50 protein-coding genes (1 of these 50 only partly in view) are annotated in these 55,360 nt (G+C 68.8%); 34 read left to right on the top strand and 16 right to left on the bottom strand.

What is annotated here, in order from left to right; all coding sequences use genetic code 11:
- Positions 1 to 1,467 carry the 5' portion of a single-stranded-DNA-specific exonuclease RecJ gene (recJ, locus tag GXN78_RS07255; RefSeq protein WP_106557914.1) on the bottom strand. Its footprint begins 336 nt before the window's first position, so only the first 1,467 of its 1,803 coding nucleotides appear in the window; it begins with the start codon at positions 1,465 to 1,467; its stop codon lies off the left edge, out of view.
- Entirely contained in the window at positions 1,467 to 2,435 is a 969-nt protein-coding gene (locus tag GXN78_RS07250) for a hypothetical protein (protein ID WP_106557913.1), read from the bottom strand. Before GXN78_RS07250 ends, recJ begins: the two co-directional genes overlap by 1 nt.
- 64 nt (positions 2,436 to 2,499) lie before the next feature.
- On the opposite strand from GXN78_RS07250, the gene GXN78_RS07245 reads away from it, so the two are divergent.
- From GXN78_RS07245 to GXN78_RS07200, 10 genes are all read left to right on the top strand, one after another.
- The gene (locus tag GXN78_RS07245; protein WP_275407562.1) at positions 2,500 to 3,015 is read left to right on the top strand and encodes a type IV pilin protein; all 516 of its coding nucleotides are present in this window, start codon (positions 2,500 to 2,502) and stop codon (positions 3,013 to 3,015) included.
- Complete coding sequence (locus GXN78_RS07240; protein WP_106557911.1) at positions 3,009 to 3,614, top strand: GspH/FimT family pseudopilin; 606 nt, start codon at positions 3,009 to 3,011, stop codon at positions 3,612 to 3,614. Before GXN78_RS07245 ends, GXN78_RS07240 begins: the two co-directional genes overlap by 7 nt.
- The gene (locus tag GXN78_RS07235) at positions 3,611 to 4,027 is read left to right on the top strand and encodes a fimbrial assembly protein (protein ID WP_106557910.1); all 417 of its coding nucleotides are present in this window, start codon (positions 3,611 to 3,613) and stop codon (positions 4,025 to 4,027) included. The genes GXN78_RS07240 and GXN78_RS07235 overlap by 4 nt, the downstream gene beginning before the upstream one ends.
- Entirely contained in the window at positions 4,024 to 5,175 is a 1,152-nt protein-coding gene (locus GXN78_RS07230) for a PilW family protein (RefSeq protein ID WP_106557909.1), read from the top strand. The genes GXN78_RS07235 and GXN78_RS07230 overlap by 4 nt, the downstream gene beginning before the upstream one ends.
- Positions 5,172 to 5,768, top strand: coding sequence for a hypothetical protein (locus GXN78_RS07225; protein WP_146163081.1), 597 nt, complete (start codon positions 5,172 to 5,174; stop codon positions 5,766 to 5,768). The genes GXN78_RS07230 and GXN78_RS07225 overlap by 4 nt, the downstream gene beginning before the upstream one ends.
- A gap of 5 nt (positions 5,769 to 5,773) precedes the next feature.
- Positions 5,774 to 9,511: a PilC/PilY family type IV pilus protein gene (locus GXN78_RS07220; RefSeq protein ID WP_106557907.1), complete on the top strand. Its 3,738-nt coding sequence runs from the start codon at positions 5,774 to 5,776 to the stop codon at positions 9,509 to 9,511.
- Positions 9,512 to 9,585: 74 nt separating this feature from the next.
- Positions 9,586 to 10,842 carry a lipoprotein-releasing ABC transporter permease subunit gene (locus tag GXN78_RS07215; RefSeq protein ID WP_106557906.1) on the top strand — a complete coding sequence of 419 codons (1,257 nt, stop codon included), beginning with the start codon at positions 9,586 to 9,588 and terminating at the stop codon, positions 10,840 to 10,842.
- Positions 10,835 to 11,596, top strand: coding sequence for a lipoprotein-releasing ABC transporter ATP-binding protein LolD (lolD, locus tag GXN78_RS07210; RefSeq protein ID WP_106557905.1), 762 nt, complete (start codon positions 10,835 to 10,837; stop codon positions 11,594 to 11,596). The genes GXN78_RS07215 and lolD overlap by 8 nt, the downstream gene beginning before the upstream one ends.
- 211 nt (positions 11,597 to 11,807) lie before the next feature.
- Complete coding sequence (locus GXN78_RS07205; protein ID WP_106557904.1) at positions 11,808 to 12,050, top strand: helix-turn-helix domain-containing protein; 243 nt, start codon at positions 11,808 to 11,810, stop codon at positions 12,048 to 12,050.
- A 3-nt stretch (positions 12,051 to 12,053) separates the two neighbouring features.
- Entirely contained in the window at positions 12,054 to 13,391 is a 1,338-nt protein-coding gene (locus GXN78_RS07200) for a type II toxin-antitoxin system HipA family toxin (protein WP_106557903.1), read from the top strand.
- Positions 13,392 to 13,402: 11 nt separating this feature from the next.
- On the opposite strand, the gene GXN78_RS07195 is transcribed toward GXN78_RS07200, so the two are convergent.
- Both GXN78_RS07195 and GXN78_RS07190 read right to left on the bottom strand, forming a co-directional pair.
- Positions 13,403 to 14,248, bottom strand: a complete 846-nt coding sequence (locus GXN78_RS07195) for a peptidoglycan DD-metalloendopeptidase family protein (protein WP_106557902.1) — start codon at positions 14,246 to 14,248, stop codon at positions 13,403 to 13,405.
- A gap of 5 nt (positions 14,249 to 14,253) precedes the next feature.
- Positions 14,254 to 14,643, bottom strand: a complete 390-nt coding sequence (locus tag GXN78_RS07190; protein WP_106557901.1) for a RidA family protein — start codon at positions 14,641 to 14,643, stop codon at positions 14,254 to 14,256.
- A gap of 182 nt (positions 14,644 to 14,825) precedes the next feature.
- Between GXN78_RS07190 and GXN78_RS07185 the strand changes: the two genes are divergently transcribed.
- The 10 genes from GXN78_RS07185 to GXN78_RS07140 all read left to right on the top strand — a co-directional run bounded on the left by GXN78_RS07185 (position 14,826) and on the right by GXN78_RS07140 (position 26,363).
- Positions 14,826 to 16,394, top strand: coding sequence for an ABC transporter substrate-binding protein (locus GXN78_RS07185; RefSeq protein WP_106557900.1), 1,569 nt, complete (start codon positions 14,826 to 14,828; stop codon positions 16,392 to 16,394).
- 21 nt (positions 16,395 to 16,415) lie between these two features.
- Entirely contained in the window at positions 16,416 to 17,357 is a 942-nt protein-coding gene (locus GXN78_RS07180; RefSeq protein ID WP_106557899.1) for an ABC transporter permease, read from the top strand.
- Between the two features lie 5 nt (positions 17,358 to 17,362).
- Positions 17,363 to 18,202 carry an ABC transporter permease gene (locus GXN78_RS07175; protein WP_106557898.1) on the top strand — a complete coding sequence of 280 codons (840 nt, stop codon included), beginning with the start codon at positions 17,363 to 17,365 and terminating at the stop codon, positions 18,200 to 18,202.
- A 230-nt stretch (positions 18,203 to 18,432) separates the two neighbouring features.
- The gene (locus GXN78_RS07170) at positions 18,433 to 19,464 is read left to right on the top strand and encodes an ABC transporter ATP-binding protein (protein WP_106557897.1); all 1,032 of its coding nucleotides are present in this window, start codon (positions 18,433 to 18,435) and stop codon (positions 19,462 to 19,464) included.
- Complete coding sequence (locus GXN78_RS07165; protein WP_275407561.1) at positions 19,461 to 20,501, top strand: ABC transporter ATP-binding protein; 1,041 nt, start codon at positions 19,461 to 19,463, stop codon at positions 20,499 to 20,501. Before GXN78_RS07170 ends, GXN78_RS07165 begins: the two co-directional genes overlap by 4 nt.
- On the top strand, positions 20,502 to 21,797 hold the full coding sequence (locus GXN78_RS07160) for an amino acid deaminase (RefSeq protein WP_106557896.1): 1,296 nt from the start codon (positions 20,502 to 20,504) through the stop codon (positions 21,795 to 21,797).
- Between the two features lie 8 nt (positions 21,798 to 21,805).
- Positions 21,806 to 22,705, top strand: a complete 900-nt coding sequence (locus tag GXN78_RS07155) for a MurR/RpiR family transcriptional regulator (protein ID WP_106557895.1) — start codon at positions 21,806 to 21,808, stop codon at positions 22,703 to 22,705.
- Positions 22,698 to 24,176, top strand: a complete 1,479-nt coding sequence (locus tag GXN78_RS07150; RefSeq protein WP_106557894.1) for a D-aminoacylase — start codon at positions 22,698 to 22,700, stop codon at positions 24,174 to 24,176. Before GXN78_RS07155 ends, GXN78_RS07150 begins: the two co-directional genes overlap by 8 nt.
- A gap of 47 nt (positions 24,177 to 24,223) precedes the next feature.
- The gene (locus tag GXN78_RS07145; protein ID WP_106557893.1) at positions 24,224 to 25,252 is read left to right on the top strand and encodes a DUF2272 domain-containing protein; all 1,029 of its coding nucleotides are present in this window, start codon (positions 24,224 to 24,226) and stop codon (positions 25,250 to 25,252) included.
- Positions 25,253 to 25,400: 148 nt separating this feature from the next.
- The gene (locus tag GXN78_RS07140; RefSeq protein ID WP_106557892.1) at positions 25,401 to 26,363 is read left to right on the top strand and encodes a LysR family transcriptional regulator; all 963 of its coding nucleotides are present in this window, start codon (positions 25,401 to 25,403) and stop codon (positions 26,361 to 26,363) included.
- Between the two features lie 6 nt (positions 26,364 to 26,369).
- On the opposite strand, the gene GXN78_RS07135 is transcribed toward GXN78_RS07140, so the two are convergent.
- Genes GXN78_RS07135 through GXN78_RS07120 form a run of 4 tightly spaced genes read right to left on the bottom strand, consistent with a single transcriptional unit; the run spans position 26,370 to position 30,464 of the window.
- Positions 26,370 to 27,422 (bottom strand): VWA domain-containing protein, encoded by a 1,053-nt coding sequence (locus tag GXN78_RS07135; RefSeq protein ID WP_106557891.1) that lies wholly within the window; start codon positions 27,420 to 27,422, stop codon positions 26,370 to 26,372.
- Complete coding sequence (locus tag GXN78_RS07130; RefSeq protein WP_106557890.1) at positions 27,419 to 28,411, bottom strand: DUF58 domain-containing protein; 993 nt, start codon at positions 28,409 to 28,411, stop codon at positions 27,419 to 27,421. The genes GXN78_RS07135 and GXN78_RS07130 overlap by 4 nt, the downstream gene beginning before the upstream one ends.
- The gene (locus tag GXN78_RS07125) at positions 28,392 to 29,411 is read right to left on the bottom strand and encodes a MoxR family ATPase (RefSeq protein ID WP_106557889.1); all 1,020 of its coding nucleotides are present in this window, start codon (positions 29,409 to 29,411) and stop codon (positions 28,392 to 28,394) included. Before GXN78_RS07125 ends, GXN78_RS07130 begins: the two co-directional genes overlap by 20 nt.
- A gap of 51 nt (positions 29,412 to 29,462) precedes the next feature.
- Positions 29,463 to 30,464: a trypsin-like peptidase domain-containing protein gene (locus GXN78_RS07120; protein WP_106557888.1), complete on the bottom strand. Its 1,002-nt coding sequence runs from the start codon at positions 30,462 to 30,464 to the stop codon at positions 29,463 to 29,465.
- Positions 30,465 to 30,554: 90 nt separating this feature from the next.
- On the opposite strand from GXN78_RS07120, the gene GXN78_RS07115 reads away from it, so the two are divergent.
- Both GXN78_RS07115 and GXN78_RS07110 read left to right on the top strand, forming a co-directional pair.
- Positions 30,555 to 31,415, top strand: coding sequence for a TatD family hydrolase (locus GXN78_RS07115; RefSeq protein WP_106557923.1), 861 nt, complete (start codon positions 30,555 to 30,557; stop codon positions 31,413 to 31,415).
- A 124-nt stretch (positions 31,416 to 31,539) separates the two neighbouring features.
- Positions 31,540 to 31,965 (top strand): hypothetical protein, encoded by a 426-nt coding sequence (locus GXN78_RS07110; RefSeq protein WP_106557887.1) that lies wholly within the window; start codon positions 31,540 to 31,542, stop codon positions 31,963 to 31,965.
- A 71-nt stretch (positions 31,966 to 32,036) separates the two neighbouring features.
- Here the strand turns inward: GXN78_RS07110 and GXN78_RS07105 are convergent, their stop codons facing one another.
- Positions 32,037 to 32,873 (bottom strand): mechanosensitive ion channel family protein, encoded by an 837-nt coding sequence (locus GXN78_RS07105; RefSeq protein WP_106557886.1) that lies wholly within the window; start codon positions 32,871 to 32,873, stop codon positions 32,037 to 32,039.
- A gap of 47 nt (positions 32,874 to 32,920) precedes the next feature.
- On the opposite strand from GXN78_RS07105, the gene GXN78_RS07100 reads away from it, so the two are divergent.
- The 10 genes from GXN78_RS07100 (at position 32,921) to GXN78_RS07055 (ending at position 43,682) form a co-directional block, all read left to right on the top strand.
- A complete protein-coding gene (locus tag GXN78_RS07100) occupies positions 32,921 to 33,454 on the top strand; it encodes a DNA-deoxyinosine glycosylase (RefSeq protein ID WP_106557885.1) in 534 nt (177 codons plus the stop codon).
- Positions 33,451 to 34,200 (top strand): spermidine synthase, encoded by a 750-nt coding sequence (locus GXN78_RS07095; RefSeq protein ID WP_106557884.1) that lies wholly within the window; start codon positions 33,451 to 33,453, stop codon positions 34,198 to 34,200. Before GXN78_RS07100 ends, GXN78_RS07095 begins: the two co-directional genes overlap by 4 nt.
- Entirely contained in the window at positions 34,197 to 35,996 is a 1,800-nt protein-coding gene (locus GXN78_RS07090; RefSeq protein WP_106557883.1) for a GspE/PulE family protein, read from the top strand. The genes GXN78_RS07095 and GXN78_RS07090 overlap by 4 nt, the downstream gene beginning before the upstream one ends.
- Positions 35,997 to 36,119: 123 nt before the next feature.
- Positions 36,120 to 36,608 (top strand): tripartite tricarboxylate transporter TctB family protein, encoded by a 489-nt coding sequence (locus tag GXN78_RS07085; protein ID WP_106557882.1) that lies wholly within the window; start codon positions 36,120 to 36,122, stop codon positions 36,606 to 36,608.
- Positions 36,609 to 36,621: 13 nt separating this feature from the next.
- The gene (locus GXN78_RS07080) at positions 36,622 to 38,139 is read left to right on the top strand and encodes a tripartite tricarboxylate transporter permease (RefSeq protein ID WP_106557881.1); all 1,518 of its coding nucleotides are present in this window, start codon (positions 36,622 to 36,624) and stop codon (positions 38,137 to 38,139) included.
- Positions 38,140 to 38,232: 93 nt separating this feature from the next.
- Positions 38,233 to 39,207 (top strand): tripartite tricarboxylate transporter substrate binding protein, encoded by a 975-nt coding sequence (locus GXN78_RS07075; protein ID WP_106557880.1) that lies wholly within the window; start codon positions 38,233 to 38,235, stop codon positions 39,205 to 39,207.
- A 4-nt stretch (positions 39,208 to 39,211) separates the two neighbouring features.
- A complete protein-coding gene (locus GXN78_RS07070; protein ID WP_106557879.1) occupies positions 39,212 to 40,825 on the top strand; it encodes a gamma-glutamyltransferase family protein in 1,614 nt (537 codons plus the stop codon).
- 6 nt (positions 40,826 to 40,831) lie between these two features.
- Positions 40,832 to 41,761, top strand: a complete 930-nt coding sequence (locus GXN78_RS07065) for a DMT family transporter (RefSeq protein WP_106557878.1) — start codon at positions 40,832 to 40,834, stop codon at positions 41,759 to 41,761.
- Positions 41,762 to 41,781: 20 nt separating this feature from the next.
- Complete coding sequence (locus tag GXN78_RS07060; RefSeq protein ID WP_106557877.1) at positions 41,782 to 42,585, top strand: SDR family oxidoreductase; 804 nt, start codon at positions 41,782 to 41,784, stop codon at positions 42,583 to 42,585.
- A 110-nt stretch (positions 42,586 to 42,695) separates the two neighbouring features.
- Complete coding sequence (locus GXN78_RS07055) at positions 42,696 to 43,682, top strand: quinone oxidoreductase (protein ID WP_106557876.1); 987 nt, start codon at positions 42,696 to 42,698, stop codon at positions 43,680 to 43,682.
- 19 nt (positions 43,683 to 43,701) lie between these two features.
- Here GXN78_RS07055 and GXN78_RS07050 read toward each other — a convergent pair whose 3' ends face one another.
- The 4 genes from GXN78_RS07050 to GXN78_RS07035 all read right to left on the bottom strand — a co-directional run bounded on the left by GXN78_RS07050 (position 43,702) and on the right by GXN78_RS07035 (position 50,002).
- Complete coding sequence (locus GXN78_RS07050) at positions 43,702 to 45,360, bottom strand: Na/Pi cotransporter family protein (RefSeq protein WP_106557875.1); 1,659 nt, start codon at positions 45,358 to 45,360, stop codon at positions 43,702 to 43,704.
- Positions 45,361 to 45,413: 53 nt separating this feature from the next.
- A complete protein-coding gene (gene lspA, locus GXN78_RS07045) occupies positions 45,414 to 45,917 on the bottom strand; it encodes a signal peptidase II (RefSeq protein WP_106557874.1) in 504 nt (167 codons plus the stop codon).
- Positions 45,917 to 48,841 carry an isoleucine--tRNA ligase gene (gene ileS, locus GXN78_RS07040; RefSeq protein ID WP_106557873.1) on the bottom strand — a complete coding sequence of 975 codons (2,925 nt, stop codon included), beginning with the start codon at positions 48,839 to 48,841 and terminating at the stop codon, positions 45,917 to 45,919. Before ileS ends, lspA begins: the two co-directional genes overlap by 1 nt.
- A 123-nt stretch (positions 48,842 to 48,964) precedes the next feature.
- On the bottom strand, positions 48,965 to 50,002 hold the full coding sequence (locus tag GXN78_RS07035; protein ID WP_106557872.1) for a bifunctional riboflavin kinase/FAD synthetase: 1,038 nt from the start codon (positions 50,000 to 50,002) through the stop codon (positions 48,965 to 48,967).
- 164 nt (positions 50,003 to 50,166) lie between these two features.
- Between GXN78_RS07035 and GXN78_RS07030 the strand changes: the two genes are divergently transcribed.
- Positions 50,167 to 50,724: an HNH endonuclease gene (locus tag GXN78_RS07030; RefSeq protein ID WP_106557871.1), complete on the top strand. Its 558-nt coding sequence runs from the start codon at positions 50,167 to 50,169 to the stop codon at positions 50,722 to 50,724.
- Between the two features lie 12 nt (positions 50,725 to 50,736).
- Here the strand turns inward: GXN78_RS07030 and GXN78_RS07025 are convergent, their stop codons facing one another.
- From GXN78_RS07025 to GXN78_RS07015, 3 genes are all read right to left on the bottom strand, one after another.
- The gene (locus GXN78_RS07025; RefSeq protein ID WP_106557870.1) at positions 50,737 to 52,116 is read right to left on the bottom strand and encodes an alpha/beta fold hydrolase; all 1,380 of its coding nucleotides are present in this window, start codon (positions 52,114 to 52,116) and stop codon (positions 50,737 to 50,739) included.
- Positions 52,117 to 52,204: 88 nt separating this feature from the next.
- Positions 52,205 to 53,320: an acyl-CoA dehydrogenase family protein gene (locus GXN78_RS07020; RefSeq protein ID WP_106557869.1), complete on the bottom strand. Its 1,116-nt coding sequence runs from the start codon at positions 53,318 to 53,320 to the stop codon at positions 52,205 to 52,207.
- Positions 53,321 to 53,348: 28 nt separating this feature from the next.
- Complete coding sequence (locus GXN78_RS07015) at positions 53,349 to 54,551, bottom strand: acyl-CoA dehydrogenase family protein (protein ID WP_106557868.1); 1,203 nt, start codon at positions 54,549 to 54,551, stop codon at positions 53,349 to 53,351.
- A gap of 148 nt (positions 54,552 to 54,699) precedes the next feature.
- Here GXN78_RS07015 and purN point away from each other — a divergent pair, with 148 nt between their 5' ends.
- On the top strand, positions 54,700 to 55,284 hold the full coding sequence (gene purN / locus GXN78_RS07010) for a phosphoribosylglycinamide formyltransferase (RefSeq protein WP_106557867.1): 585 nt from the start codon (positions 54,700 to 54,702) through the stop codon (positions 55,282 to 55,284).
- Positions 55,285 to 55,360 lie beyond the last annotated feature (76 nt).

Here is a 55,360-nt window from a genome sequence, read left to right as displayed (position 1 = left end):
CAGCCACTCGGCCGCGACCTGCGCGAGTGCGCGCTCGAAGGTCTCGAAGTGTTCCTCGGCCACCGTGCAGCCGGCCGCCATCGCATGGCCGCCGAAGCGCAGCAGCACGCCGGGATGGCGCTTGGCCACCAGGTCCAGCGCGTCGCGCAGGTGGAAGCCGGGGATCGAGCGGCCCGAGCCCTTGAGTTCGTGTTCCTTGCCCGGCGCGCCGCTGGCGGCGAAGACGAAGGTGGGCCGGTGGTAGCGGTCCTTGATGCGCGAGGCCACGATGCCGACCACGCCTTCGTGGAAGTCGGCATCGAAGACGCTGATCGCGGCCCGCGGCGTCTCGCTGCCGTCCTCGTCGAACAGCGACTCGGCCAGGAGCAGCGCCTGGTCGCGCATGCCGCCCTCGATGTCGCGCCGTTCGCGGTTGATGCCGTCGAGCATCCGCGCCAGCTCCTCGGCGCGCGCGCTGTCGTCGGTCGTCAGGCATTCGATGCCCAGCGTCATGTCGGCCAGGCGCCCCGCGGCGTTGATGCGCGGCCCCAGCGCGAAGCCGAAGTCGAAGGTGGTGGCCGCTGCCGCGTTGCGGCCCGCGGCCTTGAAGAGGGCGGCCACGCCGGCCGGCATGACGCCGGCGCGGATGCGGCGCAGGCCCTGCGCGACCAGGCGGCGGTTGTTGGCGTCGAGCTTCACCACGTCGGCCACGGTGCCGAGGGCGACCAGGGGCAGCAACACATCGAGCTTGGGCTGCGGTCTGCCGACCCCCCGGCTTGCCACTTCGTGTGCTTCGCCACCCCCCGAGGGGGAGGCTCGGCCGCCTTGGGGCGGCCCGGCGGCGGCCGGTAGATCGAACACGCCGCGCGCCCGCAACTCCGAGCGCAGCGCCAGCAGCACATAGAACATCACGCCGACGCCGGCGATGCTCTTGCTGTCGAAGCCGCAATCGGGCTGGTTGGGATTCACCAGCACGTCGGCCGCGGGCAGCGCCGGGCCGGGCAGGTGGTGGTCGGTCACCAGCACCGCGAGGCCGCGCGCCTTGGCGGCGGCCACGCCCTCGACGCTGGCGATGCCGTTGTCCACGGTGATCAGCACGTCGGCGCCGGTGGCGGCCACGCGCTCGGCGATGGGCGGCGTGAGGCCATAGCCGTCGACCACGCGGTCGGGCACCAGGTAGCTCACATGCTTCGCGCCCAGCAGGCGCAGGCCGCGCAGGGCCACGGCGCAGGCGGTGGCGCCGTCGCAGTCGTAGTCGGCGACGATGCACAGGCGCTTGTCGTCGCGGATCGCATCGGCCAGCAGCAGCGCGGCCTCATGTGCGCCGCGCAGGCCGTCGGGCGCGAGCAGGCGGGCCAGGCCGTCGTCCAGCTCTTCCCGGGTCTGCACGCCGCGTGCGGCATAGAGGCGGGCCAGCAGGGGATGCACCCCGGCCTGCTCGAGCATCCAGGCGCTGCGCGGGGGAATGGTGCGGGCGACGATCTTCATCACAGTGCCTCCAGCACGGCCGGGGCGCTCGCGCGCTGGAACAGGGAGCGGGCCCAGCCCGCGAGGCCGCGCTGCTGCACGCCGAATCGCCGCGCTGCCCGGTCGCCGCACAGCGTGAGGCTCACCTCGGCGCCGGCGTTGTACGCGGCCAGCAGTTCTGCGACCCCCCCCTCGTCGAGCGCGGTCCAGGCCTGCGCCCAGGCCGCGCCGTCGTCGCGCATGGCGGCTTCGCGCAGGCTGTCGGCCACCCGCGGGCCTGCGTCCGTGGGCACCGCATCGGAGGGCAACTGCCCCGTGCCGCTGAGCCAGAAGGAGTTGATGGGCGGCACGCCGCGCGCGATGCGCTCGTCGTTGACGCGTTCGGTGTAAAGCAGCATCTGCATCTCGTTCTGCAGCCGGCGCAAGGGGCGGGCTCCCTCGGTCAGCGGAGACCATTGGGAGATGGGATGGCCGATCGCGCGGTCGATCGAGGCGGTGGCCAGTCCGTCGAACATGCGCCCCCGTGCCAGCCAGCGGCCCGGCGTGGACGAGGCGTGCAGCGCGATGCCGTCCTCCTCGAAATAAGGCCTGGCGATGGCCAGCAGGGCCTCGGACTCGGCTGCGTCGATGCGGATCGCGCCTGGGTCGCCCAGCACCACGTCGTCGATGCCCACCTGCCAGTGGCACAGGGTGGCGATGCCCCAGCTGCCTTCCTCGGCGGCGCCGTCGAGGCCGGCCCGTCGTGCTTCCAACGCGGCCCAGGGAATCTGCCCGTCGGGCGCCGCGATGCCGAGCGCCTCGGCCAGGGCGCGCTCGTGCGGCGGGGAGAAGGTGCTGTCGTCCTGCAGGTCTTCATGCATGAGCGACAGGCGGGAGAGCAGTGCTTCGAGCTTCGGCAGACGCAATTCGTGCAGCGCCTTGCGGCATTCCGGCGTGCCGCGGCCGGCAAAGGGGATCAGGAGATGGGGGGACTCGGGGGCGGCAGGCATGGCGCGTATTGTCCGCGCGCCCCGGGCTACGAGACTTCTCCCAGATGTTTCATCAAGATACCAATTGTCCGATCCGAGCAACGTTCCAGCCGGGACTTCCAACGTGAACCTGTCGATCCCCTCACGACTCGCCGCACCCCGCCGGCGCCAACGCGGCTTCACGCTCATCGAAGTCATGATCACCGTGGCCATCGTGGCCATCCTCGCCGCCGTGGCCTTGCCCTCCTACCGCGACTACGTGCTGCGCGGCCAGCTGGTCGACGCGACCCACGCGCTGTCCGCCATGCGCGCGAACATGGAGCGCTTCTACCTCGACAACCGGACCTACAACACCACCGGCAGCTTCACCTCCCCTTGCCTGGTCGACGCGGACAAGCGCGTGGCCGGCACCTTCCAGCTGTCGTGCGTGACGACGCCCACCGCGACCGCTTTCACGCTGCAAGCCGTCGGCAGCGGCGCCACCAGCGGCTTCACCTTCACCATCGACCAGCAGAACAACCGCGCGACCACCGTGAGCGGCGTGTCGGGCTGGAACAGCTGCGCCAACGACTGGATCGCCAAGCGGGGCCAGACATGCTGACGCGCCCGGCGCGGCCTGCCGCGGGCTTCACCCTGATCGAGCTGATGGTGACCATCGTCCTGCTGGGCGTCCTCATGGCGCTGGCCTTCCCCTCGATGAGCGTCTGGATCCGCAATGCCAGGGTGCGCACCGTCAGCGACGCCCTGCAGAACGGACTGCGCCTCGCGCAGTCCGAGGCGATGCGGCGCAGCCGGCAAACGGTGTTCTCGCTCACCAACAGCAGCGCGCCGCAGACCAGCCTCACGGCCGTGCTCAACGGCAGCAACTGGGCGATCCACGCCGTGCCGCTGCTGGCGGGCGAGACGGCGGTCTTCGTCGAGGCCGGCGTGCTCAGCAGCGCGGGCACCGACGTGCAGATCAGCGGCCCGGCGGCCCTGTGCTTCAACTCGGTCGGCCGGCTGACGGCCAACACCGGCACCGGCGTGACCGGCGCCAACTGCAGCCTGCCGAGCGGAACGCCGGCGGTGCAGACCTACTACGTCTCGCTGAGCGGCGCCGACCGGCCCCTGCGCGTGGTGGTGGCGCTGGGCGGCCAGGTGCGCATGTGCGACCCGGCCAAGACCCTGTCGAGTACCAACCCCGACGGGTGCCCGTCATGACCCCCGTTGCAAGGCCCGGCGCCGGCCGGCGCGAAGCGGGCATCGCGCTGCTCGAGGTGCTGATTGCCATCCTCGTGTTCTCCTTCGGCGTGCTCGGGATGATCGGGCTGCAGGCGCGCGCGATCGGCATCTCCGTCGACGCGGCGGACCGCAACCGCGCCGCGCTGCTCGCCAACGAGATCGCCAGCACGATGTGGCTGGGCAACACGGTCAGCGTGGCGTCGGGCACGCTCACGGCGTGGAAGGCCCGCGTGGCCGATCCCGCGAGCGGTGGCCTGCCCAGCGGCGTCGGCACGGTCACGGCCGTCTCGGGCACGACCAACAGCGCCGACATCAAGATCACCTGGCGCGCGCCCACGCGCGCCAGCGCCGAGGGCGACAGCCAGCTCAGCACGCGGGTGACGCTGCCATGACGCCGGCGCCGGACGCTTCTTGCGCGCGGCAGCACGGGCTGTCGCTGATCGAGCTGCTGGTGGCGATGGTGATCGCGCTCGTCGTCACGCTCGCGGTCACGAGCATGGTGATCGTCGGCGACACGCACCGGCGAAGCACCGCTTCATTCAACGACATGGAGCAGACCGGCGCCTACGCCGCCTCGATGCTCGACCGGGCGCTGCGCAGCGCGGGCGCCGGCTTCACGCAGTCCTGGGACAAGGGGGTGTTCGGCTGCAGGCTCAATGCCGCCGCCATGCTTCCGCGTGGCAGCGCGTTCCCGGCCCCCTTCAAGAACAGCTTCCTCGCCGGCGCCACTGCCACCCTGCGCATGGCGCCGCTGCTCATCGCCAAGAACCAGTCCGACGCCGGCTCGGACGTGCTGGTCGTGATGGGCGCCAACGGCATGGCCGGCGGCGTTCCGCGTGCCGTCACCGACGCCGGCAGCGCCACCGCGCTGGCGCTGGACAACACCGTCGGCTTTGCCGCGGGCGACCTGCTGCTGGTTAGCCAGAGCGGCACGACCGATTGCCTGGTCGAGCAGGTCGCGAGCACCACCGCCAAGATCCTGACTCTGGGCGGCACCTACTACACCGCCTCGGGCACCGACACCTCCCTGGCCACGTTGGCGGCCAGCACCTCGACCTACGTCACGCCGCTGGGCCATGTCGACAACAGCAACGTGCGCCTGCAGCTGCTGGGCGTCGGGGACAACCGCACGCTCTACGGCTACGACCTGCTCCAGGACAGTTCGGCCGTGTCGCAGGCCCTGGCGGACGGCGTGGTCGCGCTCCATGCGCTCTACGGCCTGGACACCAACATGGACGGCATCGCAGATGCCTGGGCCGACCCGGGCGCGACCGGCTACGACATCGCGACCCTGATGACCACGCCGGCCACGCTGCGCCAGGTGGTGGCCGTTCGCGTGGCCCTGGTGCTGCGCGATCCCACCTACGAGAAGGCGCAGGTCACGGCGGCCACGCTGACCCTCTTCGCCGACCTCAGCAATGCCGCGGGCACCACGCTCGCGCAGACGGTCACGCTCGGCGAGGAGGACCGCCACCATCGCTATCGGACGGTGGAAAGCACCATCCCGCTGCGCAACACCCTGCTGCTGCCCGCCTCATGAACTCCTCCCTGCGAAGACGGGCCGTGCGCGAGCGCGGCATCGTGCTGTTCTTCTGCCTGATCGTGCTTGTGATCCTGATGATCGGCAGCGTGGCCGTGATCCGCTCGATGAATGCCTCGCAGTTCGCCGCCGGCAACCTGGCCTTCAGGCGCGACCTGGTGAACCAGGGCGAACAGGCCATCGACACGGTGCTGGCCAAGTTCAGGACCGGCGGCGCCCTCGCCAGCGCCACCACGGCCGACCTGCCCGCCGCCAACTACAAGGCGAGCACGCTCGCCACCAATGCCCAGGGGGTGCCGACGGCGCTGCTCGACGACGACGCCTTCGCCGCGGTCGCCCAGAGCGCCAACGACCTGAGCGGCGCCACCTCGGACGTGAAGATCCGCTACCTCATCGATCGCCTGTGCACCTCGAGCGGCACCGCCGTCAGCAGCGGCTGTGTCCAGTCGACCTCGGCGCCGACCGGCGGCACGGCCGGCGCCACCGCGCCCCTCAAGGCACCCACCGCCACGGTCTACCGGCTGAGCATCCGCGTCAGCGGGCCGCGCGACACGCAGGTGTTCCTGCAGACCTCCTTCACCAAGCAGGACTGACCGGCATGACGACACGCTTCCTCCAGGCTTTCCAGAACGCGTGCCGGCTGCCGGCCGCGTGCTGCCTCGCAGGGCTGCTTGCCTTGTGGTCCCCGGCCGCGCTCGCCGTCTCGCTGGCGGACCAGCCGGTGTTCGCCACCGCCGATGTGCCGGGCAACCTAGCCCTGGCCCTGTCCGTGGAATACCCGACCGCCATCAGCGTCGCCAACCTGAACGATTACGCGGACGCCTCGACCTATCTCGGCTACTTCGATCCGTTGAAGTGCTACACCTACTCGTACAACGCGACCACGCCGGCCAGCAGCTACTTCCAGCCCGCCGGCCTCGCGACCGGCACCAGCCTGCACCGGTGTTCCGGCAAGTGGAGCGGCAACTTCATGAACTGGGCGGCGATGCAGACCATCGACCCCTTCCGGTGGGCGCTCAGCGGCGGCTACCGCAGCGTCGACACCATCACCGAGACCATCCTCGAGAAGGCCTGGGCCTCGAGCCAGGGGAGCATCTCGAACTTTCCCCTGCGGGGCACGGCGCAGGCCACGGGGCACAAGCTGCCCGCGTCGCTGGTGCCGTACGTCACGCCCTTCAGCAGCTGGAGCACCTTCAACTCCAGCGTCTGGTCGCGCGGCAACACGATGGTGTTCTCCTGCACCGGCACCGCCTACAGCAACACCTCCGGCACGCCGAGCGACCTGACGTCGGTCTCTTCCGTCTCGGCCAGCACCGCTTATCGCGTCTACATCCGCGTCAAGGTCTGCGATGCGTCGAGCGCGGCCGGCGGCGTCGAATCGAACTGCGTGCTCTACGGAAGCAACTACAAGCCCGAAGGCCTGCTGCAGCAGTACGCCAACAAGATCCGCTACAGCACCTTCTCCTACCTCAATGCGCTGGGCACCACCCAGCAGGGCGGGGTGATGCGCGCGCCCATGGGCTTCATCGGGCCGACCTATCCGACGCCGCTGTCCAGCACGGTCGTCACCAACACGCGCGCCGAGTGGGACTCCAGCACCGGCATCATGAAGAGCAACCCCGACAGCACCTCCGCCACCGCCAGCGGCGTGAGCAACAGCGGGGTGATGAACTACCTCAACCAGTTCGGGCAGACCGCCAAGACCTACATGACGTACGACAACGTCAGCGAGCTCTACTACGCGGTCGTGCGCTACTTCGAGAACCTGGGCAACGTGGCCGAGTGGACCAACGCCGTCGCGAGCGGCGTCTCGGACCGCGCCACCAAGCTCGACGGCTTCCCCGCCCTGACCAGCTGGACCGACCCGATCACCTATTCCTGCCAGAAGAACTTCGTGCTGGGCATCGGCGACAACCACACGCACTACGACTACAACGTGGGTGGCGCAACAGCCACCGGCGGGCGAGCCAAGCCCTCGGCGGTTTCCTCCGATGCGCTGAACCAGGCCGAGACCTGGACCAGGAACCTGCAGGCGCTCGAAGGCCTGACGCAGACGCCGTGGTGGGGCGTCGGCGGCACGAGCTCGACCTACTACATCGCGGGCCTGGCCTACGGCACGCACGTCAACGACATCCGCTCCGACCTCACCGGCACCCAGACCCTCTCCACCTACTGGATGGACGTCATGGAGTACCAGCGGGCCGAGGACCGCAACCCCTACTGGCTGGCCGCCAAGTACGGCGGCTTCAGCGTGCCCTCGAGCTACGACCCGAGCAACACCACGACCGCGCTGACCGACAGCTGGTGGAACGCCTCGGGCGAGACCATCAGCATGAACGGCACCACCCGACAGCGGCCGGACAACTACTTCCTGGCCGGCAACGCATCGACGATAGTGAGCGGCCTGAAGACGGCGTTCACCAGCATCGCGAATGCCATCAAGGCCTTCACCACCTCCTTCTCGCTGTCGAGCGCCGAGGTGTCGGCCTCCGGCAGCGGCTCGTATGCCTCGCAGTACGACTCCAGCGGCTGGACCGGGCTGATCACTGCGAGCACGCTCAGCTTCGCCTCCGACGGCACGCCGAGCGCGACGACCGCCTGGGTGAGCAGCAGCACGCTCGAGACCCAGCTGGCCGGAACGGGCTGGAACACAGCGCGCCGCATCGCGACGTGGAACGGCAGCACCGGCGTCGCCTTCCGCGCAGGCAGCATCGGAACGACGCAGCTCGCGGCGCTCACACCTTCCTACGCCAGCAGCAACACCAGCACCGACTACCTCAACTACCTGCGCGGCGATCGCACCCACGAATCGACCTCGACCACCAGCGGCAGCACCAAGGCGCTGCGCAGCCGCACGCTGCTCCTGGGCGACATCGTCGATGCGAAGCTCACGCCCGTGGCGGTGCCGGCGATGAGTTATTCGGACACCAACAACCCGGGTTACGCCGCCTTCAAGACCACCTGGGCTTCCCGCCCCACCATGGTCTACGCAGGCGCCAACGACGGCATGCTCCACGCCTTCAACGGCGCGCTCACCGGCACCACGGCCGGCACCGAGCAGTTCGCCTACGTGCCCAGCGCCTTGTTCCAGGGGCCCAACGGCACGCCCCAGGTCGACGGGCTGGCCCAGCTCGGCAACCCGAGCTACGCGCACCGCTACTACGTGGACGCGACGCCGCTGGCCTTCGACCTCGACTTCAACAACGCGGGCGGGTCCTTCGCCACGACCAGCAGCAGCACCTCGGACTGGCACACCCTGCTGGTCGGCGGACTCGGCAAGGGCGGCAAGAGCTTCTACGCCATCGACGTCACCGACCCGGCCGGGATGAGCAGCGAGGCAATCGTGGCCGGCAAGGTGATGTGGGAGTTCAGCGACAGCACCATGGGCTATGGCTACGGTGCACCGATCGTGGTCAAGACCCGCAAGTACGGCTGGGTGGTCGTCTTGAGCTCGGGCTACAACAACAGCGACGGCTACGGCTACCTGTACTTCGTGCATCCGAAGACCGGCGCGCTGCTCGAGAAGGTGCGCACCGGCAGCGCCTCCAGCGGCCTCGCGCAGGCCTCCGCCTATGTGCAGGACTTCACCGACAACACCGCCGATGCGATCTACGTCGCCGACCTGAACGGCCAGCTCTGGCGCTTCGACGTGACGGCGACCAAGGGCAGCACCGCCGCCTACCCGGCGCCCACGCTGCTCGCGACGCTGACCGATGCCTCCGGCAACGCGCAGCCCGTCACCACCGCGCCGCTGGTCGAGATCCACCCGACCACACGCAAGCGCTTCGTGATGTTCGGCACCGGCAAGCTGCTGGATTCGACCGACGTCAGCTCCTCGGCGCTGCAGTCCTTCTACGCCATCCTCGACGGCACCGCGAGCGCCTTCGGTTCCAGCGCCGGCATCACGCGCGCGGATCTCCTCGGCGTGAGCGACGTGACGGCGGGCATCAGCCTGACCAGCAGCGCCAAGGGCTGGTACATCGACCTGGGCACAAGCTCCGGCGTGGGCTGGCGGGTGGTGGCCAGCCCGGTCGCCTACAACGGCGTGGTGGCCTTCACCAGCCTGCTGACCACGGGCGACGCCTGCAGCCCTTCGGGCCAGAGCCGGATCTATGCGTTGAACTACGCGACCGGCAAGTCGGTGCTGACCGACAACACCACCGGCTACGTCAGCTCCTCGAGCGCCATCACCGATCTGCGCTTCGTCAGCGTGGACGGCACGGTGCGGCTGGTGGCGGGCAACACGGGGGGTGAGATCAAGAAGATCGATGCCGACCTGACGAGCAGCATCTCGCTGCGGCTGCTGCATTGGCGGGAGGTGCCGACGGTCGATTGAAGCGCGGATGGCAACCCCTGGAAAAGGTGGCCATTCCCGAGGGTGTTGCTGTGCGGATGCCACAATCCTCCCCTATGCGACTCCCCTACGAACTGCAGCTCGGCTGGCGCTACACCCGCGCCGGACGGGCGACGCGGCGCAACGGCTTCATCTCCTTCATCTCCGGGGTCTCCATGTTCGGCATCGCGCTGGGCGTGGCGGCGCTGATCATCGTGCTTTCGGTGATGAACGGCTTCCAGAAAGAGGTGACCGACCGCATGCTCGGCGTGATCTCGCACATCGAGATCTTCTCGCGCGACGGCCAGGCGCTGGCCGACATCGACGCCATTGCCGCGGCGGCGCGCAAGAACCCCAACGTGGTCGGCGTGGCGCCCTTCATCGCCGCGCAGGCGCTGATCGCGCGCGGCGAGGACATGAAGGGCGCGCTGGTGCGCGGCATCGAGCCCTCGCTGGAGCCGCAGGTGACCGACATTTCCACCACCGCGCAGAAGGGCGCGCTGGCGAAGCTGGTGCCGGGCGAGTTCGGCATCGTGCTGGGCGTCGAGCTGGCGCGCTCGCTCTTCGTGCAGGTGGGCGACCAGGTCACGCTGATCGCGCCGGGCGGGCAGGTCACGCCGGCCGGCGTGGTGCCGCGGCTGAAGCAGTTCACGGTGGTCGGCACCTTCGACTCCGGCCACTACGAGTACGACTCGGCGCTGGCGATGATCCACGAGCAGGACGCGGCGCGCGTGTTCCGGCTCGAAGGGCCCAGCGGCCTGCGCCTGAAGCTCAAGGACCTGCATCGGGCGCGCGAGGTGGCCGAGGAACTGGCCGTCACGCTGCCAGGAGAGTTCCTGATCCGCGACTGGACGCGCCAGAACAAGACCTGGTTCGCGGCCGTGCAGGTCGAGAAACGCATGATGTTCATCATCCTCACGCTGATCGTCGCGGTCGCGGCCTTCAACCTGGTCTCGACGCTGGTGATGACGGTGACCGACAAGCGCGCCGACATCGCGATCCTGCGCACCCTGGGCTCGAGCCCCAAGAGCATCATGAGCATCTTCGTGGTGCAGGGCGCGATGGTGGGCGTGATCGGCACGCTGGCCGGGCTGCTGCTGGGCCTGGGCATCGCCTACAACATCGACGTGATCGTGCCGGCGCTGGAGCGGCTGTTCAACGCGCGCTTCCTGCCGCAGGACATCTACCTGATCAGCAGGATGCCCAGCGATCCGCAGCAAGGCGACATCCTGCCGATCGCGCTGATTTCGCTGGCGCTGTCCTTCGTGGCCACGCTGTACCCGAGTTGGCGCGCGAGCCGCGTGAACCCGGCGGAGGCGCTGCGCTATGAATAAGGCCCCCACGCTCGGCACTGGCGTGTCCTCGCTGCCCTCCGAGGGGGCGGCCATCGGCTTGGGGCAGCCTGGCGATCGCGCTGTCTTGCAGGTGAGAGGCCTGACCAAGCGCTTCCACGAGGGTCGTATCGACCTCACGGTGCTGCACGGCGTCGACCTCGACGTGCGCGCCGGCGAGACGCTGGCCATCGTCGGCGCCTCGGGCTCGGGCAAGAGCACGCTGCTGCACCTGATGGGCGGGCTCGATGCGCCCACCGCCGGCAGCGTGGAGCTGCACGGCAAGAACATCGCGCATGTCGATGCGGCCGAGCAGGGCCGGCTGCGCAACGCGCACCTGGGCTTTGTCTACCAGTTCCACCATCTGCTGCCCGAGTTCAGCGCCCTCGACAACGTGGCGATGCCGCTGAAGATCCGCCGCACGCCGCCGCAGCAGGCCGCCGAGGCCGCCGCCGCGATGCTGGCCGCCGTGGGGCTGGCCGAGCGGGTGCATCACCGCCCGGCCGAGCTGTCCGGCGGCGAGCGCCAGCGCGTGGCGATCGCGCGCGCGCTGGTGACGCAGCCCGACTGCGTGCTGGCCGACGAGCCCACCGGCAACCTCGACCGCAACACCGCCGACGGCGTGTTCGCGCTGATGCTGAAGCTGGCGCACGAGCGCCGCACCGCCTTCGTGGTGGTCACGCACGATGAAGGGCTGGCCAAGCGCTGCGACCGCGTGCTGCGGCTGGCGGCAGGGCGGCTGGACAACGGGCACTGAGGCGTGCACAAGCCGGGGCTTCGGAGGCCCGGTGCCCTCAGTCCCGCCCTCTCCCAGAGGGAGAGGGAGTCAGGAGTCATGCCGGTCAGCGATTCAGCGCGTTTGGCATTACCCATACGGCAGGTAAATCACATTTACCAATTAAACCGGTATTTCTCAATTACCCGTCCTATGAGTAAGATGCGAGTTATCCGTCCCATAGGCAAAAGCCATGCGCCAGGTCCTCTCCACACCCTCCCAGCTCGGCCCGCTCCTCAAATCCGGTCGCCGGGCCGCAGGCTTGTCGCAAACCGAGTTGGCCAGGCGCATGGGCATCAGCCAAAGCCGCATCTCGCACATGGAGCTCCATCCGGAATCGGTGAGCCTCGACCAGTTGCTCACGCTCTTCGGCCTGCTCGGCATCGAGCTCATGGTCCAGTCGAAGTCGGGCGCGCCTCCAGTGCAGGAATGGTGAGGCATGGGCCGTAGATCCCATTCGCAGGCCCTGTCCATCTGGGCCAACGGCGAGCGTGTCGGGGCCTGGCGGATCCCCGCGCGCGGCGAGCCCGAGCTCGTCTACGACCCCGCATGGATGGCTTCGCCGGCCGGGCGCCCGCTGTCCTTGTCGCTTCCGCTGGCGTCGGGCGGGCTCAAGGGCGCCGTCGTCAACAGCTATTTCGACAACCTGCTGCCTGACAGCCGCGCCATCCGCGAGCGGCTCGCCACGCGTTTCGGGACGGCCTCCACGGACGCGTTCGAACTGCTGCGGGCCGTGGGACGCGATTGCATCGGCGCCATCCAGCTGCTCGCCGACGACGAGGCGCCCGCGGACCTCGGGCAGATCTCCGGCACGCCGATGTCGGTCGACGACGTCGAGGCCCTGCTCCTCCAGACCGTGACCCCGGGCCGCCTCGGCGGCTTGCTCGAGGAGGCGGACGCGTTGCGCATCTCGCTGGCCGGCGCGCAGGAAAAGACCGCGCTCCTGTGGCACGACCAGCAGTGGATGCGGCCGCACGGCGCGACGCCGACGACGCATATCCTGAAGCTGCCGCTGGGGCTCGTGGGGCATCGGCAGGCGGACTTCAGCACCTCGGTGGAGAACGAATGGCTCTGCCTGAACATCCTCCAGGCCTACGGCCTCGCGGTGCCCCGCTGCGCCATCCTCAGCTTCGGCACGCAGAAGGTGCTGGCCGTCGAGCGCTTCGACCGGCAGCTCCATTCGTCGGGACGGTGGCTGATGCGCTTGCCGCAGGAAGACTTCTGCCAGGCGCTGGGCGTGCCTTCGCACCTGAAGTACGAGGCGGACGGCGGCCCGGGCGTGCTGGACCTGGCCAGGATCCTGCGGCAGTCGGTCAACGCGCGCGAAGACCTGCGGACCCTGCTCGCCTCGCAGCTGATCTTCTGGATGCTCGCCGCACCGGATGGCCACGCCAAGAACTTCAGCATCCATCTGCTGCCGGAGGGGCGCTTCAGGCTCGCGCCGCTCTATGACGTCATGTCCATCTGGCCGGTGGAGGGCGCCGGCCCCAACCAGTTCTCGCGACATGACGCCAAGCTGGCGATGGCTGTGATGGGGAAGAACAGGCACTACCGGCGATCGACCATCCAGCGGCGCCACTTCAATGCCACGGCGCGCCTGTGCGGCTATGGGCCTGATGCGGAGGACATCGTGGCCTCCGTGCTCGGGCGCACGCCCGGGGTCATTGCGCGCATGGAGGCGCAGTTGCCTGCCGGCTTCCCGCCGAAGGTGGCGCAGCCCATCCTGCGCGGGCTGGCCGCGTCCGCGCAGGCACTGGAGGCCATGCCCAGGGAATAGGGGAGTAGGGCTCAGGCCTCGAGGAACAGGGCCGGGTCCACCATGGTGCGGTTCAGCATCACCGACCAGTGCAGGTGCGGGCCGGTCACGCGCCCGGTGGCACCTACCGCGCAGAAGCGCTCGCCGGTCTTCACCATCTCGCCCGGCTTCACGTCGCTGGCGCTCAGGTGGCAGTACATCGTGAGCAGCCCGCCGCCGTGGTCGAGCCAGACGGTGTTGCCGTTGAAGAAGTAGTCGCCGGTGTCGATCACCCGGCCCGCCATCGGTGCACGCACCGGCGTGCCGGTGGCCGCCGCGATGTCCATGCCGCTGTGCGGATTGCGCTTCTCGCCGTTGAACACGCGCCGCAAGCCGAAGGAGCCCGAGCGCCGCCCCGGCACCGGCACCTGCATGCGCAGGTCGCCCTGGGGCAGAGGTTCTGTGAACGTGGCCATCACCGTCTGCAGGTGGGCGCGCTCGCGCTCGTAGCGCGCCAGGTCCTCGGCCGACAGGTCGACCTGGCCCGGCGCCACCTTGAGATGCTGCTCGCGGTAGCGCTTGGGCGCGATGACATAGGGCAGTTCGCTCGTGCCGCCGTCCTCCCGCAGCACCCGGATGCGGGCCTCGCCCGGCTCCGCGGACAGCGGGATGCCCACCAGCGCACCCCAGTCGATCGCATCGCCCAGCACCAGCAGCGGCACGTCCTCTTCGGTGCGCGCCTGCGGCCGCCTTGCGGCCGGTCCCAGGGAGAGGCGGGCGATGCCGCCGGGGACTTGCAAGGCGCGTGGCCACGACTGCGGGCTCTGGGTCGCCTGCGCGGCCGGCAGGGCCATCAGCCCGAGTGCGCCCAGCAGGACATCGCGGCGATCCTGGCGCATTGGGTTCAGGCCTTGGGCTTGTAGGCCACCACGTCGATCTCGACCTTGGCGTCGACCATCAAGCGCGCCTCGGTGGTCGAGCGTGCCGGGAAGTTGCCGTTGAAGTAGCCCATGTAGACCCGGTTGAAGGCACCGAAATCGCGCGCGTCATGCAGCCACACGGTGCACTTGCACACGTCCTCCAGCGTGGCGCCGGCCAGCGCCAGTGCCGACTTGATGTTCTCCATCACCTGGCGCGTCTGCGCCTCGACGCCGCCGACCACGATCTCGCCCTTCGCATCTGCCGGCACCTGGCCCGAGACATAGACGAAATCGCCGGCGCGAACGGCTGGGGAGAGGGGGCGGATCTGGCGGTCCGAGGCGTTGGGCGAGACACCGAGGTATTCGAGCGGCATGGGGAGCTCCTGAGGTCAAAGAGAGGGGATGAAGGTCGGCAGGACCGACGCATTTGAAATTCTATTTCAGTAAAAATCCAGAAACACAGGGTTTACACCCATGTCTTGGCCTGCTTGTTGCTTCAAAGTCCGGCCCGAAGAGAAAGTTTTTTTCATTTCACAGCCCCACGAAGGAGTTCTACATGCAGACCCCCGGACGCCGAAGCGGCCAGCCCGCATTCTCGAAGCGCAGCCTGCTCGGCGCGTGTTTGCTGGCGTTCGCCGGCCTGGCCGCGATGCCGGCGCAGGCCCAGGGCGCGCGCAACTTCGCGACGCTGGCGATGGTGGCCGAGCCCCAGACGCTGGACCCGATGGCCTCCACCGCGGACCTGGTCGGCACCATCATGCAGCATGTGTACGAGCCGCTCTACACCTTCGACGCCAAGTGGAACGTGGTGCCGATGCTGGCGGAGGGCATGCCGAAAATCTCGGCCGACGGCAAGACCTACGCCATCGCGATCCGCAAGGGCGTGATGCTGCACAACGGCCGCGAGCTGAACGCGGACGATGTGGTCGCCAGCCTGCAGCGCTGGATGGACCAGTCGCCGCGCGGCAAGGCCGTGGCCAAGGAGATCGAAAGCCTGAAGGCGAAGGGGCCGCTGGCCGTCGAGGTGGTGCTCAAGCAGCCCTATGCGCCGCTGCTGGCCCAGTTCGCGTTGCCCAGCGGCATGGCCGCGATCATGGCCAAGGACTCGATCGCGCAGCCGCTGAAGGACTTCGTCGGCACCGGTCCCTACAAGTTCAAGGAGCGCCGGCCCGACCAGTACGTGCTGCTGACCAAGTTCGACAAGTACAGTGCGCGCAAGGAAGCCCCCAACGGCTACGGCGGCAAGCGCGAGGCGGCCATCGAGGAGCTGCGCTTCGTGCCGGTGCCCAATGCCAACACCCGGGTCGAGGGTGCGCTTGCCGGCCAGTACGACTTCGCCGACCTGCTGCCCACCGAAGCGCTGCCGCGGCTGGAGAAGGCCGCGGGCAAGACGCTGCCGATCATGACGCCGGCCTTCGGCTTTCCCTACCTGGTGTTCAACACCAAGGAAGGCGTGATGGCCAGCCAGCCGGTGCGCCAGGCGGTGCAGGTGGCGCTCGGCGAGGGCGAGATGCTGGCGGCCGGCTTCGGCGACACGCGCTTCTTCGTCGCCGAGGGCAATCACTTCCCCAAGGGCTCGCCCTTCTACGCGACCGGCGGCACCGAGCTCTACAACCAGCGCAACGCCCCCAAGGCCAAGGAGGCCGCGGCCAAGGCCGGCTACAAGGGCGACCCGATCCGGGTGCTGACCAGCCGCCAGTACGACTTCCACTACAACATGGCGCTGCTGATGGCCGAGCAGCTCAAGCGCGCCGGCTTCAAGGTCGACCTCAACGTGGTCGACTGGGCCACGCTGGTGCAGCGGCGCAACGACCCGAAGCTGTGGGACGTCTACGTCACCCACTCGGGCCAGTTCCCCGAGCCCATGCTCTCGCCGCCGCAGTTGGGCGATGGCGCGCCGGGCTGGTGGGATTCGCCGGCCAAGAAGGCCGCGCTCAGCGCCCTCAACGTGGAGGCCGACCCCAACAAGCGCGGCGCGCTCTGGGGCAAGGTGCAGCAGGTGGTCTATGACGAGGTGCCTTACGTCAACGTCGGCAAGTTCAACGGCCTGTCGGCGAAGAGCCCGGCGCTGGACAACTACCAGCCGATGACCTGGCCCTTCTTCTGGAACACCCGGATCAAGTAAGCCCGCGCCGGCATCGCCAACATGGTCCGCTATCTCTCCTCCCGCCTGGCCGGCATGCTGGTCGTGCTCGCCATCGTCGCGGTGCTGGTCTTCATCCTGACGCGCGCTGCCTCGGGCGATCCGGTCTCGGTGCTGCTGGGCGACCAGGCCACCGCCGCCGACATCGCCCGCGTGCAGAAGGAATACGGCCTCGACAAGCCGCTGCCCGTGCAGTTCGGCTACTGGCTGCGCGAAGTGCTGCAGGGCAACCTCGGCCAGTCGATTTTCCTGCAGCGCCCGGTCACGCAGGCGCTGATGGAGCGCGCCGAGCCCACCACGCTGCTGGCGCTGATGGCGGTGGCGATCGCGGCGCTGATCGGGCTGCCCTGCGGCATCGTCTCGGCGGTGTTTCGCGGGCGCGTGGTGGACCAGGTCTTCACCGGCATCGCGATGCTGGGCGCCAGCATCCCGAGCTTCTGGCTGGGCATCGTGCTGATCCAGTTCTTCGCGGTCTCGCTGGGTTGGTTCCCGGTCTCGGGCTATGGCGCACCCGATGCGCCGTTGGCCGAGCGCCTGCATGCGCTGGTGTTGCCGGCCACGGTGCTGGGCCTGCTGAACTCGGCGCTGATCATCCGCTTCACCCGCGCTTCGATGCTCGACGTGCTGGGCGAGGACTACGTGCGCACCGCGCGCTCCAAGGGCCTTTCGGAAGGCACGGTGGTGCTGAAGCATGCGCTGCGCAATGCGCTGGTGCCCATCGTCACCGTGCTCGGCCTGACCATCGCGCTGATGATCGGCGGCGCCGTCGTGACCGAGACGGTGTTCGGCCTGCCGGGCGTCGGCAACCTGGTGGTGAACGCGGTGCTGCGCCGCGACTATCCGGTGATCCAGGGAGCGCTGCTCGTGATCGCCGCCATCTACGTGCTCATCAACTTCTCGATCGACCTGCTCTACGCCGTGGTCGATCCCCGCGTGAAGATCTGACCGCCATGCAAATACCAAGAATGCTCCGCCAACTGATGCTTCGCCGCATCGTGATGGTCTCCGCCCTGGTGCTGCTGGTGATCGCGGTGCTCGCGCTGGGCGCGCCCTGGTTCGCCTCGGCCGATCCCAACGACACGGCGGTGCTCGACCGGCTCAAGCCTCCCAGCGCCGCGCACCTGATGGGCACCGACGAGCTGGGTCGCGACATGTATGCGCGCATCGTGCACGGCGCGCGCTACTCGCTCGCCATTGCGGCGCTCACGGCGCTGGGCTCGGTCGTGCTGGGCACCATCCTCGGGCTCATGGGCGGCTTCTTCCGCCGTCTCGACGCGCCGCTGATGCGGGTGGTCGACGCGATGATGTCCTTCCCCGACATCCTGCTGGCGATCGCCCTGGTCGCTATCCTCGGGCCCTCGCTGGTCAACGTGGTGCTGGCGCTGGTGCTGGTCTACACGCCGCGGGTGGCGCGGGTGGTGCGTGCCTCCACGCTGGTGGTGCGGGAACTGCTCTTCGTCGAGGCGGTGCGCGCGCTGGGCGTGCGCACCTCGCGCATCCTGTGGCGCCACATCCTGCCCAACCTGATGTCGCCAATCCTGGTGCAGGTGTCCTTCATCTTCGCCTACGCGATCCTGGCGGAGGCGGGCCTGTCGTTTCTCGGCGTCGGCGTGCCGCCCGAGATCCCGACCTGGGGCACCATGGTCGCGAGCAGCCAGCAGTATGCGGACCGGGCCTTCTGGGTCGTGCTGTTCCCGGGGCTCGCGATCATCTTCACGGCGCTCTCGCTGCAGTTGCTGGGCGACGGCGTGCGCGACCTGCTCGACCCCAAGCTCAAGAAGGCGGCCTAGATGAAAACGTCCACGTCGGGGCGCGATCACGCCGGCGGGGTGCTCTGCTCCGCGAATGTCCCCCGGCGCGGCCTAGGGCCGCAAGCCTCCTCCTTTATTTCGCTGCGCAGAGCACCCCGCCGGCGTGATCCGTCACGGCGGTGGTGCATCGGCCCGCACGACACGGCATGGCCTCGGCACGCGCCCCGGACCGCAAAACCTCGAGCGCGACCGCGCAGCGGAGCCATTGAATGACGACCACCACCCCTCGCCTGACGGTCAACAACCTGAGCACCAGCTTCCCCACAGAAGACGGCCTGGTCCGCTCGGTGGCCGACGTGAGCTTCTCGATCCAGCCCGGCAAGACCACCGCGCTGGTCGGCGAGTCCGGCTCGGGCAAGTCGGTCACCAGCCTGACGCTGATGCGCCTGCTGCCCAAGACCGCCAACGCGCAGGTGTCGGGCCAGACCGCCTTCGTCACCCGCGACGGCCGCACGGTCGACCTGCTCGGCCTGCCCGACCGCGAGATGCGGCGCCTGCGCGGCAACGAGCTGTCGATGATCTTCCAGGAGCCGATGACCAGCCTCAACCCGGTCTTCACCATCGGCGAGCAGATCGCCGAGAGCGTGCGCCTGCACAACGGCCTGGACCGCAAGGCCGCGCTGGCGCATGCGCTGCGCATGCTGGAGCTGGTCGAGATCCCGGCCGCGGCGCGGCGCCTGCACGAGTATCCGCACCAGCTCTCCGGCGGCATGCGCCAGCGCGTGATGATCGCGCTGGCCATGGCTTGCGACCCGACGCTGCTGATCGCCGACGAGCCGACCACCGCGCTCGACGTCACCATCCAGGCGCAGATCCTCGAGCTGATGCGCAAGCTCCAGGCCGAGACCGGCATGAGCATCCTCTTCATCACCCACAACCTCGGCGTGGTGGCGCACCACGCGGACGACGTGGTCGTGCTGTATGCGGGCCGCGTGGTCGAGCGCGCGCCGGTGCGCCCGCTGTTCGCATCGCCGGAGCATCCCTACACGCAGGGCCTGCTGGCCTGCCTGCCGGGCAAGGCGCAGGCGCGCGGCGAGGGCCGGCCCAGGCGCCTGTTCGCGATTCGTGGCCAGGTGTCGAGTCCGCTGGCGCCTCCGCCGGGCTGTGCCTTCGAGCCGCGCTGCGACCAGGCGATCGAGGCTTGCAGGCAGGCGATGCCGCCGCTCATCGATACGCAAGAGGCCCGGCAGGCCCGCTGCATCCGAGTCCCCGCGGCCCAGCCGCTGGCGAGGGCCGCATGAACCCCACAAGCATGACCACCGCCGCAGCGCCCCTCATCGAGGTCCGAGGCCTCAAGAAATACTTCGGCACCGGCGAGCGCCCCGTGCGCGCCGTCGACGACGTCTCCTTCGCCATCCGCCCCGGCGAGACCCTGGGCCTGGTCGGCGAATCGGGTTCCGGCAAGAGCACCATCGGCCGGACGCTGCTGCGCCTGGTCGAGCGCACCGAAGGCGAGGTGCTCTACCGCGGCGACGACATCGGCAAGCTCGCCGCCGGCCCGCTGCGCCGCCTGCGCAGCAAGCTGCAGATCATCTTCCAGGACCCGTACGCCAGCCTCAACCCGAAGATGCGCATCGGCGCCATTCTCGGCGAGGCGCTGGCCACCCACGGCCTGGCCAAGGGCCCCGGCGAGCGCGAGCGACGCATTGCCGAGCTGCTGGAGACCGTGGGCCTGCGGCCCGAGCATGCCAGCCGCTTCCCGCACGAGTTCTCGGGCGGCCAGCGCCAGCGCATCGGCGTGGCGCGTGCGCTGGCGGTGGAGCCCGAGTTCATCGTGGCCGACGAGCCGCTGTCGGCGCTGGACGTTTCCATCCAGTCGCAGGTGATCAATCTGCTGGCCGACCTGCGGGAACGCCTGTCGCTGACCATGCTTTTCATCTCGCACGACCTGGACGTGGTGGAATACCTGTGCGACCGCGTGGTCGTGCTCTACCTGGGCAAGGTGATGGAAGTGGCCGAGACCCGCGAGCTCTTCGAGCGCCCGCAGCACCCCTATACGCGGGCGCTGCTGGCCGCCAGCCCCAAGCCCGATCCGCTGGTGCCCAACGAGCGCGTGGCGCTCAAGGGCGACATTCCGAGCCCGATGGCGCCGCCTTCGGGCTGCGTCTTCCGCACGCGCTGCCCGCATGCCATCGAGGCTTGCGCGCAGACCGTGCCGCCGCTCGATGAACTGTCGCCGGGGCATTTTTCCGCTTGCATTCGCAAGGATCTGATCCACCATGAGCCGCCGGGCCGCTCCCAAGGCGAAACCGTAGCGCGCAGCGCGGAGGTGATTTGAATGACCACTGAGAACGAACTCTTCGACCCGATCCTCGACACCCGCTTCAAGGGCTACCCGCGCACCCAGCCGCCGAAGCGCCGCAGCGAGATCGGCCAGGCCGGCTGGCATGTGCTGGCCGGCGACCTGCCGCTGCCGCTGGCCGTGCTCAAGCGCGAGGCGCTCGAGCACAACCTGGCATGGATGCAGGCGCGCGTGCGGCAGTGGGGCATCGACCTCGCGCCGCACGGCAAGACCACCATGTCGCCGCAGCTGTTCCGCCGCCAGCTCGATGCCGGCGCCTGGGGCCTGACCTTCGCGACCGTCACGCAGCTGGCGGTCGGCGTGGCCGCCGGCGCGCACCGCACACTGATCGCCAACCAGGTGATGAGCGACGAAGACCTGGCCGGCATCCAGCTGCTGCTGCACGCGCACATCGACCTGCGCGTGGTCTTCCTGGTCGACTCGCTCGCGCAGCTCGGGCTGATCGAGGCCTGGGCCGAGCGCCACCACGAAAGCCTGCCCTTCGAGGTAATGCTGGAGATCGGCGTCGAGGGCGGACGCACCGGCTGCCGCACGCAGGAGGAGGCGGTCACGGTGGCCACCGCCCTGCGCCAGAGCAAAGCGGTCCGGCTGGTGGGCATCGAGTGCTACGAGGGCCTGGCCGCCACCGGCGAGAGCGGCGCCGACACCGCCTACGCCAACGCGCTGATGGATCGCGTGGAAGCGGTGGCGCGCCACTGCGACACGCACGGCCTGTTCGAAGGCGACGAGGTGATCGTCTCGGCCGGCGGCTCGGCCATCTTCGACCTGGTGGCCGGCCGCCTGAAGCCGGCGCTCAAGGCCGGCGTGCGCGGCATCCTGCGCTCGGGTTGCTATGTCACTCACGATCACGGCTTCTACAAGCGCATGCTGAGTGCCGTGGACCAGCGCCTGGGTTGCGATTGTGGCGAGAGCCTGCGGCCCGCGATGGAAGTCTGGGCCATGGTGCAATCGTGCCCCGAGCCAGGGCTTGCCATCCTCGCCGTGGGCAAGCGCGACATCTCCTTCGACCTCTCGCTGCCCGTGCCCATCGCGCGCGCCGCGCGCGGCAGCCTCGTGCCCGAGGGCGTGCCCGCCGACTGGAAGATCACCGGCCTGAACGACCAGCATGCTTACCTGCGCTGGGACGATGCCGCATCGCCGCAGGCGCCTGCGGTCGGCGACCGCATCGGCCTGGGCATTTCGCACCCCTGCACCACCTTCGACAAGTGGCACTGGATGCCGGTGGTGGAAGAGGACTTGCGCGTGAGCGACGCGGTGGCCATGCATTTCTGAAGCGGTCCATGCCTCAGTCCCTGCTCCAGAAGATGGCCGAGGTGCGCAACAGCGCACCGTCCACGCGGCGTGCCATCCTCGACCTGATCCTCGAGGACCCCGACCGCGTGCTCGAGGAAAGCTTCGAATCGCTGGCCGAGCGCTCGCGCAGCTCGGTGCCCACCATCATGCGCACCTGCCGCGACCTCGGCTTCGCGGGCCTGCGCGAGTTCAAGCTCGCGCTGGCGCAAGAGCTGGCGCTCGGCGGCTCGCCCCTGCACCGGCGCGTCAACATTGCCGACACGGCCGACGAGGTGGTGGGCAAGATCGCTCGCAGCGCCGCGGCCTCGGTCTCCGGCGTGCGCAGCCAGCTCGACATGGCGGTGCTCGACGGCGCCGTCGGCGCGATTGCCGCGGCGCCGCACGTGGACCTGTACGGGGCCGGCGCCACCTCCTGGTTCATGGCCAACGACCTGCAGGCGCGCCTGTTCCGACTCGGCCTCTCGGCCAACGCCTGGGCCGACTACCACCTGCAGCAGGTGGCGGGCGCGGCCCAGCGCCCGGGCGGCGTGGTGATCGCGATCTCGCACGTGGGCGGCATGCCCTCGCTGCTGGACGCGGTGGACATCGCGCGCGGGCAGGGCGCGAAGGTGGTGGCGCTCACCCGGCCCGGCACCGCGCTGGCGGCGCGGGCCGATTTCCTGCTGGGCCTCTCGGTGCCCGACGACGCGGTGATGCACGTGGGCATCGACGCCTACCTCACGCACCTGACGACGATCGAGATCCTGACCGTGCTGGTCGCACAGCGCCGCGGCGAACCGGCAGTGCAACGGCTGCAGCGCGCGCGCGAAGCCTTCCAGCGCCACGGCATCGATGCCAGCACGCATCCGCTGCAGAGCTGGGATGGCGGAGGAGTCAAGCATGGCTGACGAACACGAAGGCAAAGGCGCCACCCTGCTCGAAGCCGGTCTGATCGTCGACGGCTCCGGTGGCCCGAGCTGGACCGGCGATGTGCTGCTGATGGGCGACCGCATCGCGGCCCTGGGCGAGGGCCTGCGCCAGCGCCTGCCCGAGGGCATCGCAGCGGACGATCTGCAAGTCATCGACTGCCGTGCCAAGGCCATCGCCCCGGGCTTCATCGACGTCCACACGCACGACGACGCCATCGTGCTGCGCGACCCGCTCAACCTGCCCAAGGTCTCGCAGGGCATCACCACCGTGGTCACCGGCAATTGCGGCATCTCGCTCGCGCCCTACCGCACGCCGCAGGCGCAGCCGCCGCTCACGCTGCTGGGCGCCGATTCCTTCCTGCACGCCACCATGGCCGAGTACCGCGCCGCGGTCGAGGCGGCGCAGCCGGCGCTCAACGTTGCCGCGCTCGTCGGGCACACGACGCTGCGCTTCGCCTCGATGGACGCGCTGGACCGCGCCGCCACCGGGGACGAGCGCGCGCGCATGGGTGCGCTGCTCGAGGACTGCATGCGCGAGGGCGCGCACGGCCTCTCTTCCGGCCTGTTCTACGAGCAGGCCTTCGCCGCGCCGGCCGAAGAGGTGATGGCGCTGGCGCGCATCGTGGCGCGGCACGGCGGCGTGTATGCCACGCATCTGCGCAGCGAGATGGAAAGCATCATCGAGGCCATGCACGAGGCCGGCGACACCGCGTTCAGCGCCGGCGCGCCGCTCGTGATCTCGCACCACAAGTGCGCCGGGCCCGCCAACTGGGGCCGCACCCGGCAGACGCTCCCGCTGATCGATGCGCTGGCCGAGCGCCAGGACATTGCGCTCGACGTCTACCCCTACGTCGCCGGCTCCACCGTGCTGCGCGAGGACCTGGTGGACGGCGTGATCGACATCCTCATCACCTGGTCCGATCCGCACCCCGGCATGACCGGCCGCATGCTGGCCGACATCGCGCGCGAGTGGGGCGTGGACCAGAAGGAGGCCTGCCGCCGCTTGCAGCCCGGCGGCGCCTGCTACTTCCAGATGAACGAAGAAGACGTGGAGCGCGTCATCGCCCATCCGCGCACCATGATCGGCAGCGACGGCCTGCCGCACGACCGCCATCCGCATCCGCGCCTGTGGGGCGCCTTTCCGCGCGTGTTCGCGCGCTACTGGCGCGACCGGCAGCTCTTCACGCTGGAGCAGGTGGTGCACAAGATGACCGGCATGACGGCGCGCAACATGCGCATCGCGGACCGTGGTCTGCTGCGCGCGGGCGCGATGGCCGACGTGGTGGTGTTCGACCCGCGCACCATCGCCGACACCGCCACCTACGACCGGCCGAAGAGCGCGAGCGTGGGCATCGAGCGGGTGTTCGTGAACGGGACGTGTGCCTTCGTCGGCGGCGAGCAGGAGCCTGCCGTGCGCGCGAGGGAGGGGCGGATGCTGACGCGCGGGTGAGCGGCAGCGGCGCTTCAGGCGCGTTCGGCCGGCTATGCTCGCGCCGCATGCGGCTCCTCGACACTCCGCCCCGCTGGCCGTGGCGCTTCCCTGCCGCGGCAGCGCTTGCTGCCGCGCTGCTTTCGGCGGCCGCTGCGCCGGCCGGGGCGGCCTGCCTGGCCACGGGCTTGCACATTCCGCCCAGCCCGCGCGCCTTGGCCATCGCGGCCGCGGCCCAACGCGAGCACCTGGCTTTCGGCGGGCAGACGCTGGATGCCGAAGGCCGGCTCATCGAGGCCGGCTATTCCGAAGCCGAGGACGCGCGCGGCGGGCCGAGCGCGATGGCGCCGTGGGAGCGGGTGCTGGGCTACTGGCGTGCGGTGGATCCGCAGGACGGCCGTCTGCCGTCCCAAGTGCGCTTCGGCGCGCTGCGTCCTGCCTCCCGTGAGCTGTTGATGCAGGCCCTGAACCGGGCCACGGCCGCGCACCTGCAGGGCCTCGGCGTGGACGCGGCGCAGGGCCTCGAATCCCGGGACCTGCGGGCCGTGCAGGCCGCGCTCGACCGAGTGGCCGTGATCGACACGCCCTGGTCCGCCGCCTTCGTCAGCTGGCTGGCGCGCCAGGCCGGGCTCGGGCCCGAGGAGTTCGTGTTCTCGGAAGCGCATGCCGACTATGCCGGCGCCGCATGGCAAGCGCGTGCCGACGAGGCGCAGGGCCGGGCCAACCCTTACGCCCTGCGCGCCTGCGACCTCGCGCGCACGCCGCCGCGCGTCGGCGACCTGATCTGTTACGCGCGCAGCGACGATGCGAGCCTCTCCACCTTCGAGGCCATCGGCCGCATCCTCGCTGCGCGGCCCACCGGCGGCGCGGCGCTGCCCATGCACTGCGACGTGGTCGTCGCGGTGGATGCGAAGGGCTTCGATGCGGTGGGCGGCAACGTGCTGCAGTCGGTGACGATGCGCCGGCTTGCCTTCGCGCCGCGCACCCGCTTGCTGGACCCCAGCTACCTGCCGCAGGGCTGCGAAGCCGGCGCCTCGGGCTGTGTCGATCGGCACATGAGCCGTGCGCCCTGGTCGGTGCTGCTGCAGTGGCGTTGAAAGCTGCATCGAATGCCCCCCGGGCGTCCCCGGATGCGCGGCGGTCCCGATAAGCACTATCTTCTTACTATCGCTTTCGTCCATGCCCCGCATCGATGCCGTCAATACATCGCGTGCAGGCAGGGACCTCGCTCCTGCACACCAACGCATGCGCTTCAACAAGCTCGATCTGAATCTTCTGGTAGCCCTGGATGCCATGCTCGCCGAACGCAGCATCAGCAGGGCGGCCGAGCGGCTGCACCTGAGCCAGTCGGCGATGAGCAATGCCCTGAGCCGGTTGCGGGACTACTTCGACGACGAGCTGCTGGTGCAGGTCGGCCGCAAGCTGGAGCTGACCCCACGGGCCGAGACGCTGAAGGAATCCGTGCGCGACGTGCTGGTGCGGGTGGATTCCGCGATCCTCGCGCAGCCGCGCTTCGACCCCGCCCAATCGGACCGCTGCTTTCGCCTGATCGTCTCCGACTACACCTCGATGGTGCTGATGCCGCATCTGCTCGCGCTGGCCGGCCGGCATTCCCAAACCGTGCGCTTCGAACTGCTGCCGCTGCTACAGCCGCCGCTGCGCGAACTGGAGAGCGGCGAGGCCGACCTGCTCATCCTGCCGACCGAATACCGCACGCCCGGGGAGCACCCCTACGAGCTCCTGTTCGAGGAGCAGTTCGTCTGCGCGGTCTGGAGCGGGGGCTGCTTCGCGCATGCCGACAGGCTGACCGCGGAGCAGTACACGGCGGCCGGCCACGTCGTGATGCAGCCCTCCGGCATGGACGAGCCCACGCGCTCGGGATGGCTCAAGCGCCGCTACCCGGGGGTGAAGCGCATCGAAGTCAGCACCTACAGCTTCGCCGCGGTCCCCTACCTGGTCGTGGGCACCGACCGTATCGCCACCATGCACGGCCGGCTGGCCCGGCTGGCCCGCAAGTCGCTGCCGCTGCGCCTGCTGGCGGCACCGCTGCCATCGTCGGCGATGCAGCAGACCATGCAATGGCACAAGTACCGCACGCTGGATCCGGGGCTGGTCTGGCTGCGCGGCCTGCTGCAGGAGGCCGTGCTGTGCATGGATGCGGAACTGGGCGCGGCGTCCGTGGCGCCCGAGACGGCCTCGATGAAGTGAGGGTGTCTAGAGAATTCGGTTGAACCAGAGCAGCGAGAGCCCCGCCGACAGCAGCGCAAGCACCGCGGCGCCGAGCGCGAACAGTGCCGAGATCTCGGTTTCCTTCTTCTCGACCGTGAGCCTGGAGCTCAACGTGTTGTAGACCTTGGTCAGGTCGGCCGCCGTGCCGGCGTAGTAGTACTCGGCCTGCGTCTTGTTGGCGATGGCCTTGAGCGTTTCCTCGTCGAGGCGCACCCGCATCGACCAGCCCTCGAAGCCGATGGTCTCGCCGTCCACGGTGCCGATGCCCACCGTGTAGACACGCACGCCGCGCTCGGCCGCGACCTTGGCTGCGTCGAGCGGGTCGACGCCGGTGGTGCGCTGCCCGTCGGTCAGCATGATGATGGCGGCCGAGGTGTAGGAGCCCGGCGCCACCGGCGTGAACTCCTTGGGCGGCGGCTTGCCGGCCTGCTCGAGGGGCACACCGCGCGTGCGGTTGCTGTTGTTGCCCTGCGGGCTGAAGTTCGCGATGTCGATGCCGGCGTCGGGGAACAGCGTGGCCAGCGAGACGACGATGGCGTTGCCGGTGGCCGTCGCGCGCTGCAGCTGGAAGGAGTCGATGGCCTGCACCAGGTCTTCGCGGTTGGTGGTGGGCAACTGCGCGACGTTGGCGCTGCCGGCGAAGGCGACGATGCCGACCTTCACGTGGCGCGGCAGGTCTTTCAAAAAGGCCTTGGCGGCCTCCTGCGCGGCCACCAGCCGGTTGGGCTGGACGTCGGCCGCGCGCATGCTGCCGGACACGTCCATCGCCAGGATGATGGTCTGCTGGTTCGAGGGCAGCACCACCACCGCCATCGGCCGCGCGGCGGCGATCAGCATCGCGACCAGCGCGAGCAGGAAGAGGAAGGGCGGGATGTGGCGGCGCACGCTCTGGCGCACGCCCATCGCCTCGCGCACGATCGACAGGCTGGCATAGCGCAGCGCCAGCTTTTTCTTGCGCCGCAGCAGCCAGAGGTAGAGCAGCACCAGCAGCGGCGCCGCGGCCAGGAGCCAGAGGAATTGAGGCCAGAGGAAGTTCATGCTGCCACCGCCTTGGGCTGGGACGAGCCGGCGCGCACGCGGCGCTTGCGCATGTCGGCAAAGCGCACGATCGCTTCCACCAGATCGTCGTTGGTCGAGAGTTCGAGCGTGTCGACGCCGACCTTCGCCAGCGTCTCGCGCAAAGTGGTTTCGCGCTCGGCGGCGAGGCGGGCGAAGCGCTTGCGGAACGCGGCGTCGTGGGTGTCGACCCAGAGCTGCTCGCCGGTCTCGGCATCGGTAAGCGGCACCAGGCCGAGGTCGGGAAGGTCGAGTTCGAGCGGGTCGAACAGGCGCACCGCCACCACCTCGTGGCGCCGCACCAGCTGCGCCAGCGCACGATCCCAGCCGGGCTCGCTGAGGAAGTCGGACACCACGAACACGGTCGAGCGGCGCGGCATCAGCACCGCGGCGGACTTGAGCAGATCGGCCAGCCGGGTCATGCCCTTCTGCCGGGGCTGCTCCTTCTGGCGCGCGCGGCGCTCCATCGCGTTCAGCAGGTACAGCACGTGGCGCCGGCCGGTGCGCGGCGGGATCACGGCCTCGACGTCGTTGCCGTAGACCAGCGCGCCGACCCGGTTGCCGTGCCGCGTGAGCAGGCGCGCGATCACGCCGACGAAGCCGGCCGAGATCTCGCGCTTGGCCTTGCGGCCGGAGCCGAAGTCCACCGAGCGGCTGAGGTCGAGGACGAACCAGGCGGCCATCTCGCGGTCTTCGGTGAAGACGCGCACGTGCGGCGTCTGCAGCCGGGCGGTGACGTTCCAGTCGATGTGGCGCACGTCGTCGTGGTGCTGGTACTCGCGCAGGTCGGCGAGGTCGAGGCCGGTGCCTCGCATCAGCGTGCGGTAGTCGCCCTGCAGCAGGCCGTCGAGCCGCCGGATGACCGTCCATTCGAGCCGGCGCAGCGCGCGCTCGGCACCGCCGGCCGCGGCCTCGGCCGCAAGCTGTTCGTCGTTGGCCGCGGGGCGTCGGCTAGGCCACCAGTTTTTCATGTTCGAGCGGTTTGGCCGGCGGCGGCACGGCCCGCATGATGCGTTCGATCAGGCTGTCGGGCGTGAGGCCTTCGGAGAGGCCCTCGTAGGACAGCGTCACGCGGTGGCGCAGCACGTCGGGCACCAGGGCCGTCATGTCCTCGGGCAGCGCGTAGCTGCGGCCGCGCAGCAGCGCCAGTGCGCGCGCGCCCTCGGTCAGGTTGATGCTGGCGCGCGGGCTGGCGCCGTAGGTGATGAAGCGGCGCATGTCCTTCAGGCCATGGCGGTCGGGCGTGCGGGTGGCCGACACCAGCCTGACCGCGTACTGGATCAGCGAGGGATCGACATACACCTGCCGCGCCTCGGCCTGCAGCGCCGCGAGCTGGTCGGTGGTCGCGACCGGGCTGGCCTCGACCAGGGGGCCGATCACGCGCTCGACGATCACGAACTCTTCCTCGTCGGTCGGGTAGTCGACCAGCACCTTCATCATGAAGCGGTCCACCTGCGCCTCGGGCAGCGGGTAGGTGCCTTCGGTCTCGATCGGGTTCTGCGTGGCCATCACCAGGAAGGGGCGCGGCACCCGGTGCGTCTCGCCGGCGATCGTGACCTGGCGCTCCTGCATCACCTCGAGCAGCGCACTCTGTACCTTGGCTGGAGCACGGTTGATCTCGTCGGCCAAGAGCAGGTTGGCGAACACCGGGCCGAGCGAGGTGCTGAACTCGCCGGTCTTCTGGTTGTAAATGCGCGTGCCCACCAGGTCGGCCGGGACCAGGTCGGGCGTGAACTGGATGCGCTTGAAGCGGCCGCGCACCGCGTCGGCCAGGGTCTTGACAGTGAGGGTCTTGGCCAGGCCCGGCACGCCTTCCACCAGCAGGTGGCCGCCCGCCAGCACCGCGACCATCACGCGTTCCAGGAAGCGGTCCTGGCCGACCACGACGCGCTTGACCTGGTAGAGGATCTGCTCCATCAGCTCGGCGGTGGTGGCGGAAGGCGCGAAAGTCGGTTCGGTCTCTGTGCTCATGCGGTGCTTTCGGTGGTGCGGGCCAGGAAAAACGCGATGGGGAAAGTGCGATCAGAAGGGCGGCGAACCGGCGGCCGAGGCGGCGTTCTCGATCGGCACCGCAAATCCGATGCCAATGAAGGTGCGCTGCTGCGTCGGGTTGAGGATGGCGGTGACGATGCCCAGCACCTCGCCGTTCATGTTGATGAGCGGCCCGCCCGAGTTGCCGGGGTTGGCGGCGGCGTCGAACTGGATCAGGTTGCCCAATTCCTGCTTGCCCTCGGGCGAGCGGAAGGAGCGCTTGAGGCCCGAGACCACGCCGGCCGACACGGAAGGGCCGATGCCGAAGGGGAAGCCGACGGCGGCCACCTGGTCGCCCGGCTGCAGGTCGGCGGTGGAGCGCATGACGGCCGGGATCAGGTCGTCGGGCAGCTTCTGCGCCTGCAGCACCGCGAGGTCGTTCTCGGGCTGCACGCCGGTGATGACGGCCGGCGCCTCCAGGCCGTCGGCGAAGGTGACCCTGATCTTCTCGGAGCCCGCGACCACGTGCAGGTTGGTGAGGATGATGCCCTTGTCGACGATCACCACGCCGGTGCCCACGCCGCGCTCGACCTCGCCCGGCGGCTCGTCGGCCTGCGATTCCGCCGGCTTGCCCTTGGCCATGTTCCGCCCGTGCTTCTGGGTCTGGGCCTCGGGCGTCTTCTTCTCGGGGCCGTAGCCCACCACCCGCACCACCGAGGGGCGGATGATCTCGGCCGCCTTCGCGGCCGGCGAGGGGAGGGTGGCCGTGTTCAGGGTGCGCAGCACGGCGGCGTCGATGTCCTTCTGCGTGTACTGGCGAATGTTCTGGCGCGGCCACAACGCGACGCTGGTGGCGGCCGATCCGATGCTGAGGGCAAGCAGCAGCGCAAAGCTGCGGCGGCCGGGCTGCCAGCGCGCCTTGGCGGCGGGCGCTGCGGCGGCCGGGGCAGATGCGCCGTCGGCGGAGTCGTCGGGCCGCTGCGGCGTCCCGGCATCGGCCGCGTCATCGAGCGGCGTGCGGGGCGAGCGACTGTAGAAAGCTGGCCTGCGCATCGGGACACCTCCGGCTAAAAAAGTCCACGCGTGAGGAGGCACGGTAGCACGCTTTCCGCGCCAGTGCATGCGTTCGGGCATCATCCGCCGATGGCCGTCTTCGTCGATACCCATTGCCACCTGGATGCGCCGGAATTCGGCGACGAGATGCCCGCAATCCGGGCGCGGGCGGCAGAGCGGAACGTGGCCCTGTGCGTGATTCCCGCGGTGGCGGCCGCCAACTTCGCAAGAGTGCGCGAGCTCGCGCATGCGCAGGACGACGCCTACGCGCTCGGCATCCATCCCATGTGTACCGACGAGGCGACGGACGAGCACTTGGCGCAGCTCGATGCGGAACTCGCGGCCCGGCGCGACGACCCGCGGCTGGTCGCGGTGGGCGAGATCGGGCTCGACTTCTTCGTGCCCGGGCTCGACGCCGACAAGCAGGCACACTTCTTTCACACTCAGTTGCAGCTCGCGCGCAAGCACGGGCTGCCGGTGATCATCCACGTGCGCCGCTCGGTGGACCAGGTGCTCAAGCATCTGCGCCAGGTGGCGCCCGACGGGCGCTGGCTGGGCATCGCGCATGCCTTCAACGGCAGCGCCCAGCAGGCGCAGGCCTGCATCGGGCTCGGCCTCAAGCTGGGCTTCGGCGGTGCCCTGACCTTCGAGCGCGCGCTGCAGCTGCGCCGGCTCGCGGTGGAGTTGCCGCTCGAGGCGATCGTGCTGGAGACCGACTCGCCCGACATCCAGCCGCAATGGATTTATCGCACGCAGGCGCAGCGCGCGGCGGGCGAGCCGCAGGGCCGCAACGAGCCGGGCGAGCTGCCGCGCATCGCCGAAGTGCTGGCGGGGCTGCGCGGCATTGCGCCCGAGGCGCTGGCCGAAGCCACCACGCGCAACGCGGCCGCGGCGCTGCCGCGTCTGTCGGCGCTGATGGGCGCGTCGGCGGATCGCCTACCCACTGCGTAGGTCGAGGGCGCTTGTTGCGCGGCGGCGGTGTTCGCGCGCGCTTTCGGTGTCATCCTTGCCCTTCGAGTGACCGTTGCAAGACGGTGGCAAGTTCGTCACTCCAACATTCAAAGGAGCTTTCCTCATGAAGAACACAGCATCGATTCGCCTCCTGCCTGCCGCGCTGGCGCTGGCCCTGGCGTCCATCGGCCTGCCGGCCGCCGCCCAAACTCAGCCCGCCGCTGAGCCGACCACGGTCCAGAAGGTGGAGAACGCCGGCGAGAAGGCCTGGGACGCGACCAAGAGCGGCACCAAGAAGGCCGTGAGCGCGACCGAGAGCGGCGCCGAGAAGGCCTGGGACGGCACCAAGAAGACCACCAAGAAGGCCTGGAACGCCACCAAGAGCGGTACCAAGAAGGCCACGCATGCGACCGGCAACGCCGCCGGCAAGGCCGGCACAGCGGTGAGCAACACCGCGACGGCGGCCGGCGACAAGACCCGCCAGGTGGGCGACAAGATCGGCGAGAAGATCCCGGGCACGCCGCAGAACGAAGCCGCGAAGAAGCCCTGACGGCTGGCTGACGGCAGCTCCGCCGCCCACAAGGAAAACCCGCCGCAGGCGGGTTTTTCGTTTGCTGCTGCTCAGGCCCCGGCCGGTATCGCCGGCGGCGTGACGTTGCGATGCGCGAGCGGCGTCTCCGGCGTCGGATAGCCGGCTGCGCCGAAGGTCCTGACGATCGCGCGATGGGTGTCGAAGTACACCTGCCAGTAGTGGTCGGTGTGGGTGTAGGGCCGCACCGCCAGCAGCGGGCCTTCGGGCGTGAACTGCAGGATCTCGACATCGGGCGGCTGGTCGGTCGAGACATTGGGGATCTGGCGCAGGGCCGTCTTCAGGAGCTCGATGGCCTCGTTCACGTCCACGCCGTTGGCCACCTTCGCGGTCGCGTCCACGCGGCGCCATTGCAGCTGGCTGAAGTTGGTGATGGTGTCCGAGAGCACCTTGTTGTTGCCCACCGTCGAGACCACGTTGTCGGGCGTGATCAGCGTGGTGCCGAACAGGCCCAGCTCCTTCACCGCGCCGTTGACGCCACCCACCGTGACGTAGTCGCCGACCTTGTACGGGCGCAGCACCTGCAGCACGACGCCGGCGGCGAAATGGGTCAGCATGCCGCCCCATGCGGCGCCGATCGCCAGTCCGGCGCCGGCCAGCAGTGCGGCGAACGAGGTGGTGCGCACGCCGAACATGTCCAGGATCGAGAGGATCAGGACGATGTTGAGCAGCACGCCGAGGATCGAGACCAGGTAGCGGCTCAGCGTCGGGTCCATGCGCTTGCCGCGCTCCAGCGCCGCGGCCACCAGCCGCTGCGCCAGGCCGATCAGCCAGCGGCCGATGGCCCAGACCAGGAGGGCGCCGATGATTTTCAGGCCAAAATCCGCGCCTTGCGTGCTCAGGAAAACCCAGATCGCTTCCGTGTTCATCTTCTTCTCCTCTCGGGCGCCGGTCGGCCCGCGAACCGGCGAGTGTCATGGATCGATGTGACAGGCACGCGGACGAGGCAGACGCCCTGCTCGCGGGGCTGGCCCCGATCGTGTCGGAATCCACAGTGCTGTTGATTCTCGGCAGCTTCCCGAGCGCCAAGTCGATCGCGCAGCGGCAGTATTATGCGCACCCGCAAAACCAGTTCTGGAGAATCTTGCAAGCCACCTGGCCCGACAGCCCGCTGCCCACGGGGCCCGACAGCTATCAAAAGCGTAGCGACTGGCTGCTCGCGCGCGGCCTCGGCGTGTGGGACGTGTACGGGCGCTGCCGGCGCCAGGGCAGCCTCGATTCGGCGATCCGCGACGCCGTCGTCAACGACATCGCGGGCCTGCGCCTGCCGGCGCTGGCCGCCATCGCGCACAACGGCGGCGAGAGCTTCAGGCATGCGCGGCACACGCGCACGCTGGGCGTGCCGGTCCATCGCCTGCCCTCGTCCAGCCCGGCGCACGCATCCTGGAGCTTCGAACGCAAGGCGGCGGCATGGCGCGAGGTGATCGCGCAGTACCTGCCCGTGCCATGAAGCGCGCCTTGCCCGAGGTCAACTTCTCCGACTATGGGGACGTGCGCTACCTGCACCTGGGCACCGAGTGGGTCCAGGGTTCGATGAAGCTGGACGCGCCCTTCGAAATCGAGCTCGAGTACGTGCAGCGCATGATGGCCTGGCTGCTCTTCGTCGACCCGGCCGAGGTGCCGAAGCGCCATGCCATGCAGCTGGGCCTGGGCGCGGCCAGCCTCACCAAGTTCTGCCGCAAGGCGCTGCGCATGCGCACCACCGCGATCGAGCTCAACCCGCAGGTCGTGGCGGCCTGCCGCGGCTGGTTCAAGCTGCCGGCCGACGATGCCAGGCTGCGCGTGGTGGTGGCCGATGCGCAGACCGAGATCCGCAAGCCCGAATGGCAGGGCACGGTGGATGCGCTGCAGGTCGACCTCTACGACCACGAGGCCGCGGCGCCGGTGCTCGACAGCGAGGACTTCTATGCCGACTGCCGCCGGCTGCTGACGGAGGAGGGCTGCATGACGGTCAACCTCTTCGGCCGCTCCTCCAGCTACGAGCGCAGCCTCGAGAAAATTGCCGGCGCATTTGGCGAGAAAGCGCTGTGGGCCTTCCGGCCGACGCGCGAGGGCAACACCATCGTGCTGGCCCAGCGCAGCCCCACCCGGCCCAAGCGGCCGGCGCTTGCCGAGCGCGCCCAAAGCATCCAGACTCGCTGGAGCCTGCCCGCGCCCAAGTGGCTGCGGGTGTTCAAACCGATTGTCGACCGATGAACGCAGTGACCTCTCCCGCCTCCGCGTCCGCCTCCGCCGCCGTCCGCCACGAAGGGCCGCTCAACCTGCGGCACCTGATCGAGTGGCTCGCCAAGGACCGGGTGATCTCGCCCGAGGAGGCCAAACGGACGCTGACGCGCTGCGCCCAGGCCGAGAGCCGGCAGCCGCCGCTGGTGCGGCTGGCCAACGTGGCGATGACACGGCAGGGCGACGGCAAGCCGCTCGACCTGGAGATGCTGACCGAATGGCTGGCCGGCCGCGCGGGCCTGGCGTATCTGCGCATCGATCCGCTGCGCGTCGATGTCGGCAAGGTGGCCGACACCATGAGCGCCGCCTATGCCGAGCGCCACAAGGTGCTGCCGGTGCAGGTCACGCCGGCCGAGGTGGTGGTGGCCACCGCCGAGCCCTTCCTCACCGACTGGATCGCCGAGGTCGAGCGGCAGGCGCGGCGCCCGGTGCGGCGCGTGGTCGCGAACCCGACCGACATCCAGCGCTACACGGCCGAGTTCTTCTCGCTGGCCAAGTCGGTGCGCGCGGCGCAGAAGGCCGGCGGCAACGCGGGCAGCGCGAGCTTCGAGCAGCTGGTCGAGCTGGGCAAGAGCAACAAGCAGCTCGACGCCAACGACCAGAGCGTGGTGCAGGTGGTGGACTGGCTGTGGCAGTACGCCTTCGACCAGCGCGCCAGCGACATCCACCTGGAGCCGCGGCGCGAGCAGGGCGTGATCCGCTTCCGCATCGACGGCGTGCTGCACCCGGCCTACCAGATGCCGATGGGCGTGATGAACGCGATGGTCTCGCGCATCAAGCTGCTGGGCCGCATGGACGTGGTCGAGAAGCGCCGGCCCTTGGACGGCCGCATCAAGACGCGCAACATGCGCGGCGACGAGGTCGAGATGCGGCTTTCGACGCTGCCCACCGCCTTCGGCGAAAAGATGGTGATGCGCATCTTCGACCCCGACACCGCGGTGAAGGACCTCGACGCGCTGGGCTTCGCGCAGCACGACGCGCAGCGCTGGGAGCAGCTGGTGACGCGGCCGCACGGCATCATCCTGGTGACCGGTCCGACCGGCTCGGGCAAGACCACCACACTTTATTCAACGCTCAAGCGGGTGGCGACGGAGGAGGTCAACGTCAGCACCATCGAGGACCCGATCGAGATGATCGAGCCGTCCTTCAACCAGACGCAGGTGCAGCCGCAGCTGGACTTCGGCTTCATCGAGGGCCTGCGCGCGCTGATGCGGCAGGACCCGGACATCATCATGGTGGGCGAGGTCCGCGACCTCGCCACCGCCGAGATGGCGGTGCAGGCCGCGCTCACCGGCCACCTGGTCTTCAGCACGCTGCACACCAACGATGCGCCCAGCGCCATCACGCGGCTGATGGAGCTGGGCGTGCCCAACTACCTGATCAACGCCACCATGCTCGGCGTGCTGGCGCAGCGCCTGGTGCGCACCCTGTGCCCGCATTGCAAGGTGCCCGACGAGAGCGTCACGCGCGAGCAGCTCGGCGCCTTCGTCAAGCCCTGGCAGATCACCGGCTCGGTGCGCGCCTACAAGCCGGTCGGCTGTGTCGACTGCCGCATGACGGGCTACCGCGGCCGCATGGGTCTCTACGAGCTGCTCACCGTCAGCGAGCCCTTCAAGACCCTGGTCGACAAAGAGCCCAACCTGGGCGCGCTGCGGCACCAGGCCGTGGCCGACGGCATGCGGCCGCTGCGCCTGGCCGGTGCGCTGCGCGTGGCCGAAGGGCTGACCACCGTCGACGAAGTCCTGAGCGCCACGCCGCCGCTCGAATAAAGCCGGGCGCGAGGCCTCGCGCCCCGGGAAAACCCTGGCTTCACGTTAGGTGGTATCCACATCGATCCTGACCACCAGCTGACCCCACAATCCGCTGTTCGAAATTTTTCGAGGGGACAGTTCGTGAAGATCAAAAGTCAGAAAGACTTTTTTGCGGGTCTGATGTTCACCGTCGTCGGCATTGCCTTCGCATGGGGAGCAACGACCTACAGCGTGGGCAGCGGCGCGCGCATGGGACCGGGTTACTTTCCGCTGATGCTGGGCATCCTGCTGGGCATCCTGGGGATCGTCGTGATCTTCACGGCGCTGACCATCGAGACGGTGGACGGCGAGCCGGTGGGCAGCATGGCCTGGCGTCCGCTGGGCTACATCATTGGCTCCAACCTCGTCTTCGGCATCCTGCTGGGCGGCCTGCCCAGCATCGGCCTGCCGGCCATGGGCCTGATCGCCGCCATCTACGCCCTGGTGCTGATCGCCGGCCTCGCGGGCGAGCACTACCACATCAGGTCCAGCCTGATCCTCGCCACCATCCTGGCGGTGGGCAGCTACGTTGCCTTCGTGGTCCTGCTCAAGCTGCAGTTCCAGGTCTGGCCCACCTTCATCACCGGCTGAGAGCGACAGCGTCATGGATCTCATCAACAACCTTTCCATCGGGTTCACCGCGGCCTTCACGCTGCAGAACCTCATCTACGCCTTCGTCGGCTGCCTGCTGGGCACGCTGATCGGCGTGCTGCCGGGCATCGGCCCGGTCGCCACCATCGCCATGCTGCTGCCGGCCACCTACGCGCTGCCGCCGGTGGCCGCGCTGATCATGCTGGCCGGCATCTACTACGGCTCGCAGTACGGCGGCTCCACCACTGCCATCCTGGTGAACTTGCCGGGTGAATCGTCCTCGGTCGTCACGGTGATCGACGGGCACCAGATGGCCAAGCAGGGGCGGGGAGGTGCCGCGCTCGCGGCGGCCGGCCTGGGCTCCTTCTTCGCCGGCTGCGTGGGCACGCTGATCCTGGCCGCCTTCGCGCCGCCGCTGACCGAGCTGGCCTTCAAGTTCGGCCCTGCCGAGTACTTCTCGCTGATGGTGCTGGGCCTGATCGGCGCCGTCGTGCTGGCCTCCGGCTCGCTGCTCAAGGCGATCTGCATGATCGTGCTGGGCCTCTTGATCGGCCTGGTCGGCACCGACGTGAACTCTGGCGTGGCGCGCTTCAGCTTCGACATTCCGGAGCTGACCGACGGCATCGGCTTCATCGTGATCGCGATGGGCGTGTTCGGTTATGGCGAGATCATCTCCAACCTTTCGCGTCCCGAAGAAGACCGCCAGGTCTTCACCTCCGAAGTGCACAACCTGTGGCCCACCAAGGATGACTTCAAGCGCATGACGCCCGCGGTGCTGCGCGGCACCACGCTCGGCTCCTGCCTCGGGATCCTGCCCGGCGGCGGCGCGCTGCTGTCGGCCTTTGCGGCCTACACGCTCGAGAAGAAGATGAAGCTCAAGCCGGGCGAGGTTCCCTTCGGCAAGGGCAACATCCGCGGCGTCGCGGGCCCCGAGGCGGCCAACAACGCCGGCGCGCAGACCTCCTTCATCCCGCTGCTGACGCTGGGTATCCCGCCGAACCCCGTGATGGCGCTGATGGTCGGCGCGATGACCATCCACAACATCCAGCCCGGCCCGCAGGTGATGACCAGCAACCCGGAGCTGTTCTGGGGCCTGATCGCCTCGATGTGGATCGGCAACCTGATGCTGATCATCCTGAACCTGCCTCTGATCGGCATCTGGATCAAGCTGCTGTCCATTCCCTATCGCTGGCTGTTCCCGGCCATCGTGCTGTTCTGCGCGATCGGCGTGTACTCGACCAACAACAACACCTTCGACGTGTGGATGGTCGCGATCTTCGGCGTCGTGGGCTACATGTTCATCAAGCTGGGCTGCGAGCCGGCGCCGCTGCTGCTGGGACTGATCCTGGGGCCGATGATGGAAGAGAACCTGCGGCGCGCGCTGCTGCTGTCGCGCGGCTCGTGGAGCGTGTTCGTCACGCGGCCGATCTCGGCCGGCCTGCTGGTCGCCGCCGCGCTGATGGTCGTGATCGTGCTGCTGCCGGCGGTGAAGTCCAAACGCGAAGAGGCCTTCCACGAGGAAGAAGCCTGAGCGCGGCCCCTCGCGCGTTTCGAACGGCACCTTCGGGTGCCGTTTGCTTTTGAGCGGCCCCGGCGCCGTGGCGGCAGAATCGAACCCATGAAAATGAAAAGATCCTCCCTTCTTCGTGCCGGTGCCCTTGCTTTGTGCGCAGCGGCCCTGCCTGCCGCCTGGGCGCAGCAGGCCTGGCCGGGCAAGCCGATCCGCCTGGTCGTGCCCTTTCCGGCCGGCGGCGCCACGGACCTCTTCGCGCGCACCCTGTCGCAGAAGATGGGCGAGAAGCTGGGCACGACGCTGGTCGTCGACAACAAGCCGGGCGCCGGCGGCGCCATCGGCTCCGACCTCGCAGCCAAGGCGCCGGCCGACGGCTACACGCTGCTGCTGGCGACCACCAGCACGCATTCGATCGGCCCCGCGATCAATGCAAAGCTGCCCTACGACACGGTGCGCGATTTCGCACCCATCGCGCATGTGGGCGATGCGCCCAGCATCATGCTGGTGCCCAACAGCTCGCCGGCGAAGACGGTGCGCGAATGGATCGAATACGCGAAGAAGAACCCCGGCAAGCTCAACTACGCCTCCAGCGGCAACGGCACCATCGTGCAGCTCACGGCGGAGCTCTTCAAGGCGCAGGCGGGCGTGTTCGTCACGCACATCCCCTACAAGGGCACGGCGCTGGCGATCCCCGACCTGATCAGCGGCAAGATCGACGTGCTCTTCGACGCGCTGCCCACCGGCATGCCGCACGTGCGCGACGGCCGGCTGCGCGCGCTGGGCGTGACCTCGCTGCAGCGCAGCCCGCTGGCGCCCGAGCTGCCGGCGATCGCCGACGTGCTGCCGGGCTTCGAGTCGAACACCTGGTTCGGCCTCTATGGGCCCAAGGCACTTCCGGCCGATCTGGTGGCGCGTGTCAATGCCGCGGCCAACGAGGCGGTGAGCGACCCCGAGGTGCGCGACAAGCTCTCCAAGCTGGGCATCGCGCCCGCCACCGGCACGCCCGCGCAGTTCGCGGCGATGGTGGCGCAGGATGCCGCCAAGTGGAAGAAGATCATCACCGAACGAAAGATCATCAGCGACTGAAGCCATGAAGTTCGACTACGCCAACCCCTACACCTCGACCCGCATCCCGGTCTTCGCCCGCAACGTCGTCTCGACCTCGCACCCCTTGGCCGCCCAGGCCGGCCTGCGCATCCTGCAGCAGGGCGGCAATGCGGTCGATGCCGCCATCGCCACCGCGGCCGTGATGACCCTGGTCGAGCCCGTCAGCAACGGCCTGGGCAGCGATGCCTTCTGCATCCTGTGGGACGGCGAGCAGCTGCACGGGCTCAATGCCTCCGGCTGCTCGCCGGCGGCCTGGACGCCCGAGTACTTCCAGCGCAAGTACGGCAAGGACGCCGCCGCGCCGCCGCAGCGCGGCATCGATTCGGTCATCGTGCCCGGTGCCGTCGGCAGCTGGGTCGCGCTGTCCGAGCACTTCGGCAAGCTGCCCTTCGAGGACCTGATGGCGCCGGCCATCGAGATCGCCGAGCGCGGCTACCTGGTGCCCCCGGTGGTACAGCAGAAATGGGCCGCGGCCACGCCGATCCTGCAGTCGCAGCCCGGCTTCGCCGAGGCCTTCCTGCCCTGGGGCCGCGCGCCCCAGGTCGGCGAGCTGTTCCGCTTTCCGGCCGCGGCGCGCGCGCTGAAGGCCATCGCCGCCACCAAGGGCGACGCCTTCTACAGCGGCGAGATCGCCGAGGCGATGGAGAGGTTCTCGCTGGCCCACGGCGGCAGCCTCAAGGTGCGCGACCTCGCCAACTGGAAGCCGGAATGGGTGGCGCCGATCGCGCAGGACTACCGCGGCTACACGCTGCACGAGATGCCGCCCAACGGCCAGGGCATCGCCGCGCAGATCGCGCTGGGCATCCTGCAGAACTTCGACATGGCGTCGATGCCGCCCGACTCGGTGGCCTCGCAGCACCTGCAGATCGAGGCGATGAAGCTGGCCTTCGCCGATACCTACCGCTACGTGTCCGACCCATCGTCGATGGAGGTGTCCCCGCTGCAAATGCTCGATGGCGCATACCTCGCCTCGCGTGCCAAACTGATCGACGTGAAAAAGGCGCAGGACTTCAAGGCCGGCAACCCCGTCAAGGGCGGCACGATCTACCTCACCGCGGCCGACGAGAGAGGCATGATGGTGAGCTTCATCCAGAGCAACTACATGGGCTTCGGCTCCGGTTGCGTGGAACCGTCCTTCGGCATCAGCCTGCAGAACCGCGGCCACGGCTTCAGCCTGGATGCCAGGAGCCCCAACGTGGTCGAGCCGCGCAAGCGCCCCTTCCATACCATCATCCCGGGCTTCCTCACGAAGGACGGTCAGCCGGTGATGAGCTTCGGCGTGATGGGCGGCAACATGCAGCCGCAGGGCCATATGCAGACGCTGGTGCGCATGCTGGACCACGGCCAGAACCCGCAGGCGGCCTGCGACGCGCCGCGCTGGCGCTTCAACCATGGGCTGGAGATCAACGCCGAAGGGGCGATGAAGCCGGAGCTGGTGCAAGGCCTCGGCGCGCTCGGCCACAAGGTCGAGGTGATCAACGACTCCTACCAGGACTTCGGCGCCGGCCAGTTCATCTGGCGCGCGGGCGAGCCGGCTGTGGAAGGCTACGTGGCGGCGAGCGATGCCCGCCGCGACGGCCTCGCCGCTGGTTTCTGATTGTCGATGTCCTCCGTGCACGTGGTCGCCGCGGGACAAGCGCACGCGCACAAGCGCATCGGGCCCGGCCTGGCGCTCGCCTCCCTGGGCGCCATCGCCTTCAGCGGCAAGGCCATCATCGTCAAGCTGGCCTACCGCTACGGCGTGGACGCGGTCACTCTGATCATGCTGCGCATGCTGTTCGCGCTGCCGCTGTTCGCGCTCATGGCCTGGTGGGCCGGACGGGGCAAGCCGGCGCTGACGCGGCGCGACTGGATGGGCGTGGCCGGCCTCGGCTTCTCGGGCTACTACCTCTCCAGCTTCCTGGACTTCGCAGGGCTGGCCTACGTCACGGCCAGCCTGGAGCGGCTGATCCTGTACCTCAACCCGACGCTGGTCCTGCTGTTCGGCTGGATCCTCTGGCGCCGGCGGATCACGCGCTGGCAGGCGGCCGGCATGTCGGTCAGCTATGCGGGGGTGCTGCTGGTCTTCGGTCACGAGTTGCAACTGGGCCAAAGCGCTGCAGCCGCCTGGGGCACCTTGCTCATCTTCCTGAGCGCGGTGAGCTATGCGGTCTACCTCGTGGCCAGCGGCGAGTTCGTCAAGCGCCTCGGCTCGCTGCGGCTGGTGGGGCTCGCGACCAGCGTGGCCTGCGTGCTGTGCATCGTGCAGTTCCTGCTGCTGCGGCCGGTGGAGACGGCCTTCCTGGTGGCGCCCGCGGTGATCTGGCTGTCGGTGCTCAACGCGATCGTGTGCACCGCGCTGCCGGTGCTGGCGGTGATGATGGCCATCGAGCGCATCGGGCCCGCGATGGCGGCGCAAACGGGCATGATCGGCCCGATGTCGACCATCCTGATGGGCGTGCTGATCCTCGGCGAGCCCTTCACCGCGTGGATCGCGGCCGGCACCGTGCTGGTGATCGCGGGCATCTTTGTCTTCACACGAACGGGGCGCTGAACGCCCGAAGGAAATCGATCATGGATCTTGGAATCGCAGGCAAGACGGCCCTGGTGTGCGGGGCCAGCAAAGGGCTCGGCTACGGCTGCGCGGAGGCGCTGGTGCGCGAAGGCGTCAACGTGCTGATCGTGGCGCGCGGCGCCGAGGCGCTGGCGCAGGCGGCGAAGAAGCTGGAGGCGGCGGCCGCGGCCCACGGGAGCGTCGTCAAGCCCTGGGTGAAACATGTGGCCGCGGACATCACGACGACCGAAGGGCGCACCGCGGTGTTCGCGCTGCAGAAGGACTTCGACATCGTCGTCACCAATGCCGGAGGCCCGCCGCCGGGCGACTTCCGCGACTGGGACCGCGAGGCCTGGATCAAGGCGGTGGATGCCAACATGCTCACGCCCATCGAGCTGATCAAGGCCACGGTCGACGGCATGGCGGGGCGCGGCTTCGGGCGCATCGTCAACATCACCTCCAGCTCGGTGAAGGCGCCGATCGACATCCTCGGCCTTTCGAACGGCGCGCGCAGCGGGCTCACGGGCTTTGTCGCGGGCGTGGCGCGCAGCGGCATCGCGGCCAAGGGCGTGACCCTCAACAACCTGCTGCCGGGGTCCTTCGACACCGATCGGCTGAAGGGCACCATGGCCGGTGCTGCGAAGAAGTCGGGACAGGACTTCGACACCGTGTGGGAAAGCCGCAAGAAGAACATTCCGGCGAAGCGCTTCGGGACGCCGGAGGAGTTCGGGGCGATCTGCGCTTTTCTGTGCAGCGTGCAGGCGGGCTATCTGACCGGGCAGAACGTGCTGGCGGATGGCGGGGCGTATCCCGGGACCTACTGATTCCTGCTCTCTCCCCTCCGGGGAAGGGAGTAATACCCCAGCCAGCGCCGACATCGAAGCCTGACTACGATGTGCGTCCCCCCAGCACATCCGGACAAAAGGAAAAGCCCATGCGCAGCAAAGCCATCCGCATCGACCGCAACGGCGGTCCCGAGGAACTGAAGCTCGTCGAGGTCGAGGTCGGCGAGCCCGGCCCCGGCGAGATCCGCATCCGCCATCACGCGGTCGGCCTCAACTTCATCGACACCTACCAGCGCAGCGGCCTCTATCCCTTGTCGCTGCCGCTGCAGCTCGGCATGGAGGCCGCGGGCGTGGTCGAGGCGGTGGGCGAGGGCGTCGCGCACCTGAAGGCCGGGGACCGCGCCGCCTATGCCAGCCAGCCGCCCGGCGCCTACTGCGAGCTGCGCGTGATGCCGGCCAAGAACGTCTGCAAGCTCCCCGACGCGATCTCCTTCGAGACCGGCGCGGCCATGATGCTCAAGGGCTTGACGGCGCAGTACCTGTTGAGGAAGACCTTGCCGGCCGAGGGCCTGCAGCCGGGCGACTTCATCCTCTTCCATGCGGCCGCGGGCGGCGTGGGGCTGATTGCGTCCCAGTGGGCCAAGGCCCTCGGCCTGCAGCTCATCGGCACGGCCGGCACCGACGCCAAGTGCCGGCTGGCGCTGGACCATGGCGCAGCGCACGCGATCAACTACAGCACCGAGAACTTTGCCGAGCGCGTCAAGGAGATCACGGGCGGTAGGGGCGTGAAGGTGGTGTACGACTCGGTGGGCAAGGACACCTTCGAGGGCTCGCTGAATTGCCTGCGGCCCTTCGGCCTGCTCGCCATCTTCGGCAACGGCTCGGGGCCGGTGCCGCCGGTCAACCTCGGCGTGCTCGCCTCCAAGGGCTCGCTCTACATCACGCGGCCCACGCTGTTCACGCACATCGCCACGCGCGAGAGCACCCAGGCGATGGCCGACGACCTGTTCGCTGCGGTGACCAGCGGTGCGGTGAAGATCCCGATCGACCAGCGCTACGCCCTCGCCGACGTGCAGCAGGCGCACCGCGACCTGGAAGCGCGCAAGACCACCGGCTGCACCATCCTCACGCTCTGAGCGCGCCCGGCCCCCCCGCTCACTCGATCTCGGCGAGCCGCGACTCGCGCATGCGCGTGCGCGAAAGTGCGCCGGCCGAGTCGAGGATCGGGTAGGCGATCGAGCAGATGTGGGAGTTGATGCGCTTGAGCTCGCTGATCAGGTCGATGTGCAGCGAGCTGGTCTCGATGCTGGAGGCAGTCTGCTCCGACAGGCGCTCCAGGTGGGTGCCGGCATAGGCGCGCTCCAGGTCGCGGAAGCGCGCCTTCTCCTCCAGCAGCCGCTGTGCGTCGCGCACGTTGGCATTGAGGAACACGCTCATGCCCAGCCGCAGGTTGGCAAGCAGCCGCTCGTGCAGCTCGACGATCTCGCGCATGCCGGCGGCGGAGAAGCTGCGCTGCTTCTTGATCTTCTTGTCCTCGATGTCGATGATCACCCGCTCGATGATGTCGCCGATCTGCTCCATGTTGATGGTGAAGCTGATGATGTCGGTCCAGCGCCGGCTCTCTTCCTCGCCCAGCGCCTCGCGCGAGATCTTGGTCATGTAGTACTTGATGGCCGAGTAGAGCTCGTCCACCGTGTCGTCCAGCTTGCGCAGCTCGGCGGCCAGGCGCAGGTCGTTGTCGCGGATCACCTTGAGCATGCCGATCAGCATGGTCTCGACCACGTCGGCCTGGTGCAGGGCCTCGCGCGCGGCGTTGGAGATTGCCAGCGTGGGCGTCGAGAGCGCCGAGGGATCGAGGTGCCGCGGCCGCTGCATGGCGGGAGATTCGGTCGGCACCGGGAGCAGCCGCGTCACCAGCCGCGCGACCCAGCCGGTGAGCCCGATGAAGCCGATGCTGACGACCAGGTTGAAGCCGAGGTGGAACAGCACCACCAGCTGCGTTGCGTCGGAGATGTAGGGCCGGGCCTCGCGCAGGTAGAGGCCGACGAAGGGCGCCGCGATCGCCACGCCCAGCAGCTTGAAGACCAGGTTGCCGACCGTGACCTGGCGCACCGGGACCGCCGACTTCGCGGTGGTCAGCACCGCCAGCAGGCCGCTGCCCAGGTTGGCGCCCAGCACCAGGCCAAGCGCCACGTCCAGCGGCACCACGTTGGAGCTGGCCATGGCCGCGACCAGCAGCACCACCGCCAGGCTGGAGTAGGCCGCGATCGCCAGCACGGCGCCGATGGTGACCTCCAGCAGCACGTCGCTGGCGAGCGAGGCCAGGAGCTCCAGCACCGCGGGCGAGGAGAACAGCGGCCCGGTCGCCTCGACTACCAGCTGCAGCGCCAGCAGCATCAGGCCGAGGCCGATCAGCACGCGCCCGACGCGGCCGGCCACGGTGGAGCCGCGCGAGATGAAGAGCACCACGCCGACGAAGATGAAGAGCGGCGACAGCCAGGAGAGGTCGGCCGAGAACAGCACCGACATCAGCGCCGTGCCGACGTCGGCGCCGCGCATCACGGCCAGCGCGGCCGGCAGTGCCACCAGGCCCTGGCCGACGAAGGAGGAGGTCATCAGCGAGGTGGCGGTGCTCGATTGCACCAGCGCCGTGACGCCGATGCCCGAGAGCGCGGCGGTGAAGCGGTTGCGCATGCTGTGCACCAGGATCTTGCGCAGGTTGGCGCCGAAGACGCGCAGCACGCCGGTGCGAACGAGATGGGTACCCCATACCAGCAGCGCGATGGCGGCCAGCAGATTCAACAGGTGCTTCATGGAATCGAAGGACTATAGACCAGCCTTCGGCTTCCGCAGCCTGGGGCGGCGCCCTACTTGCCGCGCCGCACGCGCCGCAGCTCGTCGAGGATCAGGCAGATCGCGCCGATGGTGATCGCGCTGTCCGCCACGTTGAAGGCCGGGAAGTGGCGGCCTGCCAGGTGGAAGTCGAGGAAGTCGACCACGTAGCCGTGCATCATGCGGTCGACCACGTTGCCGATGGCCCCGCCCAGGATCGCGGCCATGGCGAAGGAGAAGAGCTTCTGCCCGGCATGCGACCGGAGCATCCACACGATGAACAGCGCAGCCGCCACGCCGATGGCGGTGAAGAACCAGCGCTGCCAGCCCGCCGCATCCGCGAGGAAGGAGAAGGCAGCGCCGGTGTTGTGGGCGCGCACGATGTTGAAGAAGCTGGTGATGTAGGTGGCATCGCCCAGCTTGTAGTAGCCCAGGATCAGCGTCTTGGTGAACTGGTCGAGGATCAGGATCACCAGGGCCAGCGCGAGCCAGGGCCAGATGCCGGTGCGTGGCGAGGCGAGGGAACGGGTCGCGGCCATCAGGCAGCACTCCTGGCTTCGCCGGCGCCGAACAGGTTGCTGGTGCAGCGGCTGCACAGGCCCGGGTGCGCCGGGTCGTGGCCGACGTCGTCGCGCCAGTGCCAGCAGCGCTCGCACTTGGTGCTTTCGGAAGGCGTCACTTTGGACGCAAGCATGCCCATGTCCATCGCGCCGACCTGCGACCCGCCGGTCGGCGCAAGGTTGGTGGCTCCCGCCCCCGCGATTTCGCCCGAATCGACCGGGCGTGTTGAAGCAGCAGAGGTGATGAAAACAAATTTGAGGTCGTCACCCAGGCTCTGCAGGTCAGCCAGGATCTGTCCGTCCGCCCACAGCGCAACGTTGGCCTGCAAAGAGGAGCCGACCTTGCCTTCGCTGCGCAGGGCCTCGATGCTCTTGTTGATCCCGTTGCGCACCTCGCGGATGCGCGACCACTTGGCCAGGAGCGCCTCGTCGGGCTGGCCCAGGTCGCAGTAGACCTGGGTGAAGATCGACTCGCCGTTGCCGCAGAACTTCCAGGCCTCTTCGGCCGTGAAGCTGAGGAAGGGCGCCATCCAGCGCAGCATCGCCTGCGTGATGTGCCAGAGCGCCGTCTGCGCACTGCGCCGCGCGCGCGAGCCGGGCGCGGTGGTGTAGAGGCGGTCCTTCAGGATGTCGAGGTAGAAGGCGCCCAGGTCCTCCGAGCAGTAGACCTGCAGCTTGGCCACCACCGGGTGGAACTCGTAGACCTTGTAGTGCGCCAGCACCTCGGCCTGGAACTGCGCGGCGCGGCTCAAGGCGTAGCGATCGATCTCGAGCAGTTCGGCCAGCGGCACCGCGTCCTTCGCGATGTCGAAGTCGCTGGTGTTGGCGAGCAGGAAGCGCAGCGTGTTGCGGATGCGGCGGTAGGCGTCCACCACGCGGGCGAGGATCTTGTCGTCGCCGGCGATGTCGCCCGAGTAGTCGCTGGCCGCCACCCAGAGGCGGATGATCTCGGCACCCAGCTTCTTGTTGACCTCCTGCGGCTCGATGCCGTTGCCGAGCGACTTGCTCATCTTGCGGCCCTGGCTGTCGACGGTGAAGCCGTGGGTCAGCAGGCCCTTGTAGGGCGCGCGTCCGTACAGCGCGCAGGCGATCAGCAGCGAGGAGTGGAACCAGCCGCGGTGCTGGTCGTGGCCTTCGAGGTAGAGGTCGGCCTCGGGGCCGGTCTCGTGGTGCCCGTTCGCGTGCGTTCCGCGCAGCACGTGCGAGAAGGTGGAGCCCGAGTCGAACCAGACCTCGAGGATGTCGGTGCTCTTGGTGTAGTGGGGCGCGTCGTCGGGGCCGAGCATCTCTTCGGTGGTCACGCGGCTCCAGGCCTCGATGCCGCCTTTGTCGACGATGTCAGCCGCCTGGTCGAGGATCTCCATGGTGCGCGGATGCAGCTCGCCCGTGTCCTTGTGCAGGAAGAAGGGGATGGGCACGCCCCAGCTGCGCTGGCGGCTGATGCACCAGTCGGGCCGGTTGGCGATCATGTCGTGCAGGCGTGCCTTGCCGTTCTCGGGGTAGAAGCCGGTCTCCTCGATGGCAGCCAGCGCCAGCTGGCGCAGGGTCTTCGGGGCCTTGTCCTTGGTGAACACGCCTTCGCCCTCGTCCATGCGCACGAACCACTGGGCCGCGGCGCGGTAGATCACCGGCGTCTTGTGGCGCCAGCAGTGCGGGTAGCTGTGGGTGATGGTGTCGGTGGTCAGCAGCCGGCCGGCATCGCGCAGGGCCTGGATGATGAGCGGCACCGCCTTCCAGATGTGCTGGCCGCCGAAGAGCGGGAAGTCGGGGGCGTAGGCGCCGTTGCCCTGCACCGGATTCAGGATGTCGTCGTAGGCGACGCCGTGGGCGATGCAGGAGTTGAAGTCGTCCACGCCGTAGGCGGGCGAGGAGTGGACGATGCCGGTGCCGTCGTCGGCGGTGGCGTAGTCGGCCAGGTAGACCGGCGACAGACGGCGGAAGCCGGCGTCGACGTCGTACAGCGGATGTTCGAACTCGAGGCCGCCGAGCTTCTCGCCCTTGACCGTCGCGAGCACCTTGCCGTCGAGCGCATAGCGATTCATGCACATCTCGACCAGCGAGGCGGCCAGGATCAGCAGGCCGCGGTCGGTGTCGACCAGCGCGTAGTCCAACTCGGGGTTGAGGTTGAGCGCCTGGTTGGCGGGGATGGTCCACGCGGTGGTGGTCCAGATCACGACGAAGGCGTCCTTCTCCAGCTTCGGCAGGCCGAACGCGGCGGCCAGCTTGGCCGGCTCGTGCGCCTTGAAGGCGACATCGACCGTGTTGGACTTCTTGTCCGCATACTCGATCTCGAACTCCGCCAGCGAGGAGCCGCAGTCGAAGCACCAGTACACCGGCTTGAGTCCGCGATAGACGAAGCCGCGCTCGATCACGCGCTTGAAGGCGCGCAGCTCGCCCGCCTCGTTGGCGAAGTTCATCGTCTTGTACGGATGGTCCCATTCGCCCAGCACGCCCAGGCGCTGGAAGTCGGTCATCTGCTGCGCGATCTGCTCGGCGGCGTAGGCGCGGCTCTTGGCCTGCATCTCGTCGCGGCTCAGGTTGCGGCCGTATTTCTTCTCGATCGCGTTCTCGATCGGCAGGCCGTGGCAATCCCAGCCGGGCACGTAGAGCGCGTCGTAGCCCTCGAGCTGGCGCGCCTTGGTGATCATGTCCTTCAGGATCTTGTTGACGGCATGGCCCATGTGGATCTGGCCGTTGGCGTAGGGCGGGCCGTCGTGCAGGATGAATTTGGGTGCGCCCCGGCGTGCATCGCGCAGCCGGTGGTAGCGCCCTTCGTCGTTCCATTCCTGGACCCAGCCCGGCTCGCGCTTGGGCAGGTCGCCGCGCATCGGGAACGGGGTGTCGGGCAGGTTGAGGGTGGCGCGGTAGTCGGTGGTGGTGGTGGAGGCGGCGTCAGCAGACATGATGAAGTTCGAAACAGAGGGGCTTCGACAGGCTCGGCCCGAACCTGGATGCAGGTGTCGGTGCGAAGGAGAAAAGCCGTCCGCCCTGAGCTTGCAGAAGGGCGGCAGCGCGGTCGGGCCCGGTTAAATTCGATCGCGCGTGGTCTGGCGACGGGTCTCGGCGTGGGCGGAAGCGAAGAACGCACGTGCATCGCGGCCATCCTTCGCGATGCCCGCCGTCAGGGCCTCGAGGCTGGTGTAGCGCAATTCGTCGTGCAGTTTGTGCAGCAGTTCCACGCGGACGATTTTACCGTAGGCCCCCTCCTCGCCGAGGTGGGCGGGCCAATCGAGGCAATGGGTCTCGAGCAGGACCCGGCCGGCGTTCACGTCGTTGGCGTCGAGCGAGGGGCGCACGCCCAGGTTGGCCACGCCGTGCAGCGGCTGATTGTCGAGGCCGTGCACCAGCACCGCGAAGATGCCGCTGGCGGCCGGCTTCCAGTGCTTGAAGCGCAGGTTGAGCGTGCGGAAGCCATCGTTGCGCCCCGGCGCCGAGGCGCCCAGCGCGCGGCCGAGCTTGCGGCCGTGCACGACGTGGCCGGAAATCGCGTAGGGCCGGCCGAGCAGGGCCTGCACGTCGCTCATCCGGCCCTCGGCCAGGGCCTCGCGCACGGCGGAACTGGACACGCGCAGGCCATGCACCTCGTAGCTGTTCATGCGCGCCACGTCGAAGCCGTTGGCTTCGCCGGCCGCGTCGAGCATCGCGTAGTCGCCGGCGCGCTTGGCGCCGAAGCGGAAGTCGTCGCCCACCAGCACGTAGCGCACGCCCAGGCCCTCGAGGAGCACATGCTGGATGAATTCGTCCGGCGTCTGGGAGGCCAGCCGGTTATCGAAGGGCAGCACGATGGTCTGGCCCACGCCGCCGGCGGCCAGTGCGCTGAGCTTGTCGCGCAAGGTGCCGATGCGAGCCGGCGCCAGTTCGGGCCGCTTGCTGAGTTGGGCGAAGTAGTCGCGCGGGTGCGGCTCGAAGGTCAGCACGCAACTGGGCAGGCCGCGCAGGCGCGCCTCGGTATTGAGCAGCCCCAGCATGGCCTGATGGCCGCGGTGCACGCCGTCGAAATTGCCGATGGTCAGGGCGCAGGCCGGAGCCACGCCCGGATGCCTGAACCCCCGGAAAACCTGCATCGTTGGTATCTTTTTGATAGCGCTTCGCGCCCGTCGAATGGGCCCACTGAGGGCTTTTTGTCACAAAGCCGGTATATTGTGACGCAGTGCGTCGCTCGCAAGCTGTTCGATGTGTGCGATGTCCTGGTCTTTCCGTGGTTCTTCCCTTTTGTGAGGAGGCGTGTGTGAAGGTCTTGAAGCTGTCGGCCCAGGGGCTGCCCCAGTCGTGGATCTCGCTGGAACAAGCGGTGATCCACTATGCGGCGGACGAAGTGCGCTGGGAAGTCGGCGCACAGGTCGCGGTGTTCCGCGGCGGGCATAACGCGGTCACGGGCCAGCAGTCGCAGATCGCGATCAACAGCATCATCGGCACCAAGGGCGTGCCGCGCATCAATCCCTTCGCGATGCGCCCCGGCCTGACCAACAGCAAGCTTTTCTCGCGCGACCGCAACATCTGCGCCTATTGCGGCGGCCACTTCCACGAGGAAGACCTCACGCGCGAGCACATCATCCCCTTCGCGCAAAACGGCATCGACAGCTGGATGAACGTGGTCACGGCCTGCAAGCCGTGCAACCACCGCAAGAGCAGCCGCACGCCCGAGCAGGCGAACATGCCCTTGCTCTATGCGCCCTACGTGCCCTCGCTGTGGGAAGACTTCATCCTGCGAAACCGCCGCATCCTGGCGGACCAGATGGAATTCCTGATGGCGCACTTGCCGCATAACTCGCGGCTGCACTGCTAGCGCGCGCTCGTCTCAGTAGCTCAGCTCGAGCACGCTGATCTCGCCCTTCTCGGCCGGCCAGGTCCGGCCGGCCAGGCGCTCGCCATTGAACTCCGCCGTCACGCTTTCCGGCGCATCGCTCGCCAGCCGGATCTTCGAGCTCGAGACCCCGGCGCCCTGGGGCGGAACGCCGGGCAGCGCGCTCTGTCCGTTGAAGCGCATGGTGTCGCGCTGGGCGTCGAAATAGCCGCGCGGCCGCGTGAAGATGACCAGGGCCTTGGCATCGCGGTCGGCTTCGGCAAGGCGTTCGGGCCGCAGCTGCACCACGGCGCTGGAGCGCGGGAAAGGGCTGCGGTAGATGTGCGTGGCGGCGTAGCCCGGCGCGCTCAGCACGAACTCATAGGCGGTCGTCGCTTGCCCGGCGAAAGGGCCCCAGCGGCCGTCCGCATCGATGGTCTGCTCCCAGACCGCCTGGCCGCGGCGGGCGCCGGTCGCGGCATCGACGGCGTAGATGGCGAGCCGCGCACCGGCCAGGGGCAGGTTGTTGACGAACGCGCCGCTGGCGGGATTGAGCGGATCGAGCCCAAGGCCCGTGACCCGGCCGGAGAGCGCGACAGTCGATTCCGCCACCGGCTGCAACGTGCGTGGTGCCTCGCCGGTCAGGAAGCGCCAGGTTGCGTTGAAAGCGACCGGCGAGAAGGAGGTCTCGCGGTGGTCCACGCGCGGCAGCGCGATGTTGGTCGCCCCCTTGAGCGCCGGCCCGTCGAAGCCGATGTTCGTGGCCGTGCCCTTGGCCCCGATCCACACGCCGTCGGGCTGCGCGTATTTGTCGTTGTTGTCCGACCGGATGGTGAGCCACTTCACGCCGGGTGCGACCTCGTCGCCAGCCGTGTTCTTCGGCGCATTGAGCTGCTGGATGAAGGGGCTCAGGCCCGAAAACTCGCTGCCTTCTCGCAGGCCCTTCACGGCCCAGATGCCATGGGCCGGATTGCCGCCCAGCACCACATGGCTCACGACCTGGTCGCCGCCGCCGCTCTGCACGTAGTTGCGGATGGTGTTGCCGCCGCGCGAGTTGCCGATCAGCACCACCTTGGGCGCGCCGGTGGCCTTCAGCACGCGCTCGACCTCGGCCTTGAGGAAGGCCATCGACTCGGCGGTCGAACTGCGCCCGGGCTGCGCCACGCCGTCATCGTCGCGCGCGAGCGGAAAGGGCTGGTCGGGCGCGAACAGCCGGTCGCGCGGCCAGCCGTTCGACTCGAAGCGCCACAGCGTGGTCAGCCACAGCGCCGCCGAATCGCCGTTGCCGTGCATGAAGACGATCGGTGGACGATCGGTCATGGTGGGCACGGAGCTGCAGGCGGCGAGCATGGTCGTGGCGAGGCTGAAGGCGATCAGGTGTCGGCGAGTGTGCATGGAAGCTCCGGCGCAATAAAGAAAGCGCCCGCCAGCACAGGTCTGGCGGGCGCGGCGTGCTATCGGAAAAAGATAGCAGCTCTGCGTGTCATGCAAAGACGCCGGCGCTGTCCTGCATGCGAGACGATACCTCGCCGAGGTGGTGCAGGGTGTCGCCGAACACCATCTCCAGCTGGGTCAGCTTTCGGAAGTAGTGGCTGCCGATGTACTCGTCGGTCACGCCGATGCCGCCGTGCAGCTGGACCGACTGCTGGCCGATGAAGCGCATGGAAACGCCCAGCTGGTACTTGGCACGAGCCATCGCCTGGCGGCGCTCGGCGGCCGGGGCGTTGAGCCTCAGGGACGCGTAATAGCTCATCGAGCGGGCCAGCTCGAGCTGCATCTTCATGTCGGCCACGCGATGGCGCAGCGCCTGGAAATTGGCGATGGCGGTGCCGAACTGCTTGCGCGTGTTCATGTATTCGATGGTGAGCGCGAGGGTCTTGTCCATCACGCCCACGCCCTCGGCGCAGGCGGCGGCGATGCCGATGTCGACCGCGTGCTCGAGCGCCGGCAGCCCGTCCTGCGCGACCAGCGTGGCGGCGGCCTTGTCGAAGACGACCTCGGCTGCGCGGCTGCCATCCTGGGTGCCGTAGCCGCGCGCGGCCACGCCGTCCTCGGAGCGCGGGACGAGGAAGAGGGCGATCTTGCCGTCCAACTGCGCGGGCACGATGAAGGCATCGGCTTCGTCGCCGGCCGGCACCAGGCTCTTGGTGCCGCTCAGGCGGTAGGTGTCGCCGTCCTTCGTGGCCTTGGCCTCGCAGACGTCGAGCCGAAAGCGTGCCTTGCGCTCCTGCTGGGCCAGCACCACCAGCGCCTGGCCGCCGGCAATGCGCGGCAGCCAGCTGTCCCGGGTGTCCTCGTCGGCATGGCCGGCGAGCACGGCGCCGGCGATGAAGGATTGCGCCAGGGGCTCCAGCACGATGCCGCGGCCCAGCTCTTCCATCACCACCATGCCTTCGACCGGGCCCATGCCCAGCCCGCCTTCGTCCTCGGGGATGTAGAGGCCGCCCAGGCCGAGCTCGGCCAGTTCGTCCCAGGCCTCGCGCGAGAAGCCGCCCGCGGCCTCGATGCCGCGGCGGCGCTCGAAGCCGTAGCCCTTTTCCACCCACTTGGCGACGGCGTCGCGAAGCTGCTGCTGGTCGTCGCTGAAATTGAAGTCCATCGTCTCGTTCCTTGCTGCTGTGTGGCGCTCAACCGAGGACGGTCTGAGCGACGATGTTGCGCTGCACTTCGTTGCTGCCGCCGTAGATGGTGGTCTTGCGCATGTTGAAGTAGGTGGTCGACAGCGGCGCCAGCTCGGGGTGGCCGCCGGGGAAGTCGCCCTGCCAGCCTGCGGCCATGGCCTCGCGGATCAACGGCAGCGCGAAGGGGCCGGCCGCCAGCATCATGAGCTCGGAGTAACGCTGCTGGATCTCGCTGCCCTTGATCTTGAGCAGGCCGGCGATGTCGAGCGAGTTCTTGCCCGAGGTGGCGGCGGAGAGCACGCGCAGCACCAGCATCTCGAGCGCGACCACATCGACCTCGAGCTTGGCTATCTCGTCGCGAAAGCGCGCAGCATATGAATCCCCTCCGGTAGATGCCCACACCCCTTCACGCTTGGCGATGCGCTTCAGGCGCTCCAGCTCGCGCTTGGCGCGGTTGACGTCGGCAATGTTGGTGCGCTCGTGGGACAGCAGGTGCTTGGCATAGGTCCAGCCCTTGTTCTCTTCGCCGATCAGGTTCTCGGCAGGCACCTCGACGTTGTCGAAGAACACCTCGTTGACCTCGTGGCCGCCGTCCATCAGCTTGATCGGCCGCACAGTGACGCCGGGCGACTTCATGTCGATCAGCAGGAAGCTGATGCCTGTCTGCGGCTTGCCTTCGTTGCTGGTGCGCACAAGGCAGAAGATCCACTCGCCGTACTGGCCGAGGGTGGTCCAGGTCTTCTGGCCGTTCACGATGTACTTTTCGCCCTTGCGTTCGGCGCGGGTCTTGACCGAGGCCAGGTCCGAGCCTGAGCCGGGTTCGCTGTAGCCCTGGCTCCACCACACCTCGCCGCTTGCGATGCCGGGCAGGAAGCGCTTGTGCTGCTCGGCGTTGCCGAAGGCCTGGATCACGGGCGCCACCATCACAGGCCCGAAGGGCACGATGCGCGGCGCGCCGGCCAGCGCGGTTTCTTCCTCGAACAGGTGCTTCTGCACCGCAGTCCAGCCCGGGCCGCCGAACTCCACCGGCCAGCCGTAGCCCAGCCAGCCCTTCTTGCCGAGGATCCTGGCCCAGCGCTGCATATCGTCGCGCGTGAGCTCCAGGGCGTTGTGCACCTTGTGGGAGATGTCTTGGGGGAGGTTGTCCTTGACCCAGGCGCGAATCTCTTCGCGGAACTTCTGTTCCTCGGGCGTGAAGCTCAAATCCATGCGTTGCCTCGCTGTGTTGGTCGGGCGCCACGAAGGCGGCGCGTCGGTCTGTCGAACCGATCGGTTTTAGCACGGTCGTGCTTGTTTGCGCTGTCAGCGCGGCGACAAAAGCAGGGGGTGGAAACGAGCACAGATAATCCCGCCTCCCATGAGAAACATCGTGATCCTGATCTCCGGCGGCGGCTCCAACATGGCGGCCATCGTGCGCGCCGCCGAGCGCGAGCACTGGGCCCGGCGCTTCGACGCGCGGGTGGCCGCGGTGATCAGCAACAAGGCGGATGCGGGCGGACTCGCCCTCGCGCAGGCTCAAGGCATCGCGACCGCAGTCGTCGCGCACCAGGACTACCCGAATCGCGAGGCCTTCGATGCGGCGCTGGCCGATGCGATCGATGCGCATGCACCGGCGCTGGTGGTGCTGGCCGGCTTCATGCGCATCCTGACGCCGGGCTTCGTGGCCCGGTACGAAGGCCGCCTGCTCAATATCCATCCCTCGCTGCTGCCGGCCTTTCCGGGGCTACACACGCACCGCCGCGCCATCGAAGCCGGTTGCAAGGTGGCAGGGCTGACCGTGCACCAGGTGACGGTCGACCTCGACCATGGGCCGATCTTGGCGCAGGCGGTGGTTCCGATCCTCTCGGACGACACGCCCGAAACCCTCTCCGCTCGGGTGCTGGCGCAAGAACACAGGGTTTACCCGCAGGCAATTGCAAGTTGGTTGTCAGAAACAAACTGACACAATCTCGCTTTCCCCTGGAGAGCTTCTTCGTGAATCGTCGTTTTCTGCCCTTGCCAGCGCTGGCCGCCGCGGC

The sequence above is a fragment of the Variovorax sp. WS11 genome, from assembly GCF_010499245.1.
Lineage (GTDB): Bacteria > Pseudomonadota > Gammaproteobacteria > Burkholderiales > Burkholderiaceae_C > Variovorax.
Note: the sequence above shows the minus strand (reverse complement) of the source record. Positions and strands in the feature narration are given on the sequence as shown.

What these genes read in the sequence shown, in the direction of transcription:
- GXN78_RS07150 (WP_106557894.1), top strand. Translation starts at nt 22,698, where the DNA reads ATGGCTGACGAACACGAAGGCAAAGGCGCCACCCTGCTCGAAGCCGGT.
- GXN78_RS07180 (WP_106557899.1), top strand. Translation starts at nt 16,416, where the DNA reads ATGGTCCGCTATCTCTCCTCCCGCCTGGCCGGCATGCTGGTCGTGCTC.
- GXN78_RS07155 (WP_106557895.1), top strand. Translation starts at nt 21,806, where the DNA reads ATGCCTCAGTCCCTGCTCCAGAAGATGGCCGAGGTGCGCAACAGCGCA.
- GXN78_RS07035 (WP_106557872.1), bottom strand. Translation starts at nt 50,002, where the DNA reads ATGCAGGTTTTCCGGGGGTTCAGGCATCCGGGCGTGGCTCCGGCCTGC.
- GXN78_RS07165 (WP_275407561.1), top strand. Translation starts at nt 19,461, where the DNA reads ATGAACCCCACAAGCATGACCACCGCCGCAGCGCCCCTCATCGAGGTC.
- GXN78_RS07050 (WP_106557875.1), bottom strand. Translation starts at nt 45,360, where the DNA reads ATGAAGCACCTGTTGAATCTGCTGGCCGCCATCGCGCTGCTGGTATGG.
- GXN78_RS07175 (WP_106557898.1), top strand. Translation starts at nt 17,363, where the DNA reads ATGCAAATACCAAGAATGCTCCGCCAACTGATGCTTCGCCGCATCGTG.
- GXN78_RS07015 (WP_106557868.1), bottom strand. Translation starts at nt 54,551, where the DNA reads ATGGATTTGAGCTTCACGCCCGAGGAACAGAAGTTCCGCGAAGAGATT.
- GXN78_RS07200 (WP_106557903.1), top strand. Translation starts at nt 12,054, where the DNA reads ATGGGCCGTAGATCCCATTCGCAGGCCCTGTCCATCTGGGCCAACGGC.
- GXN78_RS07075 (WP_106557880.1), top strand. Translation starts at nt 38,233, where the DNA reads ATGAAAAGATCCTCCCTTCTTCGTGCCGGTGCCCTTGCTTTGTGCGCA.
- ileS (WP_106557873.1), bottom strand. Translation starts at nt 48,841, where the DNA reads ATGTCTGCTGACGCCGCCTCCACCACCACCACCGACTACCGCGCCACC.
- purN (WP_106557867.1), top strand. Translation starts at nt 54,700, where the DNA reads ATGAGAAACATCGTGATCCTGATCTCCGGCGGCGGCTCCAACATGGCG.
- GXN78_RS07230 (WP_106557909.1), top strand. Translation starts at nt 4,024, where the DNA reads ATGACGCCGGCGCCGGACGCTTCTTGCGCGCGGCAGCACGGGCTGTCG.
- GXN78_RS07160 (WP_106557896.1), top strand. Translation starts at nt 20,502, where the DNA reads ATGACCACTGAGAACGAACTCTTCGACCCGATCCTCGACACCCGCTTC.
- GXN78_RS07115 (WP_106557923.1), top strand. Translation starts at nt 30,555, where the DNA reads ATGGCCGTCTTCGTCGATACCCATTGCCACCTGGATGCGCCGGAATTC.
- GXN78_RS07095 (WP_106557884.1), top strand. Translation starts at nt 33,451, where the DNA reads ATGAAGCGCGCCTTGCCCGAGGTCAACTTCTCCGACTATGGGGACGTG.
- GXN78_RS07110 (WP_106557887.1), top strand. Translation starts at nt 31,540, where the DNA reads ATGAAGAACACAGCATCGATTCGCCTCCTGCCTGCCGCGCTGGCGCTG.
- GXN78_RS07070 (WP_106557879.1), top strand. Translation starts at nt 39,212, where the DNA reads ATGAAGTTCGACTACGCCAACCCCTACACCTCGACCCGCATCCCGGTC.
- GXN78_RS07060 (WP_106557877.1), top strand. Translation starts at nt 41,782, where the DNA reads ATGGATCTTGGAATCGCAGGCAAGACGGCCCTGGTGTGCGGGGCCAGC.
- GXN78_RS07205 (WP_106557904.1), top strand. Translation starts at nt 11,808, where the DNA reads ATGCGCCAGGTCCTCTCCACACCCTCCCAGCTCGGCCCGCTCCTCAAA.
- GXN78_RS07185 (WP_106557900.1), top strand. Translation starts at nt 14,826, where the DNA reads ATGCAGACCCCCGGACGCCGAAGCGGCCAGCCCGCATTCTCGAAGCGC.
- GXN78_RS07215 (WP_106557906.1), top strand. Translation starts at nt 9,586, where the DNA reads ATGCGACTCCCCTACGAACTGCAGCTCGGCTGGCGCTACACCCGCGCC.
- GXN78_RS07235 (WP_106557910.1), top strand. Translation starts at nt 3,611, where the DNA reads ATGACCCCCGTTGCAAGGCCCGGCGCCGGCCGGCGCGAAGCGGGCATC.
- GXN78_RS07105 (WP_106557886.1), bottom strand. Translation starts at nt 32,873, where the DNA reads ATGAACACGGAAGCGATCTGGGTTTTCCTGAGCACGCAAGGCGCGGAT.
- GXN78_RS07240 (WP_106557911.1), top strand. Translation starts at nt 3,009, where the DNA reads ATGCTGACGCGCCCGGCGCGGCCTGCCGCGGGCTTCACCCTGATCGAG.
- GXN78_RS07135 (WP_106557891.1), bottom strand. Translation starts at nt 27,422, where the DNA reads ATGAACTTCCTCTGGCCTCAATTCCTCTGGCTCCTGGCCGCGGCGCCG.
- GXN78_RS07170 (WP_106557897.1), top strand. Translation starts at nt 18,433, where the DNA reads ATGACGACCACCACCCCTCGCCTGACGGTCAACAACCTGAGCACCAGC.
- GXN78_RS07225 (WP_146163081.1), top strand. Translation starts at nt 5,172, where the DNA reads ATGAACTCCTCCCTGCGAAGACGGGCCGTGCGCGAGCGCGGCATCGTG.
- lolD (WP_106557905.1), top strand. Translation starts at nt 10,835, where the DNA reads ATGAATAAGGCCCCCACGCTCGGCACTGGCGTGTCCTCGCTGCCCTCC.
- GXN78_RS07125 (WP_106557889.1), bottom strand. Translation starts at nt 29,411, where the DNA reads ATGAGCACAGAGACCGAACCGACTTTCGCGCCTTCCGCCACCACCGCC.
- GXN78_RS07220 (WP_106557907.1), top strand. Translation starts at nt 5,774, where the DNA reads ATGACGACACGCTTCCTCCAGGCTTTCCAGAACGCGTGCCGGCTGCCG.
- GXN78_RS07140 (WP_106557892.1), top strand. Translation starts at nt 25,401, where the DNA reads ATGCGCTTCAACAAGCTCGATCTGAATCTTCTGGTAGCCCTGGATGCC.
- GXN78_RS07025 (WP_106557870.1), bottom strand. Translation starts at nt 52,116, where the DNA reads ATGCACACTCGCCGACACCTGATCGCCTTCAGCCTCGCCACGACCATG.
- GXN78_RS07090 (WP_106557883.1), top strand. Translation starts at nt 34,197, where the DNA reads ATGAACGCAGTGACCTCTCCCGCCTCCGCGTCCGCCTCCGCCGCCGTC.
- GXN78_RS07130 (WP_106557890.1), bottom strand. Translation starts at nt 28,411, where the DNA reads ATGAAAAACTGGTGGCCTAGCCGACGCCCCGCGGCCAACGACGAACAG.
- lspA (WP_106557874.1), bottom strand. Translation starts at nt 45,917, where the DNA reads ATGGCCGCGACCCGTTCCCTCGCCTCGCCACGCACCGGCATCTGGCCC.
- GXN78_RS07250 (WP_106557913.1), bottom strand. Translation starts at nt 2,435, where the DNA reads ATGCCTGCCGCCCCCGAGTCCCCCCATCTCCTGATCCCCTTTGCCGGC.
- GXN78_RS07145 (WP_106557893.1), top strand. Translation starts at nt 24,224, where the DNA reads ATGCGGCTCCTCGACACTCCGCCCCGCTGGCCGTGGCGCTTCCCTGCC.
- GXN78_RS07120 (WP_106557888.1), bottom strand. Translation starts at nt 30,464, where the DNA reads ATGCGCAGGCCAGCTTTCTACAGTCGCTCGCCCCGCACGCCGCTCGAT.
- GXN78_RS07020 (WP_106557869.1), bottom strand. Translation starts at nt 53,320, where the DNA reads ATGGACTTCAATTTCAGCGACGACCAGCAGCAGCTTCGCGACGCCGTC.
- GXN78_RS07065 (WP_106557878.1), top strand. Translation starts at nt 40,832, where the DNA reads ATGTCCTCCGTGCACGTGGTCGCCGCGGGACAAGCGCACGCGCACAAG.
- GXN78_RS07080 (WP_106557881.1), top strand. Translation starts at nt 36,622, where the DNA reads ATGGATCTCATCAACAACCTTTCCATCGGGTTCACCGCGGCCTTCACG.
- GXN78_RS07190 (WP_106557901.1), bottom strand. Translation starts at nt 14,643, where the DNA reads ATGCCGCTCGAATACCTCGGTGTCTCGCCCAACGCCTCGGACCGCCAG.
- GXN78_RS07100 (WP_106557885.1), top strand. Translation starts at nt 32,921, where the DNA reads ATGGATCGATGTGACAGGCACGCGGACGAGGCAGACGCCCTGCTCGCG.
- GXN78_RS07055 (WP_106557876.1), top strand. Translation starts at nt 42,696, where the DNA reads ATGCGCAGCAAAGCCATCCGCATCGACCGCAACGGCGGTCCCGAGGAA.
- GXN78_RS07195 (WP_106557902.1), bottom strand. Translation starts at nt 14,248, where the DNA reads ATGCGCCAGGATCGCCGCGATGTCCTGCTGGGCGCACTCGGGCTGATG.